45 protein-coding genes, 1 pseudogene and 1 riboswitch (2 of these 47 only partly in view) are annotated in these 57,671 nt (G+C 48.9%); of the genes and pseudogenes, 27 read left to right on the top strand and 19 right to left on the bottom strand.

Annotated features, from left to right (window positions below):
* The 10 genes from LGV68_RS04315 to LGV68_RS04270 all read left to right on the top strand — a co-directional run.
* On the top strand, positions 1-1,862 hold the 3' portion of the coding sequence (locus LGV68_RS04315) for a molybdopterin guanine dinucleotide-containing S/N-oxide reductase (RefSeq protein WP_252536334.1). The gene continues 586 nt to the left of window position 1, outside the view; the window shows 1,862 of its 2,448 coding nt (coding positions 587-2,448); its start codon lies off the left edge, out of view; the stop codon is at positions 1,860-1,862.
* A gap of 130 nt (positions 1,863-1,992) precedes the next feature.
* Positions 1,993-2,601, top strand: a complete 609-nt coding sequence (locus LGV68_RS04310; RefSeq protein WP_055452731.1) for an HAD family phosphatase — start codon at positions 1,993-1,995, stop codon at positions 2,599-2,601.
* Positions 2,602-2,744: 143 nt separating this feature from the next.
* On the top strand, positions 2,745-4,682 hold the full coding sequence (locus LGV68_RS04305) for a sensor domain-containing diguanylate cyclase (protein ID WP_152467898.1): 1,938 nt from the start codon (positions 2,745-2,747) through the stop codon (positions 4,680-4,682).
* A gap of 129 nt (positions 4,683-4,811) precedes the next feature.
* Positions 4,812-6,209: an esterase-like activity of phytase family protein gene (locus LGV68_RS04300; RefSeq protein ID WP_075988608.1), complete on the top strand. Its 1,398-nt coding sequence runs from the start codon at positions 4,812-4,814 to the stop codon at positions 6,207-6,209.
* Between the two features lie 164 nt (positions 6,210-6,373).
* Positions 6,374-7,315 (top strand): alpha/beta hydrolase, encoded by a 942-nt coding sequence (locus tag LGV68_RS04295; RefSeq protein WP_075988607.1) that lies wholly within the window; start codon positions 6,374-6,376, stop codon positions 7,313-7,315.
* A gap of 11 nt (positions 7,316-7,326) precedes the next feature.
* Complete coding sequence (locus LGV68_RS04290; protein ID WP_038157740.1) at positions 7,327-8,088, top strand: GNAT family N-acetyltransferase; 762 nt, start codon at positions 7,327-7,329, stop codon at positions 8,086-8,088.
* Between the two features lie 91 nt (positions 8,089-8,179).
* Entirely contained in the window at positions 8,180-8,830 is a 651-nt protein-coding gene (gene grxB, locus LGV68_RS04285) for a glutaredoxin 2 (RefSeq protein ID WP_252536333.1), read from the top strand.
* A gap of 170 nt (positions 8,831-9,000) precedes the next feature.
* A complete protein-coding gene (locus LGV68_RS04280; RefSeq protein WP_020327425.1) occupies positions 9,001-9,225 on the top strand; it encodes a hypothetical protein in 225 nt (74 codons plus the stop codon).
* A 186-nt stretch (positions 9,226-9,411) separates the two neighbouring features.
* On the top strand, positions 9,412-10,431 hold the full coding sequence (locus LGV68_RS04275; protein ID WP_075988605.1) for an ABC transporter substrate-binding protein: 1,020 nt from the start codon (positions 9,412-9,414) through the stop codon (positions 10,429-10,431).
* Positions 10,428-11,765, top strand: coding sequence for a diguanylate cyclase (locus tag LGV68_RS04270; protein WP_020327423.1), 1,338 nt, complete (start codon positions 10,428-10,430; stop codon positions 11,763-11,765). The genes LGV68_RS04275 and LGV68_RS04270 overlap by 4 nt, the downstream gene beginning before the upstream one ends.
* Here the strand turns inward: LGV68_RS04270 and LGV68_RS04265 are convergent, their stop codons facing one another.
* Positions 11,766-12,314, bottom strand: coding sequence for a hypothetical protein (locus LGV68_RS04265; RefSeq protein WP_020432965.1), 549 nt, complete (start codon positions 12,312-12,314; stop codon positions 11,766-11,768).
* 577 nt (positions 12,315-12,891) lie between these two features.
* Here LGV68_RS04265 and LGV68_RS04260 point away from each other — a divergent pair.
* Positions 12,892-13,869 (top strand): GGDEF domain-containing protein, encoded by a 978-nt coding sequence (locus LGV68_RS04260; protein ID WP_252536332.1) that lies wholly within the window; start codon positions 12,892-12,894, stop codon positions 13,867-13,869.
* Between the two features lie 71 nt (positions 13,870-13,940).
* Here LGV68_RS04260 and LGV68_RS04255 read toward each other — a convergent pair whose 3' ends face one another.
* The 3 genes from LGV68_RS04255 to LGV68_RS04245 are packed head-to-tail and all read right to left on the bottom strand — an operon-like array spanning position 13,941 to position 19,368.
* Entirely contained in the window at positions 13,941-16,763 is a 2,823-nt protein-coding gene (locus tag LGV68_RS04255; RefSeq protein WP_252536331.1) for an Hsp70 family protein, read from the bottom strand.
* Between the two features lie 56 nt (positions 16,764-16,819).
* Positions 16,820-18,736, bottom strand: a complete 1,917-nt coding sequence (locus LGV68_RS04250; RefSeq protein WP_252536330.1) for an Hsp70 family protein — start codon at positions 18,734-18,736, stop codon at positions 16,820-16,822.
* Positions 18,736-19,368, bottom strand: coding sequence for a DUF2760 domain-containing protein (locus tag LGV68_RS04245; RefSeq protein WP_020327417.1), 633 nt, complete (start codon positions 19,366-19,368; stop codon positions 18,736-18,738). Before LGV68_RS04245 ends, LGV68_RS04250 begins: the two co-directional genes overlap by 1 nt.
* Positions 19,369-19,709: 341 nt before the next feature.
* Here LGV68_RS04245 and LGV68_RS04240 point away from each other — a divergent pair, with 341 nt between their 5' ends.
* Together LGV68_RS04240 and LGV68_RS04235 are read left to right on the top strand one after the other, a co-directional pair.
* Positions 19,710-21,227 carry a diguanylate cyclase gene (locus LGV68_RS04240; RefSeq protein WP_252536329.1) on the top strand — a complete coding sequence of 506 codons (1,518 nt, stop codon included), beginning with the start codon at positions 19,710-19,712 and terminating at the stop codon, positions 21,225-21,227.
* An 84-nt stretch (positions 21,228-21,311) separates the two neighbouring features.
* Entirely contained in the window at positions 21,312-21,842 is a 531-nt protein-coding gene (locus LGV68_RS04235) for a 3'-5' exonuclease (RefSeq protein WP_075988600.1), read from the top strand.
* Positions 21,843-22,012: 170 nt separating this feature from the next.
* Here LGV68_RS04235 and LGV68_RS04230 read toward each other — a convergent pair whose 3' ends face one another.
* The 6 genes from LGV68_RS04230 to LGV68_RS04205 form a co-directional block, all read right to left on the bottom strand.
* Positions 22,013-22,459 (bottom strand): TerB family tellurite resistance protein, encoded by a 447-nt coding sequence (locus tag LGV68_RS04230; RefSeq protein WP_047457908.1) that lies wholly within the window; start codon positions 22,457-22,459, stop codon positions 22,013-22,015.
* A 74-nt stretch (positions 22,460-22,533) separates the two neighbouring features.
* Entirely contained in the window at positions 22,534-24,462 is a 1,929-nt protein-coding gene (locus LGV68_RS04225) for an alkaline phosphatase family protein (RefSeq protein ID WP_252536328.1), read from the bottom strand.
* 8 nt (positions 24,463-24,470) lie between these two features.
* A complete protein-coding gene (locus tag LGV68_RS04220; protein WP_252536327.1) occupies positions 24,471-24,824 on the bottom strand; it encodes a hypothetical protein in 354 nt (117 codons plus the stop codon).
* Positions 24,825-24,999: 175 nt separating this feature from the next.
* Positions 25,000-25,572 carry a NapC/NirT family cytochrome c gene (locus LGV68_RS04215; RefSeq protein ID WP_020432983.1) on the bottom strand — a complete coding sequence of 191 codons (573 nt, stop codon included), beginning with the start codon at positions 25,570-25,572 and terminating at the stop codon, positions 25,000-25,002.
* Positions 25,573-25,625: 53 nt separating this feature from the next.
* Positions 25,626-26,981 (bottom strand): multiheme c-type cytochrome, encoded by a 1,356-nt coding sequence (locus LGV68_RS04210; protein WP_252536326.1) that lies wholly within the window; start codon positions 26,979-26,981, stop codon positions 25,626-25,628.
* A gap of 425 nt (positions 26,982-27,406) precedes the next feature.
* Positions 27,407-27,994, bottom strand: coding sequence for an FMN-dependent NADH-azoreductase (locus LGV68_RS04205; protein WP_020327408.1), 588 nt, complete (start codon positions 27,992-27,994; stop codon positions 27,407-27,409).
* Positions 27,995-28,178: 184 nt separating this feature from the next.
* Between LGV68_RS04205 and hrpA the strand changes: the two genes are divergently transcribed.
* Together hrpA and LGV68_RS04195 are read left to right on the top strand one after the other, a co-directional pair.
* A complete protein-coding gene (hrpA, locus tag LGV68_RS04200) occupies positions 28,179-32,102 on the top strand; it encodes an ATP-dependent RNA helicase HrpA (protein WP_061056545.1) in 3,924 nt (1,307 codons plus the stop codon).
* A 131-nt stretch (positions 32,103-32,233) separates the two neighbouring features.
* The gene (locus LGV68_RS04195; protein ID WP_252536324.1) at positions 32,234-32,710 is read left to right on the top strand and encodes an outer membrane beta-barrel protein; all 477 of its coding nucleotides are present in this window, start codon (positions 32,234-32,236) and stop codon (positions 32,708-32,710) included.
* A 107-nt stretch (positions 32,711-32,817) separates the two neighbouring features.
* Here the strand turns inward: LGV68_RS04195 and LGV68_RS04190 are convergent, their stop codons facing one another.
* Positions 32,818-34,302, bottom strand: a complete 1,485-nt coding sequence (locus LGV68_RS04190; RefSeq protein WP_222724181.1) for a carboxypeptidase M32 — start codon at positions 34,300-34,302, stop codon at positions 32,818-32,820.
* A gap of 334 nt (positions 34,303-34,636) precedes the next feature.
* Here LGV68_RS04190 and tssD point away from each other — a divergent pair.
* The 6 genes and pseudogenes from tssD (at position 34,637) to LGV68_RS04160 (ending at position 41,622) form a co-directional block, all read left to right on the top strand.
* Positions 34,637-34,995, top strand: a pseudogene (gene tssD / locus LGV68_RS04185) (type VI secretion system tube protein TssD).
* A 151-nt stretch (positions 34,996-35,146) separates the two neighbouring features.
* Complete coding sequence (gene tssI, locus LGV68_RS04180) at positions 35,147-37,198, top strand: type VI secretion system tip protein VgrG (protein WP_252536321.1); 2,052 nt, start codon at positions 35,147-35,149, stop codon at positions 37,196-37,198.
* Positions 37,195-37,989: a DUF4123 domain-containing protein gene (locus tag LGV68_RS04175; RefSeq protein WP_252536314.1), complete on the top strand. Its 795-nt coding sequence runs from the start codon at positions 37,195-37,197 to the stop codon at positions 37,987-37,989. The genes tssI and LGV68_RS04175 overlap by 4 nt, the downstream gene beginning before the upstream one ends.
* Positions 37,986-40,103, top strand: a complete 2,118-nt coding sequence (locus tag LGV68_RS04170) for a DUF2235 domain-containing protein (RefSeq protein WP_020331123.1) — start codon at positions 37,986-37,988, stop codon at positions 40,101-40,103. Before LGV68_RS04175 ends, LGV68_RS04170 begins: the two co-directional genes overlap by 4 nt.
* Positions 40,081-40,863: a DUF2931 family protein gene (locus LGV68_RS04165; RefSeq protein WP_062789254.1), complete on the top strand. Its 783-nt coding sequence runs from the start codon at positions 40,081-40,083 to the stop codon at positions 40,861-40,863. The genes LGV68_RS04170 and LGV68_RS04165 overlap by 23 nt, the downstream gene beginning before the upstream one ends.
* 120 nt (positions 40,864-40,983) lie before the next feature.
* Positions 40,984-41,622 carry a LysE family translocator gene (locus tag LGV68_RS04160; RefSeq protein ID WP_020331121.1) on the top strand — a complete coding sequence of 213 codons (639 nt, stop codon included), beginning with the start codon at positions 40,984-40,986 and terminating at the stop codon, positions 41,620-41,622.
* Between the two features lie 29 nt (positions 41,623-41,651).
* Here the strand turns inward: LGV68_RS04160 and LGV68_RS04155 are convergent, their stop codons facing one another.
* Complete coding sequence (locus tag LGV68_RS04155) at positions 41,652-43,037, bottom strand: sodium:alanine symporter family protein (RefSeq protein WP_020331120.1); 1,386 nt, start codon at positions 43,035-43,037, stop codon at positions 41,652-41,654.
* Between the two features lie 103 nt (positions 43,038-43,140).
* Positions 43,141-43,245: riboswitch (glycine riboswitch) on the bottom strand.
* Between the two features lie 307 nt (positions 43,246-43,552).
* On the opposite strand from LGV68_RS04155, the gene LGV68_RS04150 reads away from it, so the two are divergent.
* The 3 genes from LGV68_RS04150 (at position 43,553) to msrB (ending at position 45,031) form a co-directional block, all read left to right on the top strand.
* Positions 43,553-43,711 carry a hypothetical protein gene (locus LGV68_RS04150; protein WP_020331119.1) on the top strand — a complete coding sequence of 53 codons (159 nt, stop codon included), beginning with the start codon at positions 43,553-43,555 and terminating at the stop codon, positions 43,709-43,711.
* A gap of 20 nt (positions 43,712-43,731) precedes the next feature.
* Positions 43,732-44,463 (top strand): hypothetical protein, encoded by a 732-nt coding sequence (locus tag LGV68_RS04145; protein WP_020331118.1) that lies wholly within the window; start codon positions 43,732-43,734, stop codon positions 44,461-44,463.
* A 121-nt stretch (positions 44,464-44,584) separates the two neighbouring features.
* Positions 44,585-45,031: a peptide-methionine (R)-S-oxide reductase MsrB gene (msrB, locus tag LGV68_RS04140; protein ID WP_222747610.1), complete on the top strand. Its 447-nt coding sequence runs from the start codon at positions 44,585-44,587 to the stop codon at positions 45,029-45,031.
* Positions 45,032-45,098: 67 nt separating this feature from the next.
* On the opposite strand, the gene LGV68_RS04135 is transcribed toward msrB, so the two are convergent.
* A complete protein-coding gene (locus tag LGV68_RS04135) occupies positions 45,099-45,581 on the bottom strand; it encodes a YajQ family cyclic di-GMP-binding protein (RefSeq protein WP_020331114.1) in 483 nt (160 codons plus the stop codon).
* Positions 45,582-45,600: 19 nt separating this feature from the next.
* Complete coding sequence (locus LGV68_RS04130; RefSeq protein WP_020331113.1) at positions 45,601-46,659, bottom strand: 3-deoxy-7-phosphoheptulonate synthase; 1,059 nt, start codon at positions 46,657-46,659, stop codon at positions 45,601-45,603.
* Between the two features lie 205 nt (positions 46,660-46,864).
* On the opposite strand from LGV68_RS04130, the gene LGV68_RS04125 reads away from it, so the two are divergent.
* Together LGV68_RS04125 and LGV68_RS04120 are read left to right on the top strand one after the other, a co-directional pair.
* The gene (locus LGV68_RS04125; protein ID WP_222746461.1) at positions 46,865-47,752 is read left to right on the top strand and encodes a putative PEP-binding protein; all 888 of its coding nucleotides are present in this window, start codon (positions 46,865-46,867) and stop codon (positions 47,750-47,752) included.
* Between the two features lie 122 nt (positions 47,753-47,874).
* A complete protein-coding gene (locus LGV68_RS04120) occupies positions 47,875-48,354 on the top strand; it encodes a DUF4442 domain-containing protein (RefSeq protein WP_020331111.1) in 480 nt (159 codons plus the stop codon).
* Here LGV68_RS04120 and LGV68_RS04115 read toward each other — a convergent pair.
* Positions 48,351-49,700 (bottom strand): hypothetical protein, encoded by a 1,350-nt coding sequence (locus tag LGV68_RS04115; RefSeq protein ID WP_024374830.1) that lies wholly within the window; start codon positions 49,698-49,700, stop codon positions 48,351-48,353. The two genes, LGV68_RS04120 and LGV68_RS04115, sit on opposite strands and share 4 nt — an antisense overlap.
* A gap of 102 nt (positions 49,701-49,802) precedes the next feature.
* On the opposite strand from LGV68_RS04115, the gene LGV68_RS04110 reads away from it, so the two are divergent.
* Positions 49,803-50,639, top strand: coding sequence for a S1-like domain-containing RNA-binding protein (locus LGV68_RS04110; protein ID WP_032080168.1), 837 nt, complete (start codon positions 49,803-49,805; stop codon positions 50,637-50,639).
* A 164-nt stretch (positions 50,640-50,803) separates the two neighbouring features.
* On the opposite strand, the gene rsmF is transcribed toward LGV68_RS04110, so the two are convergent.
* From rsmF to LGV68_RS04090, 4 genes are all read right to left on the bottom strand, one after another.
* Positions 50,804-52,228, bottom strand: a complete 1,425-nt coding sequence (gene rsmF / locus LGV68_RS04105) for a 16S rRNA (cytosine(1407)-C(5))-methyltransferase RsmF (RefSeq protein ID WP_055452235.1) — start codon at positions 52,226-52,228, stop codon at positions 50,804-50,806.
* 120 nt (positions 52,229-52,348) lie between these two features.
* On the bottom strand, positions 52,349-54,985 hold the full coding sequence (locus LGV68_RS04100; protein WP_020331107.1) for an MlaD family protein: 2,637 nt from the start codon (positions 54,983-54,985) through the stop codon (positions 52,349-52,351).
* Positions 54,978-56,234 (bottom strand): paraquat-inducible protein A, encoded by a 1,257-nt coding sequence (locus LGV68_RS04095; RefSeq protein WP_252536312.1) that lies wholly within the window; start codon positions 56,232-56,234, stop codon positions 54,978-54,980. Before LGV68_RS04095 ends, LGV68_RS04100 begins: the two co-directional genes overlap by 8 nt.
* Positions 56,235-56,273: 39 nt before the next feature.
* Positions 56,274-57,671 carry the 3' portion of an ABC transporter ATP-binding protein gene (locus LGV68_RS04090; protein ID WP_158130298.1) on the bottom strand. 399 nt of this gene lie beyond the right edge of the window, so only the last 1,398 of its 1,797 coding nucleotides appear in the window; its start codon lies beyond the right edge, outside the window — the gene reads right to left on this strand; it ends in the stop codon at positions 56,274-56,276.

The following is a 57,671-nucleotide window of genomic DNA, read 5'->3' as shown; positions in this document are numbered from 1 at the left end:
ATGAACAGCAAACGACATACCCGATGATTATGGAGAATTCGGACGTCGTCGTACTGTGGGGTTTAAACCCACTGAACACGCTGAAAATTGCCTGGTCGAGTACCGATGGCGCGGGTCTGGAGTTCTTCCATCAACTGCAAAAGTCCAACAAAACCATCATTGCTGTCGACCCAATGCGCTCCGAAACCATCGAGTTTTTTGGTGACAAAGCACAGTGGATTGCACCGCATCCGGGAACGGACGTGGCGATGCTGCTGGGGGTCGCGCACTCGCTGGTAACAAAGAAACAGCACGATGTGGAATTTCTGAATAAGTACACATCAGGTTACGACAAATTTGAAGACTACCTGTTAGGTAAGTCGGACGGTGTCGAGAAAACCCCACAATGGGCGGAAGGCATCTGTGGCGTACCCGCTAAACAACTGGAACTGCTGGGGGATATTTTCAGTCAGAACCGCACGATGATCATGTCGGGCTGGGGAATTCAGCGTCAGCAGTATGGCGAACAGAAACACTGGATGCTGGTTACACTGGCCGCTATGTTGGGCCAGATTGGTTTACCGGGTGGCGGTTTTGGTTTCTCTTACCACTATTCCAATGGTGGTAACCCAACGCGCAATGCTGGCGTTTTACCGGCAATTTCTGCGGAGATTGCGGGCGCTTCTTCTGCGGGTAACGACTGGGCGGTCTCGGGCGCTGTTAATGCGTTCCCAGTGGCTCGTATTGTCGAAGCACTGGAAAATCCTGGTGGTAAATACCAACACAACGGTCATGAACGAGTCTTCCCTGATGTCAAAATGATCTGGTGGGCGGGCGGTGCAAACTTTACTCACCATCAGGACACCAACCGTCTGATCAAAGCGTGGCAAAAACCAGAACTGATTGTGATCTCTGAACCATACTGGACCGCCGCGGCGAAACACGCGGATGTGGTTCTGCCAATCACGACCTCGTTTGAACGCAACGACATGACCATGACCGGGGACTACAGTAACCAGCACTTGGTGCCGATGAAACAGGTGATTGAACCACAGTTTGAAGCGCGCAACGACCTGGATGTGTTTGCGGATATGGCTGAGCTACTCAAACCGGGCGGTCGTGACGTCTATATGGATGGCAAAACCGAAATGGAATGGCTGGCGGGTTTCTACAAAGACGCTCAGAAAATTGGCCGAGCTAACCGCATTGCGATGCCAAACTTCAGCTACTTCTGGAAACAGAATCAACTGATTGAGATGAAGTGGAATGAAGAGAACGCGAAATTCGTGCGCTATAAAGATTTCCGTGAAGATCCGATTCTGAATCCATTGGGTACGCCAAGTGGCAAGATCGAAATTTACTCTAAAACCATTGAGAGTTTTGGTTATAAAGATTGTCCTCCGCATCCGACCTGGCTGCCGCCAACGGAGTGGGTGGGCAACGCCAAAGATGGTGAGTTGCAACTGATGACGTCGCACGCGGCCCATCGTCTGCACAGCCAGTTGAACTACGCCAAACTGCGTGAGCTGTATGCGATTGCCAACCGAGAGCCTATCTGGATTCATCCGGAAGATGCAAAAGCGCGTGGTATTGCCGATGAAGACTTGGTGCGAGCGTTTAACGATCGCGGCCAGGTTCTGGTGGGAGCCCTTATTACGGATGGCATCAAACAAGGTTCGGTGTGTATTCATGAAGGAGCGTGGCCAGATTTCGACAAACCACATGGCATCTGTAAAAACGGCGGCTGTAACGTATTGACCGCGGACATTCCTTCATCACGCCTGGCTAACGGTTGCGCGGGTAACTCGTCACTGGTCAAGATTGAAAAATGGCAGGGTGAAGCGCTTCCGCTAACGGCGTTTACGCCACCAAAAGGTGCTTAAGCGTAAACATTGACGACTAAACCGCTCTTCGGAGCGGTTTTTTTATCGTTGAATTAGTATCAATGCGAGTCAGCCTTCAACACCTTGTCGTAAACCTGAGCTAGACTCGAACCATAATCAGGAGGCGTTTATGACGATAAAAAATGTGGTGTTTGATATTGGTAATGTGATCGTTAAGTGGGCGCCTGCGGAAATTTCCGCGCTCACTTTTGGGGAAACCGAGCAGGCAAAACAGCGCGCGAAGCTGCTGTTCCAAAGTGAGATTTGGCGTGATCTCAATAAAGGACACTACACAGAACAACAGGCACAGTTGCAGTTTCATTCTACGCTGGGTATTGAACCTGCAGAACTGGAGACACTGTTTCACTACATCAAAGCCACTCAGCAACTGATCGACGGTACGCAAACGTTGATGGATGACTTGCTGGACGCGGGTTACACCCTTTATGCATTGACGGACAACGTCAATGAAATCGTCGCCCATCTGAAAGCAACCTATGATTTCTGGCCAAAGTTTTCTGGTGCCGTCGTGTCAAGTGAGTGTGGGTTACTCAAACCGGATCCGCGCATTTATCAACATCTGGCTCACAGCCAAAACATCTTGCCACATGAATCGGTATTTATGGATGACATGCCAGCCAATGTTCAGGGTGCGATCGATCAGGGGTTTCATTCGTTCCAGTTTGTGACGGCTCAGGAAGCACGTAATACCTTGGTTTCATTGGGTTTGAACTTCTGAGCTGGAATTTGTGATCGCTGGCAAAACTGAGCAACGAAGCGCTAATATTTTGTGATAAACATACACATATTGTGTGGTAATTGTCGGTTGCTCAACTACTATGAATAAAAATAACAATAAATTAGTGCGTTAGGGACCTTGTAGTGAAAGGAACGATCACTTTGTTGTTTGCATCGACGGGAGAGCTGTTATCTCATTCGGCGCAAACATTTCAGCACGTTACCCACTTAAATCAGCTGCTCCTGACCTCAACTGATGGAGAGGGGGAGCTGTCTTTCGCCGACATTCAGCACCATTTCCCATCCTCCGATGCTTTGCACATTACTACTGTGGTTAGCGGCACGCTCTACTCCGGGCAAATCTCCAGTATTCAGGATAAAACGGGTCAGCTTCAGTATCTTGTGCAGATTGAAGATGCGTCGCATCCGTCGATTCTGCATATCCAGCGTATGAAACAGATTCTCGATTGCGCTCAAATTGCGACTTGGGAATGGAATGTTCAAACCGGTGAAACCAAATTCAATGAGCGCTGGGCAGGTATTGTTGGTTACAACTTACAGGAGTTGGCGCCAACCGACATTAATACCTGGTTAAATTTGGCTCATCCCGACGATCTGGCGTTATCTGAAGTGGCTCTTAACGCCCATTTTAATGGTGAGAAGCCGTACTACGAGTGCGAAGCTCGTATGCGACATAAAGATGGCCACTGGGTCTGGGTGCGCGATTACGGTCGCATTGTGTCCTGGGATCAAAGCGGCAATCCTGAATGGATGCTGGGCACGCACATCGACATTTCCGCTTATAAACATATTCAGGCACAGAACGAGTTACTCAGTAAAGATCTCAATATGATCATGGATTTATGCCCGACGGTGATCTATAAGATATCGGCTGACAAAGACCAACGTGTTCAGTTTATTACCCGCGGCGTTGAAGCGTTGCTGATGTACAAAGATGGGGACGTGATCAACCAGGTCAATTGGTGGCGTCGGCATATTCATCCTCAGGATTTGAGTGAATACGATGAGCGGGTGGCCAAATGGCGCGCGCAGGGTGAAAACGCCATTCTGGATTGCGAATACCGTTTTCGCCGCGCAGACGGTCAATATATCTGGCTGGCAGACCGGGCCAGAACGGTCACCTCTGAAGATGGGCGAAGTCAGTACTATGTCGGCTCGATTATCGACATCAGCGAACTGGTCTCGCTCAATAATCATCTTCAGTCATTAGCCAAAGTTTCTCCGGCTGTTCTTTATCAGTTCGAGTATCTCGACGATGGTTCGTGCCGTTTCCCTTACGCCAGTCAGAAACTGAAGGATATTTTCGGCGTGTCACCGGAAGATGCGGCTCGGGATGCAGCGCCCGTGTTTGATGCCATTTATCCTGAAGACGTCAGCAAAGTACGTCAGAGCATTGAACAAGCGGCTCAGACACTCGAAGAGTGGAAGTGTGAGTTTCGGGTCAAAGCTGGGGGGAAATTACGTTGGTTGTATGGCCACTCTATTCCGTCGCTGTCTAATGAAGGAAAGATGATTTGGTCAGGACAATTGATCGATATCTCTGAGAAGAAAGAGCTGGAGCTGCGGTTGCAAAAAGAATCGACAACCGATCCTCTAACGGGAGCCTACAACCGCCGCTATTTCTTACAGGAGTTGCATGAAGAACTGCTGCGCAGCAGCAGAGACAAGCAGGAGCTTTCAATTCTTGCTATCGATTTCGACTTCTTTAAGCAGATCAATGATCGCTTCGGCCATGATGCCGGTGACTACGTGCTGCAACAAATCAGCCAGAGCTTACAGTCTCACTTGCGGGAATACGACACGCTCGCCCGCATGGGCGGAGAGGAATTTACGGTGCTGTTGCCTCACACTGACTATCAGACGGCGTTTGCGATCGCGGATAAATTGCGTCGCTTGGTGGAAGTCCACAAAATGCACTATCAGCAACAAGATATCATGTTGACTGTCACAATCGGCGTTGCCTCCACTCAGAAGGGAACGTGTAATCCGTTTGCACTGCTTAAACAGGCTGACCGCGCTCTCTATCAAGGCAAAGAAAACGGCAGAAACTGCGTTTGCTGAGCGTATTCACTCCATTCTTTTCCGCTTTTGTTTGTCATATCAAATTACCCAAAACGTCATAATCACGGCGTAGATTAGTTTCCCATCTCGACATTGTTCGATTAAACAACCACTTGTATGGGGAATTTTATGAGTAAGGGAAAATACCTGCCTGCCGCATTACTGTTAAGCGTGTTGGTCGGTTCAGCGCAGGCTGCGCAAACAAGTTCGATAAGTAGCGTTGATAAGCAGCAAGGGGCCAGCCTGCCTTATCAAGTGCTGCGTTCGGATCTTAAGGACACCTCAGGTCACGCTATCGAGATTCGTAACGGCGGATACGGGTCGGACATGTGTGCACATCCGAGCAATCCAAATCAGTTTTATGCCATCACTGACCGTGGTCCGAATGCCGACTATCCTCATGGCAGTCTCGGTAAAGGCAAAATGTTCCCTGTGCCTGATTACACTCCGCGTATCGGCTTGTTTGAAGTGACCCCAAAGGGCAAAGTGAAACAGTTGAAAACGATTCTGCTTAAACGTCCGGATGGCACTCCCATTACTGGTCTGCCTAACACCTCGGCGCTAGGCGGTACTGGTGAAACACCTTACGATGCCAGCGGCGATCCGATTGTGGTCAATAGCCAGCAGCCTTTTGAACAATCCAAGAACCCACTCAAACTCGACGATTATGGTCTGGACCCTGAAGGGTTGGTGGCGCTGCGCGATGGTACGTTTTGGGTTAGTGATGAATATGGCCCGCACCTAGTGCATTTTGATCAGAATGGTGTCGAAATTGGCCGTATCAACGCCTTTACGCAAGACAGTCGTGATACCTCGTACTTGCCGCAAGAATTTGCTCATCGCCGCGCTAACCGCGGTATGGAAGGCTTAGCGATTACGCCAGACGAAACCACGCTGGTGGGGATAATGCAGTCAACCATGATGAACCCGAACAAATCGACTAAAGATGGCGACGTGGTGCGCATCGTGACGGTGAATCTGAACGATGGCAACGTGCATCAGTATCTCTATCGTCAGGAGAAAAAGCAGAACTCAAACTCCGGGATCTCTGCTTTGTCTGCAAATGAGTTTGTGGTGATTGAACGTGACGGCGCATTTTTACGCGACAAACCGAAAGCGATGAAACACCTTTACCGTATTGACTTGCGTGGTGCGACGGACCTGGAAACGCTGCCATTGGCTGGCGATGTTCAGCAGGATGAAAAGCTAGGCCTGATGCTTGGCGGAAAGACCATTGAGCAAGTGGTGGTGGAACAGGGCTGGGATGCGCTTGACGCTTACGGTATTAAGCCCGTGCAGAAAACTCTGCTGGTGGATGTGGCCAAGCAGCTTCACTATCCTCATGACAAACTGGAAGGCTTGTGGGTGGTGAGCCCAACGCAAATCGCCGTGATCAATGACGATGATTTTGCAACCTGGTCCAGCGATGGCAAACTTGAGCAAAAATATCTCGATGCGGATCGCCGCCGTGTGGATGGTAATACCCTGTATGTGATCGATAATCTGGATCTGCGAGCGAAGCCATAAGGCCACGCCACTATTTTTGCGTAATCGACGGGCTATTCTGAATGGGGGCCCGTTTTTTACATCCAGCCTGAATTTCTCTGCAAAAAGTGTGATCTGTATATTTATACAGTTGTTCTCTATCTCATACAATGACCACCAAATTGAGACACAGAACAAGAGTTATCATGCCAACCACACAACACTGCTCACCGTTTGAACCCACACTTGAAGCCGGCATAGCGGCTTTGGTGGATGAATTTGTTGCTCAGAAAGCGGAAGACTTGCCACTACCTTCGATTGCTCAACGTCGCGAAGGCTATGAAGCAAGTGTGGCCCTTGCCGGAGAATCTCCTCAATCGGTCACGTTTGAGGAACTGGCAATCGGTCATATTCGCTTGCGTATTTATCGTTGTGATCAGCGTTCAAACCAACCGATGGCGGTGTATTTTCATGGTGGATGTTTTGTGAGTGGAAGCTTTACAACGCATCATCAACAATTGGCCACGTTAGCCCAACTGAGCGATGCCATGGTGGTGGCGGTCAGTTATCGATTGGCACCGGAATTCCTCTATCCGGCAGCTCACAATGATGCGTTCGATGCCACTCAGTGGATTTATGAAAACGCTCACGTGTTGGGGGGTGACGCGTCGAACATTACCCTTATCGGTGACAGCGCAGGTGGTCATTTGGCTCTGGCGACCTGCTTGAGACTCAAACAGCAAGCAGAATGGCTTCCGAAACAGCAGATACTGATTTATCCAATGCTGGACCCGTTTGGCTGCTCTGAGAGCTATCAAACCTTTGGTGACTACTACGTGATCACGCGGCAAATGCTGCTCTCGGGTTTTGAACTCTACGCATCAGGAAAATTGCATCTACCCGAACTCAATCTGTTGCAAAGAGGTGATTTAGCAGGCCTACCTGTGACTCATATCCTGACTGCTGAGTGCGATCCTTTGCGCGACGAGGGGGAAAAGCTCTATGCTTTGCTAACCAAGCAGGGCGTTGAAGCGCATTGCCAGCGTTATCTGGGCGTCATCCACGGATTTTTCCAGTTAGCGGGTGTCAGCCAGGCAGCGAGACAATCTTTGCGCCACGTCGCGCGGCTTATCAAATCAACGGAATAAAGGGACTTTTCGTGAAAACACAGGAAGTGATGGCGCTATACAACCAGTATGAGCGCAAAGAGTATGAAATCCCGGGTTGGGAGAAGTTTGCCACGGCTCAGGTAGTGAAAGTGGTGTCGCCGGATATGGATGGCAGTTTTATTGCGTACTTTGAGCTGAGTGAAGAGCAGGCAAACATAGTTATTGATAAAGAAGTGGCATTTTTCACCCGGCTTGGCAAAAGCTTCGAGTGGAAAACTTACGATAGCGATCAGCCTGAGAATATCGGAGTGATGCTACTGCAGAAAGGGTTTATTGCTGAAGAACCAGAGTCTTTCATGGCGCTCGATCTGGCAAGCTGTGAATTGCCGGAGCCCCAAATGTTGTGCGCGGAAGTGACCGATGAAGAGGGCATTCGTGATGCGATGCGGGTCAAACAGGAACTGCGCGGAGAAGCGTGCCAGGCTCAGTTGCTGCACCTGATTGAAACCAAACGACAAGATCCGGCTTCCATCAGAATTTATGTTGTGTATCAGGATGGTACACCGGTCTCTTCTGCGTGGATCACGTTTAATGCTGACAGCCCGTTTGCCGGAATTTGGGGTGGAAGTACGTTGCCGGAGTATCGGGGGCGCGGCTGTTATCAGGCACTGCTCAAACAACGGATTCGGGACGCCAAGCTGGCTGGGAAACAATACTTGATTATTGATGCTTCAGCGATGAGCCGACCGATTGTCGAAAAATATGGATTTGAGCTGATCGCGACAACAACGCCTTATCTATTTCAAGTCTAATTATTGATTCTAATTATAAATCATAAGGTTAATTTGAGTTTTACCATTGACTTGCTAGACTGGAAACCATTCAACTGGCTAAGGATAGGTTATGAAACTGTTTGTTTTTCAACATTGCCCGTACTGCATTAAGGCGATGATGGTTGCCGCATATAAAAAGATCGATGTGGAATGGGTCTACCTGCAAAATCACGATGTCGACGCACGTATTGCAAAGGTGGGAGCCAATATGGTCCCGATTTTACAAAAGCCGGATGGCAGTTACATGGCTGAGAGCCTTGATATCGCTGCATACTTCGATGTGTTGGACGGACAACCAAGCTTAACGGCTGCCGAGTTTGGCGATGAGCTCTCGGAGTGGCAGCGTCAAATCGCCCCTTTTAACGGACCGTTAGTGCATCCCCGTTGGATGATGATCGACTTACCTGAGTTTCAATTGCCAGAGGCGAAAGCGTGGTACACCAAGAATAAATCGGCCATGATTGGAATGAGTTTTGAACAAGCTTACGCCAATACGACTGATTTTCTCGAACCGATGAATGTTTTGCTGAGCAAGCTAAATTGGTTGCGATTGCCTTCAGAGCGAAGCAACCAGCTGAGCTACGATGACTTGAATCTGTACCCGACGCTACGCAACCTGACGGTGGTGAAAGGTATTCAGTTTCCTGAACGAGTAAGGCAGTATCTGGATGAAATCACTGCGTTAACGACTATTCCTCTGTATGACGAAGTCGCAGTATAGTGATCTAAGTAATTGTAGCAGCAGATATTTTATTTCGCCGCTTCTTTTTCCTCTGTCGTTGATCCTTCTCAAGATCCTTTAAAATACTGTTTGAGTATACAGTGTTTTTCTTGACTTCCTTTATCAGACAACTATGCTGTATGCATGAACAGTGGTAAAGGAGGTCTTCTATGTTGTGGGATACACTAGAACGCGTTAACCGCCTGCGCCAAGAGGCGATGTCTAACCCTGAGTTCGTTCAATCAGCAAGAGAGCATGAAGAGACGTTAAAGCATGTCGAACAAGAGTTCGAACCCAAACGCTATCGTAAATCTCATTCATCCAAACCCAAATCGCTGGCCGATATCTATAAACAGGCCGATTTCGGACACAATCCGTCAGATACTCAACACTAAAATTATGGAGCCCCATTCGGTATATGGGGCTTTTTTCGTTTTTAATTCAACAAGATGAGTAATTTTTACCGCTTTAAGATCAATGATTTTAAGCACTTAGATGAATAGTTGGTTATTGTTGCATCCAGAGCACAAATAACCAACTAAACTGCTAGTTAGACAGATAACAACAACGGCAGGGTGTGGATGGGAAGCCAACAGAGAGGCTTTACTCGATTGGCAGTGGTGAGCGCGGTATTGATGCTCGCTGTTTTGGCGTCAGCGCTTTTTATCTGGCGCGGAAATGATGCCAAACCTATCTCCGGGATCAAACCGATTCGTATTGCCGTGTCACAAACTCCGCTTTCGTCTCCGTTCTTTATTGCATCAAAACTTAAATTCTTCCAGCAGCAGGGACTCGATGTGACACTGGTACCCTGCAGCGGTGGTGTCGCGTGCGCTGACTCATTATTTAATGGTTCAGTGGACTTCGCTACCGCGTCTGAATCTGTTGTGATGTTCAAGAGCTTTGAACGGCATGATTTCGTTCTGTTGGCCAGTTTTGTCAGTTCAGACAACGATCTGAAATTACTGACTTTGGATAATCGCAATATCAAAAGCATTGAAGACTTGGGTGGCAAGCGGGTCGGTGTGGTCAAAGCGAGTTCAAGCGAGTTCTATCTCGATTCCGTTTTGCTGGCGCATAACCTGAAAAATCTGAATCTGGAGAAAGTGTACCTTAGTCCTGATCAGCTTAATCAAGCCCTGTATGGCTTTAGTGTCGATGCTATCTCTGTTTGGGAACCTTGGGGATACCGCACAGAAATGACCTCAGCGTCAAAAGTAAAAAATCTCGGCATTCATGGCATCTACAATTTGTCGTTTAACTTGATGGCAATGAAAGAGCGTACTGATTCGAATGAAGAGGAGTCGATAAGAGTTCTGGAAGCGCTCAAGCAGGCCATTGCGTGGATGAACGCGAATCCGGAACAAGCCCGCCATTGGGTCGCCACTTCTCTGAATATTCGCGAACACCAGTTGGAATGGTCGTGGCAGGATTATGTGTTCAGGCTATCTCTGGGTAATGCGTTGCTGTCCAATATTCAGCTTCAGGCACGTTGGGCGCTCGAAAATAAACTAGTAAAAGGTGAACTGCCTGACTATCGGCGCTACTTTGCCTCAGAGCCTCTGGAGCAGGTATTGCAAACGGAGGTCTCATTCAAGTGATTCACTCTGTTTCTCGTAAGCTCACGTTACTGTTTGTCGCCACTTCAATGTTGGTGATTTTGATTGCCTATTCGTTGTGGAACTTGTCTCAGGAGCAGAAAAGTACTCAACGTGAATTAACGCAGATCATGCAGATTCAGCGTAGTGTAGACATGTTGCGCAGCCAGCTTTGGATTTTCCTCCAGTATGATGACGCAAATAGTCTGGAGCAGGTTTATATCGCGCAGCAAAACTTGTCGGCCAAACTGTCCAGTAAACCAGAATTTAAACCCATTATTCAGAACCTTGCCAGAATGAACGGTAGCCTGGCCGCGTTGCTGCGACAAGAACGTATGCTGGGGTTGAACGATCACCGCAAGGTGTCCAGCGACTTTGTCGGAGCCAACGAGTTGCTGCACTCACGCTACAACATGTTGGTGCAAAATATGACGGAAGAGCTGCTGTACCTGCAGAAAATGGTGTTGGAAAAAAGTGCTGAGAGTCAGCGTTTGTCCCTGATGACCAGCGCTCTGCATCTGCTGTTTTTCTCGATTATTGTGGCCGCTATTGCGTTTATGATCCTGAAACGGGTGCGCTCTGGGTTCGCAACCATGAAACAAGGAATTGCCGAGTTGGCGCAAGGCGATCTCAATAGCCGCTTGTCCCTCCATCAGCAAGATTCAGAGTTCGTCGCATTGGCTCAATTTTTCAATCAGATGAAAGAGTCATTGCAAAGTTCCATCGTGACGAGAGAACAGCTGCAACAGGAAGTCTCACGACAAACAGCGAAGCTTGAGCAGCAAAAAGAACAATTGCGCTTCTTGTCAGAGAAAGATCCATTAACGGGAATGTTGAATCGACGTGCTTTTAAAGAACATCTGCATGATGCGATTGTTCACGCCAACCGTACAGAGGTGAAACTGGCGGTACTGTTTATCGACTTGGATAAATTCAAAGAGATCAACGATACCAAAGGCCACGATGCCGGGGATGAAGTGTTAATGAACTTTGCTGCTCGGTTGGAGCAGAATATTCGTGAATCCGATTTTTGTGGTCGCCTTGGCGGTGATGAATTCGTCGTCTGTCTTAATCTGATTAAGGATTTTGAAGGTATCGGTGCAAAAGCCGATCGGCTCATCGAGCGATTGAGTCAGCCAATATCCATTAATGGAGAGCCGATAGCGGTTGGCGTGAGTATCGGTATCAGCCTCTATCCTGACCAGAGCCAGGATATGGCGACGTTATTGAGCTTGGCTGACGAAGCGATGTATAAGGCCAAGCTCGAGGGCGGCAATCGTTTTTTTTGTCCACTTCTTCCGGCGAGCTGCAATAACGACAGCTCGCTGCTGGGCTAGTTAAAAGTCCGCTTTGCTGACGAAATAAGGGTTGTTGAACTTTTTCTCTGGCCCCAGCTCTGTCACAACTAACCGATTCCACAGCACCTTATCAAATTCGCCCTTAGGAATAGACGGGTAGAGCGTTTCTTCTTCTTCGCGAGCCAGACGCAGAAACTCTTTCTTTTTGATCTGATTGTATTTCTTTACAACACGATTGTACTTGCGCATCCATTCTACTTTGAATGCGTGTAGGGCAGGTTCTGCTTTTTCCTGCGCTAAGCGCGAAAGATAGACACGTTTATACGCCACTTTACGATCCAGCATGGTCAATATAGTGGTCTGAATATAACTTCCATGATGGGTAATCGAAATCTCATCTTCCGAGAAGGGCGTTAAACACCATCCACGAGGCAAAAAGTCGGGCGTCTGATACTGTTTATTACGCACTAATAGCGCGTTGTGCAGAACGAGATCTGACGTTCCTCGAAATGTCGCCTGCCATTTGGCAATACGAATCTGAATGGAACCCGGCAAACGATAGATGTGCATGAATTTGTCTTGATTCATTGACTGCAATAACCCAACACGTGAATCTAAAATCTAGTTAAAAATTAAAACGTTTTTAGCCCAAGTATTTTGAGCTAAGACAAAGCCGTTGTTTATTTTTCCCAGCACAGACGTTGCAGTCGTTATTTATATACTTTCGCTCTGTTGATGTTGCTGTCATCATTGTTATTAATAATTGAGCGAGGGCGCGTATTCTACACTTCCTTTATGGTTCAATGCGAGTCAGAATTGGATGATTTTTAATCCTAATGATTAACGTGTTGATAAGTAAAAGTTACGCACTTTGAGCAAGTCCTGAGTAGGGTGGAACTTAGTTGTCAACTCGCAGATGGATGCGGTATAACAACCAATAAAATGTAACAAAACAGATAAACGGGAGTGCACATCCCGTCATGAGTGGAATTTAAAGACCTTGCTGGATATTGATGTTCTAAAGTTTGCAACCATACTCAACAACATTATTTGTAGTTTGGTTGCCTGTATTTTCCTCTGGCTATTGAGAGGTAAACTGACTCACCACAAGGTTTCTGCAGCTGGTTGGTTTGCCGCTTATTTCTTGTTGTTTTCATTGGCATTTGTGACTACCACCATGCGAGGCTGGGTACCGATCGAAATTGTGGTATTGAGCAATAATTTCCTTTATCAAACCGTCACTTATATGCTGCTGTTTGGCGTCATCAGTTGGTTTCGACGTCCCATCACCAATAAATTAATGGCTTTCGCCGCTACGCATACTATTGCTTACACCTGCATTCAGCTTTGGTTATTACGTCAGTACCCAGAGCACTTTGATTGGCGGATTAATCTGGCGGCAGTCAGCTATTCTGCGGTGCATCTGACCAGTGCCTGGTATGCATTCCGCCATATGAAAAAGTCCAGCAGTGGTGAAAAACTGCTGACCACCAGCTTATTACTGTCCAGCGTTTGTGTTTTCTTACCGATGTTTTTGTTCCACCAGTTCCAATCAACGGTTTATTTCCTCAGTGGAGTGGTCGTGGGGCAAAACTTGTTGACGGTTGTGAGCCTGGGTGCGATGTTGTCGTTGTTCTTTTACGATGAAATTGAATGGCATTACCACCGTTCGATACATGACGAACTAACCGGCATTTTCAACCGCCGCCATTTTATGGAGCAGGCCGCGACTCGGCTCAACAATGCTAAAGAAGCCTACACGGTTGCGATCATCGACGTTGACCATTTTAAGCAGGTGAATGACACCTTTGGTCATGACGTAGGGGATCGCGCATTGACGGCGATAGCACAGTTGATGTTTCGTCATTTCAGGCGTGATCTCGTTGCCCGTTATGGTGGTGAAGAATTTGTCGTTTTGTTGGCCGGAAGTGTTGAAGAGACGCGCTTTAAGCTGGAGCGCTTTAATCACGAAGTGGCGAATCACGCTATGGAGATCAGTGGGCAACATGTCGACCTGACGGTCAGTATCGGCATGGCGTCAGTACAATCTGACCAACATCTTCAGCAGGCGCTCAAGCAGGCAGACGTTGCCTTGTATGACGCGAAAGGCAAAGGGCGGAATCGTCTGGTTTCGTTGGTGTGAATGACTCAGCTCGTGGCATATCGTGTCGACAGCAGAAAGAATAAGAGCCAGCATCGCTGGCTCTTTCGCGTTTAGTGCGGCAGAAGAGTCAGGCCGCTTGGCAGTGCGTCCCCAAACACGCGCTTAGATTCACTCTCGGTCAGCTCGGACACTTCGGCCACCAGAGTAATCCAAGATTCCGGCACTTTGCTCTGCTTGAGTTTGTCGAGAACTTGATCGCGCCAATCGTCGGAGATATCCAGCGCGCGGTCACCGGTTTTACGGCAGATCATCACTGCGGCAAAAGCGATCATCGGTTCCTTCGCCCAGTTCTCCGCCAGCAGTTTCGGCAGCCACTGTTGAGCTTGTTCACGAGCAATCACATTATGCGCGCTACCGTAGAGTGGTGTGCGAGCCGCAAGACGACCCACGGCCCACCAGTGGGCCTGCTCAAACTGGTTGTGGTTAATGGCTTTACTGATGAACCAGCTGGTCAACAGTACTTTATCTTCCACTTCCAGATGTTCCAGCGAAGCGGCCAAACGCACCATGGCTTCGTAACCTTTGTCTTGGGCCTCTTTCGCCGATTTCGAGTTGCGTGACGCGCCCGGATGCAGATACTTGGCGATGTCCGCCAGAATCGCTTCTTGCTGTTCTTGGTTTAATCCTCCCGCCACACGGCGCCAGAATACCCACCAGTCAGTCCAGCCTTGATGATTCTGAAACTGGATCCCTTGTTGATAGAGGGTCCAGATCTGTTCAATGCGCCAAGAGTCTGTTGCATCACCGAAGCCCGGACGTAGCGTATAGCCTGCTAAGCGCAACCAGTTTTTCTCGTGTTGTTCAGAGCGGCGGCGGCGTTTACGTCCCTGCGCGAAGCAATCAAACAGGCTACGCAGCGTGAAGAAATCCCACTCATCACGTTTGCCTAACAGTTTGTCGAGATCTTTACTCAGGGTTTTGACAGCGCCAGACTCGGCACTGGCTTTGTTGCCGCTGTAGGTTTTTATGATCAGCTCTTTCGCCTGTTCTAAGCGTGGATCGGCTTTGCTTTCAGTCGAATCAGCGCTGCCTTGCGAGCGTGCATCGTGGCGGACTTCAAACTCCATCAACCAGCGTTTGTTTTCCTCTTCCACCGACACGCATTCTATTTTCAGTGTACCGACTTCCGTTAACTGGCAAGCGAGCAGGACTTCAACGCGCTGCTTTTGGTTGGCGTGCAACTGCACCGTGTCATCGCCTTGCAGTGTGGTGATGTATGGCGGCAGCGGCTGAAACTTATCGGCATCAATGGCAACCAACACACCATTTTGTACCGCGATATTGTCGGCGAGCGAATCGTGCGTCGAAGTGAGCAGATTGAAGCGAACCGGCTCACCCAAGGTGAGGGAGAAACGGCGACTGGTGAGGCGAATTTCCTGGCCTTCTTCTGTTCCTTTCGCCAGCAGACACAGTGCTTTGCCCATGCGATTTTTCTCCTGAAGATGCAGGAAATAGGAGCGGGCAGCGCCACCGCCAATTTTGAGCTGAGCCCCACGGCGTGCTTTGCCAAAGGCAACCGCGCCCAACGCCACCGACCAGTCCGGATGTGGGTTATCCAGTTGAGTGACCGCGTCACCGCGCCAGTGCCCTAACAAAGACAACATACGATCTGTGATGAGATCACTGTTGAATACACCGCCGTTCAACAAAATGCCGACAGGAATCGCAGGCTGGGTTGAATCTTCCGAGTGCAGTGCGGCGTGCGAGACTTGCTGGTGCTGAGTCAAAAACTCGGCCACGTGTTTACTCACGGCAGGGTCAGCGACATAAGGCAGGCCAAATTCAACTACGGCGCTTCGGCGTTTATCGGGTAACTGGTCGAAATCGGAAATCGGGAAAAAGCCATCCAAGGCGATTTGGTGGACTTCTTCTTTGCTGAGGCTAATACTTTTGGTGCCGCCCAGTAGCTTAGAGCCACTGCCCAGCATGGTGATCTTCACCGTCTCAGGTGCCTCGCCGGATAGCAGGCTTTCTTTAGCCTGACGAGTTTGCTGGATCAATTTGGTCAGGCCGGAAGCGGTCAGTTTTTTACCCTGATTAAAGCGCGATTCCGCCAAGTGAGCCAATGCAAGGTCAAGGTTATCACCACCAAGCATCAAATGTTCGCCAACTCCGATGCGGTTCAGCGCCAGTTGATCGTTTTCGAACTTAGCCTCAATCAAGCTCAGGTCAGTGGTCCCGCCGCCGACATCACACACCAGAATCAACGGCAGGCTGGCCAGTTGTTCAGAAGCGCTCTCTTTGTGACGGGCGTACCAGTCATAGCAGACTGCCTGTGGTTCTTCGAGTAACACAATCCGGTTCAAGCCTGCAAGACGTGCCGCTTCCAGTGTGAGTTTTCGAGCCGTTTCGTCAAACGATGCCGGTACCGTCACGACCACGTCCTGATCTTCCAATCGGTTGCCAGGATGGCGGTGGTTCCATGCCTGACGGATGTGATTGAGATAACTGGCGCTGGCGATGACTGGCGAGACTTTCTCTACGTCGGCCGCACCTGCCCAAGGCAGAATCGGTTGTTCGCGATCGACGCCTTGGTGCGAGAGCCAGCTTTTGGCACTCGATACCTGACGGCCTTCCACTTTCGCGCCCAAATCACGCGCCCACTGTCCGACGATCACCTGTGGCAGGTCGCCTTCGACTGGTTGGTGTTCCCACGGTAAGGTCAGGTCGCTGTCGGCGATCTGTCTCGCCGCAGGATGGTAACGGAAAGAGGGCAGCAGCGGCTTACGAACCACTTCACCAGGACCAATCAGCTGGTCAATAGGAAACAGCTCAACCGGAGCGTTTTCGAGATCATCGTTAAATTCACAGAATGCGACGACGGTGTTGGTCGTCCCTAAATCGATCCCGACCAGAAAGCGCGGTGTTGTCATAATAAACCTCGACTATCGCGGATAGAGGAACGGCACCCCGAAAGGTGCCGTTTTAATTAGTGATGGTGTTCCTGAGCAAGCTGCTCGTTGCTGCCTTCGCGCACATCGAATTCTACGTGCCATTTCTGACCGTTATCCGAGGCTATCGCTTCAAGATACAACGTGCCCAGTTCGGTAACACGTGACGCCAGAGTGACCGGCACCACTTCGCCTTCACGGCGACCTTCAGAGACTGGTAGCGTAACCTGAATTTCTGGCAGCTCTTCCAGCTCTTCTGGAGCCCAGTAATCAAGGTGTGTTCCGGCAACATCATCACGACGAACCGTTGAACCAAAGAACTGGAAGTGCACTGGCTGGCCAATGATCAGGCCAAACTCCTGACTTGGGACATTGACGCTTGAGCCTTCTTCCATACCAAACGGTGCCACACACAGGGCTTCCATTGGAGGAGCCATACCCGGAATCGCTGGCATTGCGCTTTCGATACCCACGTAGTAAGCCGACGCGATACCGCCGCGGATACGCACGCCTTGGCCACGACGAACGGATCCGTAGTAAGCTGCACCGCTGGCCACTGCCAGATCCAAATCCAGACCAGTCAGTCGTTTCGCAACCGGACTGTCTGAGTTGGTCAGCCATTGGTTAATCGTGGTGAACAGGCGATTCGCCAGCAGGTCAGATTTGAGTACGCCACCGTTAAACAAAATCGCGGTAGGCTTGATGAATTCGATGCTTGGTGCTGGCATACCCGGAATGCCGGCTATATTAAATGGTGCGGCTTCCGCTTGGCCTTGTGCATTGGCTTGTTTGGCCAAAAACGCGGCAATGTGACGGGTAATACCCGCATCTTGTGCATAAGGCAGACCCATTTGAGTCAGGGCACCACGCGGTTTTTGGACCGGATGCTCAGAGATGGTCACTTGTGGGAAGAAACCGTCTACCAGTGTTTGCTGAACTTCCTGCTTGGTCAGTTCCGTTTTCAGCGTTGCGCCCAGCAGTTTAGAGCCACGACTTGGCACCACGATCGGCACCGATTGCAGTTCCGAATCGCTCAGCAGCGCTTCTTTGGCGTCACGGCAAGCGTGAGTCATGGCTTGAACTTGCCAAGGTTGCAGCTCTTTTCCTTCCTGTGCCAGTTTCATCTTCAAACGGTACGCCAGCGCCAAATCCATGTTGTCGCCGCCCAGCAGAATGTGCTCGCCCACGGCAATGCGATTGAGCGTCAGGTTGCCGTCGTCTTCGGTGACTTCCACCAGAGACAAGTCAGTGGTACCACCGCCGATATCGACCACCAATACAACATCACCGACATTGACTTCGTTGCGCCATTCGTCGTTGCTGTTATCGATCCAGCTGTAAAGTGCCGCTTGAGGTTCTTCCAGCAGCGTCAGGTGAACAAAGCCCACATTACGTGCCGCTTCTGCCGTCAGATCGCGCGCAGCCGGGTCAAATGAAGCCGGAACCGTGATGATGACTTCTTGTTCGGCCAGCGGATGCTGCGGGTGTGCGTGATTCCACGCATCTTTTAAATGTTCCAGATACAATTCGGTCGCGCGCAGGGGAGAGACTTTCTCAACATCTTCCGGGCTGCCTTGTGGCAGGAATGCGTCGCGGCGGTTCACGCCAGCATGGCACAGCCATGATTTTGCGCTGGCAATCAGACGAATCGGCGTTTTAGAGCCCAGATTACGTGCAATCGCACCCACCAGCGCTTTGGGTTCGTCAGTCCAAGGCAGACGACGAGAACTGGTAGACATTTCATGTTCGTGCGGCTGATACAAGAAAGAGCCCAGTTGCATGCGATCTTCGACCGTGCCCGGCGCCGTCATTTGAGGAATCGCCATCACTTCAACACGTGCGTCTTCGGCTTGTGTATCGACATACGACAACACGCAGTGCGTGGTACCCAAGTCGATACCTACGCTGTATTTCGCTGTGGTTTCAGAAGTTGCTTGAGTGGTGTTGTGTTCCATTACAGCTCTACCTCAGCAGGGGCAATAATCGAAGCATCGTAGTTTTCCGCCAGTTTTGGCAGTGTCATTGATTCAGCTTTCCAGCCTTTGTGGATCAGTGTACCGGTAAACGGTGCGTTGCCAGTAACGTTACCTGTCAGGCGAACTTCTTGTGGGTTGAAGCCTTCCGCGATAGTAATGCGAGACTCTTCGTCTTCGCTGCGAACCGGAGTCAGCGCCACATACTCTTTCAGTACTTTTTGGCCGCCAGCGTGGATAACGCGTGCCGCTGCGCCCACTTCTTCATCAGAGAAGCTAGTGACGTCTTCTTTCAGGAAGTCGATCAGGCGTGCTTCCTGTTGGAATAGGGAAAGTAGTTGCATCGCAGAGTCAGTAGAAGCCGTGGCCAGTTTGGATTCAACTTCCACCACTTTTTCGATCACTTTTTCGACTTCAACGATTTTTTCGACTTCGACGATCTTCTCGACGGGTTTTTCCACTTCGACGATTTTTTCAACCGGCTTCTCTACGACTTTCTCGATGATTTTCGACTTGCGTGATACCGCAAGGATCAGCAAAAGGACGCTGGATGCAGCTAAACCGGCATGAAGCATATCGAAGGTTGTTGGAATCAAATGTAAATCGAAGTTCATGATGAAATCTCTGTAGATGTAGGTAGGCAATGAACGGTTGTAAAATCCATTGCACAGAATAGTCAGAATTTAGCAAAAAATAAGGGCGGATATTACCATATTCAAGGCTCAAGGCTTGCAGAAAAGGCAGATTCTCACTTTCTAACTGGTTTGATAGCCGATCTTTTAAACAAAATGTCAGTGCTAACATAAATGAGCGCAGTTTATTACGCATCATGTGTCATCTGATAGTTAGAATTTTTATGTAATTTGAGTCATATCAATAGATTGTTAAATGGGTTGTTGACGTGCTAGAGAGTTAAAGGTAAACACAACCTATCTACCGTTAAGTTTCAGGCTTTATGACTAAAAAATTCAAAAATTTCCTGCCATTTAGCATTACTTTGCTCACTTTATTGTTTACCGTTGGTGTTGTCTCTGTGGCTTATCTGGTGCAGCAGCGTTATACCAAAACGATGTTTGAGAACTTGGCGGATCGACAGGTGCAATCGCTGCAGCAGTTTGTGAACAGTGATATTCATTTCATCGGTTCAGGTGCCAATTTCTTTCACAGCGTCAGTCCGATGAATTGGAGTCGTTTTCGCATTTACGCCAGTGACGTTCTCTCTGGTTCAAAAAGTTTAATCGGTTTGCAGTGGTTACAGCGAATCGAAGTCCAAGATATACCAGCCTATGAAGCCAAGATGGCAAAACGTTATCCGGGCTTTACGATTTATACGGTGCCTGAAGACGGTAAAATCGTATATGGTTATCAACTGAAAGGTGAGCCTATCTTTGCGGTGACCGATATTTTTCCCCGGACGCCAGTGAACATTGACCTGCTGGGCTTTTATTCATCACGTAAACGCTTTGAATTCGTGTTGGACTATATTTCAACCACCACCAATCCCAGTGTCTCTGACAAAATTCGGCTCCTTCAGGATGGCCGAGACTCGTCAACCCCCAAAGATGGATTACTGATTTATCATCCGGTGTTTGATCAGTATCGTCATCATTTACTGGGTGTGATGGTGGGTGTAATTCGTCTGTCGGTCTACTTTGATGAATTGGTTCTCAAAACGGCCGCAGAGCACCAGATGGCACTGCGTGTGGTCGATACTGGTTTTGATTCTGAAGATGATCCGGTGCTCTATCAGAGCAACAACTGGATTCACGGTGAAGGCCTTCAGGTGACTCGTAGAGTTGAATTGCCGAATCGCGAATGGTTGGTGGATTTCCGCCTCCCTCAGCCGTTGACTCAGAATGATAAATGGGTACTGATTGGGCTTGGTATTGGTGGCAGCATGATTGCATTGCTGTTGGGTTTTGTGAGCCATTTGCTGATCCGTGAAAAAGAGACGCTCAATTCCAAATTGGAAGAACGGACCAAAGAGCTGCGTTTTATGGTAGAACACGACAGCTTGACGGGTATTTTCAACCGCCGCGCGTTTAACCGGATTCTCGATGTGTATGTGCGCGACCAGAAGCCATTTACTTTGGTCAGTTTTGACATCGACAACTTCAAGTCGATTAACGACCGCTACAGCCATCTGGCCGGGGATCAGGTGCTGGTTGCTGTGACGAAAACCATCGAAACTCTGCTTGATCCGGAGGATATTTTTGTCCGCACTGGTGGTGATGAGTTTTCGATACTCTGTCATGTGACGGAGCCAGAGCAATTGAGGAGCTATCTGGAAACGATTCGGCGCACAGTGGAGTTAAGCCGCTTTGACACCGATTATCACCAGCTTTCGGTTTCGCTGAGTATCGGGGCGGCCATCAATGAAGGGTATTCCGAGCAGGAACTGTTGCAACGCGCCGACACTATGTTGTACGAAAGTAAAGCAAAAGGGCGAAATCAGGTCTCAATTGCTGACTAAATTGCCGATTGGGCGTCGAGTTTTTTCACAGAGTTGGGTAACATAGCGCGCTTTGAATTTTTCGACAGAGGACTGGATTTGGCAATGAACTATAACCGGGTCGTGTGCTTCGATTTGGAAATGTGCTGTTGGAATGAAAACGGAGTGGGCACCACAGGTGAGATCATTGAAGTGGGTCTGGCTGAGATTGATTTAACTGCAGGTGAAATCGTCAAGCGTGCTCAATATTACGTGAAACCAGAACAGGACGAAGTGTCGCTGTTTTGCGCCGAGTTAACGGGTATCACGCCGCGTAAGATTGAAAAGCAGGGCCGACCTTTGGCGGCTGTGATTCAATCGATGGTCAAAAATTTTGGCGGCTCACAGAAGATTTATGCATCTTGGGGACGCGATGATCTGATCCTGATTAACGAGTGTCGTGCTAAAGGTATCGAGGTACCGTTTCAAGAGTTTGTTAATCTGGCCACACTTTACCGGATTCAGAATCGGCTGAAGGACAAGCGAATTGGCCATCGTGCCGCTCAGGAAGCGAAAGGCATCGAGTGGGAAGGGCGTCAGCACTCCGGCTATGTGGATGCTTACAATCTGGCCAAGCTCGCGTTGACGATGCTGTAACTGCTTGTTCAAAAAGCGGTAATCTTTCTGTCATGCAAGATCGTTAATCTTTTCCATCAGCAAATCGGGAAAATGATGCTAACAACGTCTTAGGCTAGACGGTATTAGAAATACGACCAATTAAAAAAGCGCAGTGTTGACTGCGCTTTTTCTTTTTCCGTCCAAAGCCGTTATTTGCCGTCTGTGACCATGAGTTTGGCGCGAATAAACTGACTGTGGTCGACATAGAGCAGCTCAGCGGCTTTGCGAATCACAGCATCTTCCAGTGGATCGATCTCGCCGTCGGCGTGCGCGACTTCCCACATCGCTTTGATAAGTTCAAAGCGGGTTTCCTGAGTCAGTTCACGTAGCTGTGAAGTAAAATCATACAGTGAAGCCGATTGGCGAATCTGTTCGTCCGCACTGCCGATAAGTACATTCGCTTCACTCTCGTCAAGACCGAGCAGACGCTGAAGCAGCGTGAGTTTCGCTTGCTGCTCTTTGTCATCAATCTGATGGTCGGCACCTGCCACTTCACTCAGTAAGCATGCAATGGCGAGGTTCGGGCTCTGCTTCTGTCGACTCAGATCCTGACCGTCGAGCAATTGTTTAAACAGTGAAGTAATCGCATTGAACATAAGTGATGCCTTTTCAAAAATCGTTGGTTTAAGTATAGATGGAGACGAGCGTTCCATTTCACAACCCAAATGGCCTAATCGTGAGTCTTTGAACGCTGCTGAGTCGGTGCAAAAGTAATACGTTGGCCATCACTGGTGAGGATTGCCACCGAACTCGGTTTGCCACTCTTATCTAGTTTGAGTTCTCCAATCGCTGCACAGTTCACTAATCGTTTGATTTTTTCTGAGCTCGGCGCGCGTTTGCGGATTTTTAACCGCTTGCGTTTGGTGAGCCAGTTCAAAGGAGAACGTGGGCTGTAGAGCAGGCGGTCCATGGTATCGCAGAATGAGAGCAGGGGTTCTGGAAACTGGTTTTTGATACCGCTACAGGTAATCTGGAAAATATTCGGGCTCGATTTTCTTGAGCGCAGTTGAATGTCGTAGGCGAACGAATAGTGCACATCGCCCGACAAAATTACATAGTTGGACGGCGTTTTGGTGTGAGTAAAAATACTCACCAGCGTGTTGGCGCTACCGGGGTGCGCCATCCAGTTTTCGGCGTCTATGACCAGCGGTTTGCCGAGCCATGTCATCATGCGTTGCAGCGCTTCAATGAATTTGACGCCGAACATCGGCGCTGCTGACACAATGATCACTTTATCTTCGTTCATCAACGCTTGCTGAAACTCCATCATCGCTTCCCAGTCCATCAGCCCTGAGGGTTTATTCATGCGTGATTCAGAGCGCCAGCGCCGCGTGCGGGTATCCAGCACCACCATCTTCGGTGAGGTGTCTGTAGTGTAGTGCCACTTTTCGAACGGGTAGAGGTGCGCAATCCACGCATCCTGAGTTGAGGGTTGTGGAGACCGACAATAAGCCGCTGCGAGTTGATGGAACGCGGTGTCGAAGTTGTCCGGCTCATTCCCCCAGCCTTGAAATAACCAGTAGCTGATCAGGGCGTTGCCGATGATGCGCTTGGAAAAAGCATTACTGTAGGCGGCTTGTTCCCAACCAACGGTGAGATTCCAGTCATCGGTGACATCGTGATCATCAAAGATCATATAGGTCGGCAGGTGGGCCATCAGCCGTTGAACCTGGCCCAACCCAGAAGCAAACTCGCGAATGTTCTTCAGCTCATTTTGCCATTCGGTGAGCTTGTCGGCCGGAATACGATGGGTTGCGTTTGCCAGTTGCAAGCTATCGCTGTCATCAAAGTGAATGTCCTGCCACAAGGCTGGCGACCACATCAGCAGATACATGGCAAAGAATTCCGCCAGTGAGATCAGATGGTTGTCATTGTCGGTAGAACTGAATATCGGCGTGGGTTTGCGCGGCAGCAGGCGATCAAAAAAGCGTTGTTCGCCGATGGAGTGCGGCAAAAGTTGGTCTCGGCCGTAAAAACAGTGCGCATGTTGGTACAAGACCTCACTGTTGGCGACGGGCGATTGCTCAAAGGTTTCGGTATACAGCCCCAAACGTTCAATCACACTGTGAATCGCGTAAAGTGTTGGCCCGGCAACGTGGTCGGCGTAGATCTGATCGCCGCTCATCATCAAAAGGTCCGGACGTTCGTTGGCAGGCAAGCGTTCGATGTGCTCGTCGGCGGTCACCAATGCGTCTTTAGCAAAATGATGTGGATTGCGACACGAACCATGCAGTACATGATCGGCTTTGCCAGAAAGCCACAGCGAAAAACGAGTTTCTCCCTTGTAACGCAGGTCAGGATAAAGCTCACTTACCGCGCCATACTGGGTCACCAGTTCGTACTGATAAAGCGTTTCAAGTGTGAAATGGTGTTTAATCTGAACTTGGCATACCCAAGCGTGTTCGCCAATTTGGTAGCTTTGCGTGTCGGCAAATGGATGACTTACCAGCGGAGCAGTAGAATTGGGAGTGAATAACTCAAGCTGGCCTTGAGGTGCCTCTGAAGTGGCAAACCAGATCACCAGCTCGTTTGCAGAACTCTTTCGAACGATAGGTCCCGCCAGTAAAAAGGGCAGTGATGTGGTTTGATAATGCGTCAAAATGGCTCCTAGTTTTCCTCTTCCATAGAGCCCAGCATTTCGATGAATTCTGAACTGGTTCGCTCATGGGCAACTAACATCAGCGCTAATAATGCCTCAGCTTTGGCTCGGGTTGCGCAATCGTCTTGTAAAATGTGCATTATTTGTTCACGAATAAGCTCCACTTCGTGTTCGACAAAACCGCGACCTTCCTCTTCGCCTTCGCCCTCTTCAGGTGCGTTATCGAACTCGAGAAACAGCAGCTTATCGTCCAACAGGACATTGACCAGTTGTTCGGGAAGCCACACTTCGCCCATCACAACATCAGGGTCGCAATCATCGGGCAGAGAATTTAAAAGTGCTTTGAGTTCGGATGCTTTCACAGTTCAATCAGTCAAATCGGAGTATGTCTGTATTTTAGCGGCCAATTCGATTGAAAACTAAAGGTTATTTTTGTTGATTGCTCAATAAATGAGTGATCGAGCCAACATCGCGTGTTGTCGCAAAGAAAAGCCACCGTTCAGGTGGCTTGATAGAGAAGCTTTGTAATCCAGACAATTATTCAATGGTGATACGTTTGTGCGCGATGCCAGTATGGCAATCGATGCAGGTTTCGCCGCGCTTGGTCATTTGCTCGTGATTGAGCCGAGCGCGTTGCGGTTGTTTGCTCAGATCAAAGTTATCGCCGACATGACAATGACGGCAATTGGCCGAATCGTTGGCGACCATATCGTCCCACACCATTTGTGCCAGCCGTGGCCGGTGTTGCTCGAAGTTTTCCTTGGTAATGGTTCCGACCAACATGTGGTAGATATCGGCAGTGGCGACAATTTTCACTTTCATTTTGTCGATAAACTCGTGCGGCACGTGGCAGTCAGCGCAAGTGGCGTGAATAGTGTTTTCATCCACGTAGTGCGGCGAGGCTTGATACTCCTGCACGATAGTGTCCATGCTCAGGTGACAACTAAAGCAGAACGCGTTCTGATTCGATGCCACCATCACGCCCTGAAAGCTGGCGGCACCCGCCAATAACACGAACACACCAATCGGAATGCCAAGCAATAATGGCTTTTTCAGCCATTGCCAAAGCCGTTTAAGCCTCGACGTTTTAGCGGGGAATGTCTCTCCCATAATTCCTCCAGAGAGGTTCGGGCACGGCTTGTGCCCGAACCGTCGGCGCTGAGTTATTTGCTTTCGTCGAGGTAACGCGCTTTAAAGGCGTCCTGAGCTGCTTTGCGCGCACGTTTCACTTCTTCGGGTTCGTTGCCCGTGAACCAAGCGTGTTCAGGACGCGACAGAATATCGTCCAGTACGATGCGTGCTCGTTTCGCACCTTCCACATTGCCTTTGTGTTCCGCTTTTTCAACCACCTCGAGATACTGAGGAACCATCTGACTGTAGAACCGTTCCGCGACTTCAAACAGGCCGTGCCACTGCACATAGTCCGGTGCCTGCATTGCGGCGCCGTGACGAGCGCGACGTCCTTCGTGGTGCCACAGATAGAACCAGGTCCATTCGATCTCTTCGTCAAAACCAGTTTCGGTCAGCATGCCTTCCTTCATCAATGTATCCATCAAGGCTTTGCCGGGTTTGGCAAACTTGTCGTTGTACAGATTCACCAGAGAGTCAAACTGCTGATAAAAGTTATCCACCATCGATTTGGTATGGCACGATTCACACACGTTCTGCATATCGGCGCGGCGATCTTGCCAGGACTTGGTCTCTTTACCCAACGCTTTGTCTTTGGCATCGATTTTTTCCGAGACGGCAGGGCGCAGGGTCCAGGAAATACGGTTGCCGACATCGTGTGTGACGGGCAATTCGCGGGTGGCTGACATATGACAAGTGGCGCAGGTTGGAGCGGAATCGTAGTCTTCACCGACAATCCATTTGGAAGAATCGAGATTCATGCGATCCACATGCGCAAAGAAGTTGATGCCGTGTTTGGACTCTTCGTAAATTTCTTTTTGGGGGTGATCCGGCCCCAAGTGACACTTGCCGCACGCTTCAGGACGGCGCGCCTGAACCATTTCAAACTCGTGGCGTTGGTGACATGCAGAACAAGCACCGACAGAGCCGTCCGGATTGATTCGGCCGATCCCGGTATTTGGCCAGGTTGCAGGATCCAGATCACCGTTCTCCAGCACTTTTACTTCTGAGCCATGGCACTGCCAACAGCCGTTGACCGCAGCCGGAGAGGCGCCGTTCAGCACGTTGGCACCTTCCACCACCTCCGCGAGGAAGTTATCCAATGAGCCAATGATTTGCCCGGCTTTGGCGTGGTGACTGGCAGAGAATTCCTGTACTTCCTGAGTATGACAGTTGCCACAATCTTTGGGCGAAACAATCACCGCGATGTTGTAGCCTTCGTGTTTGATCGCATCCGGATCGTCCGGTGATGCCTGGTGACACTCATAGCACCCCACGTTGGCGCCGTAATGTTTGGAGCGCCCCCACTGGGCGTAAATTGACGGGTTTTCATCCTTATGACAGGCGGCGCAGGCCTTGCTCTCTTCACTGAGCTGCTCAAAAGGTTTCATCACCAAGGCTTTGGGTTGTGCAGAAAGGGGGAGGGACAGAGTAAGGGTAAACAAAGCCATTAACGCGCAAAGGAGCCACGCAGTTGGCCGTCTAGTCAACCGTTCGTTTTCCATAATGAACCTCGTTCACTGTTAGGAATGCAGGACATTGCTGCATAATTGTTGTGTATGACGACTGCTCTACTTCCGAAGTTAAGTGTATATATGCATGTAGTTTCCACAAAAAATTTGTGGTTAAAATGTCGCCTATATCCGTAAATTACTACTTAAGTGGTAGTCAGCGTGGCGGGGGAGTTATTGTGAGGAAGCAAAAAAAGCAGCTCTTTCAAGGAGCTGCTTTGGCTTAGGACTTTTATTTAGAGATAGTAAGAGAAACGATTCCTTCAGTTTCTCTCAATCAAAAGGATGCATCGCACCCTTGAGAATTACAGAGCGATCGCTTCTAGTTGAGATTTCGCAGACTCGATGCCTTTCGCTGCAGGCTCTTCGCCCATGTTCAGCGCTTCTGCGTACACGAACTCAACTTCAGTGATACCAACGAAACCCAGAATGGTTTTCAGGTAAGGCGTCACGTTATCTGTTGCTGAATCTTTGTGAATGCCACCGCGAGTGGTGATCACAACCGCTTTCTTACCTTCAATCAGGCCTTGTACGCCTGCTTCAGTGTATTTGAACGTTACGCCGGCACGAGCAATCAAATCGAACCAGTTTTTCAGCTGAGTTGGAATCGTGAAGTTGTACATTGGCGCTGCGATAACCAGAGTATCTGCTGCTTTCACTTCAGCGATCAGTTCGTCAGACAGAGCAACGACTTTTTGCTGCTCTTCAGACAGATCTTCCGTTGCGCGCAGTGCAGTGGCAACAGAGAAGTCCAGTACTGGCAGTGGCTCAGCAGCCAGGTCACGCACGTTCAGTTCGTCTTGGTTGAACTTGGTCAGATAAGCATCAAGCAGTTTGCTTGATTGAGAATAGTCACCCAGGATGCTTGATTTAAGAGCGAGTACACGAGACATGTTTTGTTCCTTAACTGTGGTTATCACGTTGATGGTGTCATCTTAGTGAGACCCCGCCCACAAGATAAGTAGGAAGATTTGCTGGACTCATTCAAAAAATTTGATTAAGCGCAAGTTCCTACGCGGCCCAAAGACTGTGATACAATCCGCGCAGTTTTGTTGAATGAAAAGAATAGGAAACGCTTTGACTCAGTCACAGCCCAACACAGAAAAGTCAGCGGTTGCGAAAGCGAACAGCGCGGAATCGCTGAAAAAGGCATTGAAACAGTGCCTGATTAAAGACCGCTTTCGTTTTAACAAGCGAATCACTGGCGCAAGCAAAATCAAAAATGAACAAGCGCGCCACGCTGTGTTTGACGAAATCGCGCTCGAGATTGCGCAGTCGATGATGACTGTTGAGCAGCGTATGGCTCAAAAAATCAAAATCGAATACCCGGAACTGCTGCCAGTCAGCCAAAAACGTGACGACATTGCTAAGGCGATTGAAGAGCATCAGGTGGTGATTGTCGCAGGTGAAACTGGCTCAGGTAAAACCACGCAGCTACCGAAAATCTGTGCCGAGCTTGGGCGCGGAAAATTTGGTCTGATTGGTCATACTCAGCCTCGTCGTCTGGCAGCCCGCTCGGTGGCCAACCGCATTGCGGAAGAGATGGAAACTGAGCTGGGTGGCTTTGTCGGCTATAAGGTACGTTTTAACGACCAGATTTCTGACCAGACTCAAATCAAACTGATGACCGACGGTATTCTGCTGGCGGAGATTCAGCATGACCGTTTTCTTAATCAGTACGACACCATCATTATCGATGAAGCGCACGAGCGCAGCCTTAACATCGACTTCATTCTGGGTTACCTGAAAGAGCTGCTGCCGCGTCGTCCGGATCTGAAAATCATCATTACCTCTGCAACCATTGATCCAGAGCGCTTTTCTAACCATTTCAATGGCGCCCCGATCATTGAAGTATCCGGTCGTACTTACCCGGTGGAGACGCGCTATCGTCCGCTTGCAGGCGAAGATGAAAGTGATCGCGACCAGCTGGAAGGCATTTTCGAAGCGGTTGATGAACTGTGCGATGAAGGTCTGGGCGATATTCTGATCTTCATGAACGGTGAGCGTGAAATCCGTGATACCGCGGACGCGCTGGCCAAACGAAAACTGCGTGACACGGAAATTGTGCCACTGTACGCCCGTTTGTCGGCGGGTGAGCAGAATAAGATCTTCCAGCCTCACTCGGGCCGACGCATTGTTCTGGCCACCAACGTAGCAGAAACGTCGCTGACCGTACCGGGCATTAAATACGTGATTGACCCGGGTACGGCGCGTATCAGCCGCTACAGCTACCGCACCAAGGTGCAGCGTTTGCCGATCGAACCGATTTCACAAGCAAGTGCCAACCAGCGTAAAGGTCGCTGTGGTCGTGTGGAAGAAGGCATCTGTATCCGCCTTTATTCCGAGGACGATTTTGTTTCTCGTCCGGAGTTTACCGATCCTGAGATTCTGCGGACCAACTTAGCGTCAGTTATCCTGCAAATGACTGCGCTGGGACTGGGCGACATTGAAGCATTCCCGTTTGTGGAAGCGCCGGATAAGCGCAACATTCAGGATGGCGTGCGCCTGCTTGAAGAGCTGGGCGCCATCAATGCTGATGCCAACGATCCGAAGAAACGTCTGACTGAAGTCGGCCGCAAACTGGCTCGCCTGCCAATTGACCCGCGTTTAGCGCGCATGGTTCTCGAAGCGCCGCGTTTTGGCTGTCTGAAAGAAGTGATGGTGATTGCTTCGGGTTTGTCGATTCAGGATCCGCGTGAGCGCCCGAGCGACAAACAGCAATCTGCGGATGACAAACATCGCCGCTTCCACCACGAAGAGTCGGATTTCCTTACGCTGGTGAATTTGTGGGACTACCTCAAGCAGCAGCAAAAGGCATTGAGCAGCAACCATTTCCGCCGCCAGTGTAAGCAGGATTACCTAAACTATCTTCGTGTTCGCGAATGGCAGGATGTGTATTTCCAATTGCATCAGTCGATGCGCGAAATGGAATACAAACTGAACGATGAACCGGGTAGCTACGAAGGCGTGCACAGCGCGATTCTGGTTGGCCTGCTGTCGCACATCGGTGCGAAAGATCAAGAGAAAAACGAGTATCACGGTGCTCGCAACGCGCGCTTTAATATTTTCCCTGCATCGGGTCTGTTCAAGAAACAGCCGAAGTGGGTCATGGCGGCTGAACTGGTTGAAACCTCTAAGCTGTGGGCGCGTATGGTTGCGAAGATTCAACCGGAATGGATTGAACCGCTGGCTAAGCACCTGATCAAACGTAGCTACAGCGAACCGCATTGGTCGAAAAAACGTGCGGCAGTCATGGCGTATGAAAAAGTGATGCTGTACGGAGTGCCGATTGTTCCGAAACGTCTGGTGAACTATGGCAATATCGATGCGCCGCTCAGCCGTGAAATCTTTATCCGCAGCGCTCTGGTGGAAGGCGAATGGGAAACCAAACACGCTTTCTTCAAACAAAACCGTGCATTGCTGCAGGAAGTGGAAGAGCTTGAACATAAATCTCGCCGCCGCGATATTCTGGTCGACGATGAAGAGCTGTTCCAGTTTTACGATCAACGTGTCGGGACGGACGTGGTTTCAGGCCGTCATTTTGACAGTTGGTGGAAAGGGGCAAGTAAAGCAAATCCAGAGCTACTTAACTTTGAAAAAGAGATGCTGTTTAAGGGCGACGCCAGCCACATCACGGATCTGGATTACCCCAACTTCTGGCATCAGAACGGCATTAAACTCAAGCTGAGCTACCAGTTTGAGCCGGGCGATGACAGTGACGGTGTCACCGTTCATATTCCGCTGCCAATCCTGAACCAGATTGAACCGCAAGGCTTTGACTGGCAGATCCCGGGCCTGCGTCATGAATTGGTGGTGAGCCTGATTAAGTCGCTGCCAAAAACGCTGCGCAAAAACTTTGTGCCGGCGCCAAACTACGCCGATGCCTTCCTCGCACGTGTTAAGCCAATGGAAGCGCCGCTATTGGATGCGCTCGAAAAAGAGCTGCGCCGGATGACAGGAGTGGAAGTATTGCGCGACGACTGGAAATGGGAACAAGTGCCTGACCATCTGAAAGTCACGTTCCGCGCCGTTGATCATCGCAATCGCAAGCTGAATGAAAATAAAGATCTGCACGAACTGAAAGAAGGTCTGAAAGAGAAAGTTCAGGAAACACTTTCGCAGGTCGCTGACGATGATATCGAGCAGAAAAACCTGCACACCTGGTCGTTTGGCGAACTGCCACGCGTCTATCAGCAAAAACGTGGTGGCTTTGAAGTCAAAGCGTTCCCTGCGCTGGTGGACAACAAAGACAGTGTAGAAATCAAACTGTTCGAAACCGAGCAGGAGCAGAATAATGCCATGCGTGAAGGCCAGCGCCGCTTAATTCTGCTCAACGTGCCGTCGCCTATTAAATATCTGCACAGTAACTTGCCGAACAAGTCCAAACTGGGTCTGTACTTCAACCCGTATGGCAAAGTGATGGATCTGATTGATGACTGCATTGCGTGTGGCATCGACAAACTGATCGAGCAGCATGGTGGTATGGCGTGGCAACCGGAAGCGTTTGAAGCGTTGAAAGAGTTTGTGCGCGCAGAACTGGGCGACACTGTGGTGGATATCGCCAAGCAAGTGGAAACCATTCTGACCACCGCTTATAACATCAACAAACGCCTGAAAGGGAAAATCGATTTCACCATGGCGTTTGCGCTCTCTGACATCAAAGCGCAAATTGAAGGGCTTATCTTCAAAGGATTCGCGACAGAGTGTGGCTGGAAACGTCTGCCGGACATTCTGCGTTACATGAAGGCCATAGAACGCCGCATGGAAAAACTGCCGATTGACCCGAACAAAGACCGTTTGCACATGTTGAAGATCGAGTCGGTGGCGAAAGACTATCAGGAACTGCTGAACAAGATCCCGAAAGGCATGGTCGTGCCGGAGAACGTGAAGGAGATCCGCTGGATGTTGGAAGAGCTGCGCGTGAGCTTCTTTGCTCAGCAGCTGGGTACGCCGTATCCGGTATCCGATAAGCGTGTGAAAAACGCCATCGATGCCTGTTAACCCTGGCCCGGGTTTCTGACGCTAACCCGGGTACAGTATTTGCATAGCTTATCAATATCACTATAATTTGGCGCAACATGGCAATGAATAGCCGCAGGGAGCATTGCCTCATAACGATGAGAAGGTTAATCATGAAAAAGACTTTACTGGCACTGGCTCTGATCGGTGTATCTTCAACAGCGCTGGCTGACTCTTGGATTTACGGTGGTGCGTCTGTTGGTCAGGCGGATTACCAAGGCGACACTAGCACTTCTTACACCATTCACGCTGGTACTGGCATTCTGCCATTCATCGGTGTTGAAGCAGGTTATACCGATTTTGGTGACTTCAAAGACAACGGTTCAGACATCTCTGCATCAACCGTTTACTTTGCACTGAAGCCAAGCATCGACTTTGGTCCTCTGCACGTCTATGCACGTGGTGGTCTGCACTCATGGAAAACGGAAGTAAACGGTAACAAAGATGACGACATCGATATCATGTACGGTGTTGGCGCTGAATACTTCATCATGGGCCCATTCTCTGTTGGCGCAAGCTACCACAAGTACGAGCTGGATAAAGACAGCATCGATACGTTCAGCCTGAACGCAACGTTCCACTTCCTATAAGTCGACGCTAAAACTCAATGAAAAAAACCAGCCTTTTGGCTGGTTTTTTATTTTCTATCCCTAAACACCTTCTGTGAAGGTGGTGATCGTTGTGGCCTAAGACAGATTTAAGCAATGTAACGTTGTACGAGGTGAGCTTTGAAATGCTTGGCGTTGAGCGTCTCACCTGTCGCTTGTTTAACGAGCTCGTCTGTTGTTAACAGACTGCCTTTGCTCCAAATGTTGCTTTGTAGCCAAGCGAAGATAGGAGACAGGTCGCCGCTGCGAATTGCCGCGTCCACATCAACACTCTGCTTCATGGTTGCCATAAACTGAGCGGCGTACATCGCACCCAAGGTGTAGCTTGGGAAGTAGCCGAAGCTGCCGTCTGTCCAATGAATGTCCTGCATACATCCGTTCTGATAGTTGCCTTTGGTGCTGAGGCCTAAAGACGCGCGCATTTTCTCGTCCCACAGTTCAGGCACATCGGTATGCTTGATCACGCCGTTCATCAGATCGCGCTCAATTTCATAACGCAGAATAACGTGTGCAGGGTAGGTTAGTTCATCGGCATCGACACGAATAAAGTCTTTCTTCACTCGTGTATACAGCTTTTGAATGTTGTCGATTTGAAACACTTTGTCATTGTGAGCGCCAAAGTGATCAGCAGCAAGACGCGCCAAGTGATCGATAAACGCCGGGCTGCGACCCAACTGCATTTCAAAGAACAGGGATTGTGATTCATGGATACCCATCGAACGCGCTTCACCTGCCGGAGTTCCTGCCAGATGTTTTGGCAATCCTTGCTCGTAACGAGCGTGACCCGTTTCATGCACGATACCCATCAGTGACTGTACAAATTCAGTTTCGTTGTAGCGAGTGGTAATACGTACATCGCTTGGCACGCCACCACAGAATGGGTGGACACTTTCATCTAAACGACCATGGTTGAAATCGAATTGAAGCAGCTTCATGACATCAAGGCCGAGCGCTTTCTGATTCTGTGCTGGGTAGTAACCTTTAGGCTCTAACACCGATTCAGAACGCTGTTTCTCAATCGCTTGATCAATCATCTCTGGGAGCCAGCTTTTTACATCGCTGAATACGCGGTTGAGAGATTCAGTCGTCGTGCCGGGTTCATAGAGTTCCAGCATCGCATCATAAGGTGTGGTGCCAGTCGCTTCCGCGCGGATTTGTGCTTCTTCTTGAGATAATTTAACTACTTCGGCCCAGTTCTTTTCAAAACCGACCCAGTCGTTTGCTTTGCGTTGAGATCGCCAGGCATGCTCACACTTCGAGCCAGCCAACGATTTGGCTTCGACCAACGATTCAGGTAATACATTGGCTTGTTGCCAATGGCGTTTCATTTCACGCAGGGCGGCGGTTTGTTCGCTATTGAGACTTTCCGCTTCTGCTTCGGCAAACCAGCCACTGAGTTGCGGCTGTGTCATCAAACCATGAATATGAACAGAGAGCTCAGCCATCGCTTCTGAACGTGCCTGAGCGCCGCCCGTTGGCATCACCGCTGCTTGATCCCAGCCGCAGATGGCAGACAAATGATTGAAGTGGGAAACCTTTTTAGAGTGTTTAACTAATTTATCGAATGCGCTCATGAGAATAGCCTTCCTTGACGAAAAATGAGAGAGAAGTGTACCAACGTGCTACAGATTAACAAGTGGCCTGAGTCGGTGTTTTCGTTACTTGAACCAGCGACGTGAACCTTGCCCGACAAGCAAGATCTTGCTTGCTCAAAGGCAGCTTGTTGCTCTAATGGCAAGGTTTTAAATATAACTAATTGATTTTAAAAGAATGCCAAAGTGGCATCGACTTTGCTCCCTTACTCACTGAATTCGCGCCCAGCGCACTTACATCACGAACGTTTTATCGAATGGCAAAGGTTGTCTTAACACGTTGCCTGATAAACAACCAGTTAGAAAGGAATGAGCAATGCCAACTCCATGTTATATCTCTATCGAAGGTCAAACTCAGGGTCTAATCACTGCAGGCGCTTGTACTGCGGATTCTATCGGCGATTCATTCGTTGAAGGTCACGAAGACGAGATGCTGGTTCAGCAGTTCGACCACATCGTCACCGTACCAACTGACCCACAATCAGGTCAGCCTTCAGGTCAGCGTGTGCACAAACCATTCAAATTCACCGTGTCTCTGAACAAAGCTGTTCCTCTGCTGTACAACGCACTGGCATCAGGCGAGAAAATGACGACTCTTACCGCAAAATCACGTGGGATCACGTGAACGCGGGTACTTCAGGCTCAGACGATTGGCGTAAACCAATCGAAGCGTAAGTTACGCTCGAGCTGCGTTGCCCGTCTCAAGGCGGGCAACCTTGTGAACCTTAAGCACAAAGCATCCAACCCGCACCCTGGCACCCGCTTGGTTTCGGGTGTTTTGCGCTTAAGGTTTCACCATTTTTACTGAGTATGAAGGAATGGCAGGATGGCGACGTTAAAGTATCAGTTTCATGTGGAAGGTCTGGAGGACGACACGCTGGTGGTGCGTGGGTTCGACGGGCAGGAAACGCTTTCCAGCGAACGTATAAATGGGCAGGTATGCCACGGTTTTCGTTATCAACTGGAACTGGCCAGTCGGCTTGCCAATTTAACGCCGGAGATGGTGGTGGATAAAGTCGCGGAGCTGACGCTCTATCGCAATGATGTGCTGGTTCAACGTGTAAACGGCATTGTGCGCTGCTTTACGCAGGGCGATACCGGCCATCACCACACCTTCTATTCACTCACGTTGGTGCCGGCTTTAGAGCGTTTGTCTCTACGCCACAACAGCCGCATCTTCCAACTCAACACCGTGCCGGAAATCCTCTCCATTCTGTTGCAGGAAATGGGCATCAACGACTACGCCTTTGCGCTGACTCGCGACTGCGCGCAGCGTGAATTCTGCGTTCAGTACCGCGAAACCGACTTAGATTTTCTCCATCGCCTGGCGGCCGAAGAAGGGCTGGTGTACAGCTTCATTCATGAAGAGGGCAAACACACGCTGATATTCAGCGACGCCTCAGAAAGCCTACCGAAACTCGGTGAGCCAATCCCGTACAACACGCTGGCGGGCGGCATGATTGAATCACCGTACATCTCGGCGCTGAGCGTGCACACCCAATCGGATGTCAGCCAAACGGCGCTGCAGGATTACAGCTTCAAAAAGCCGGCGTACTCGTTTGCCCAGCAAGCGGTCGGGACCGAAATGGCGTACCAGCAGCCAAATTACGAACATTTCGATGCGCCGGGGCGGTATAAAGACGATGTCAGTGGTAAAGCGTTCAGCCAGATCCGCCTTGATTATTTGCGCCGCAACGCGCACACCGCGACGGGGAAAAGCAACCAACCACTGCTGCGTCCGGGGGTGAAGTTTGACCTGCAAGAGCACCTTGATGACACCTTAAACCGAGACTGGTTGGTGGTGAGTGTCACCAGCCAAGGCACGCAGCCTCAGGCGCTGGAAGAAGCTGGCGGTCATGGCGCGACCACCTACGCGAACCAATTCACATTGATCCCGGCGCATCGCACCTGGCGCGCCACGCCGCAAGCTAAACCTCAGGTTGATGGACCGATGATTGCGATGGTCGTTGGTCCGGAAGGCGAAGAGATCTTCTGTGATGAACACGGCCGCGTAAAACTGCATTTTCCATGGGATCGCTATTCCAACGGTGATGAGCACAGCTCGTGCTGGGTGCGCGTCTCGCAAGGTTGGGCGGGCAGCCAATATGGCATGATTGCCATTCCGCGCATCGGCCATGAAGTGATTGTGTCGTTTCTCAACGGTGACCCCGACCAACCGATAGTCACTGGCCGCACCTATCACGCCACCAACACCGCGCCGTATACGTTGCCAGACAACAAAACTAAAACCGTGCTGCGCACCGAAACCCATCAGGGGCAGGGCTATAACGAACTCAGCTTTGAAGACCAAGCGGGCAGTGAGCAAATTTACTTGCACGCACAGAAAGACTTTGACGGCCTGATTGAAAACGACCACACCCGTGTGATTAAGCACGACAAACACCTCACGGTGGAGAATGACAGCTTTACTCAAATCAAAAACAATCAGCATCTGACGGTGGGTGGAGAAAGCCGTGAATCAGTGACCGGGAATCGAACTCTAATGGTTGAGGGCTCATTGCATGTGAAAACTGGCAGTGTTTGGGTGAATGAATCGGGCACTGAAGTCCATATTAAAGCGGGCCAAAAGGTCGTCATTGAAGCTGGCTCCGAAATCACTGTGAAAGCGGGCGGCAGCTTTGTGAAAGTCGACCCAGCAGGGGTTCATCTATCTGGTGCAGGCGTGAACCTGAACTCGGGCGGTAGCCCGGGCAGTGGCAGTGGTTTCAGTGGCCAAGCTGCCACACTACCGGGCAATTTGGACGATGCGCCGCCACTGGATGCTCCGAAAACGGTTTCTTACCAAGCTTTGTTGCAGGCAGAGGAAGCCAATGTGCCTGCAGTGAAACCTTGTCCACTCGCGGAGGGTAATTCATGATTTCTGAGTGGCTAGACACACAAAGCTTGCCCGTCTTTTGGCTTGCCAAAGCAGACCCTTTTAAACAGGCCGTAAGCGAAAATGGCGGTTTTGCGTTTGAGCATTCCATCCCAATTTTTCATGGGGATATGTTTGCCAATGCGATGCCATTGTCACCTTGGTTGGTGCCTGTCGATGAATCCTTGGCTGAGGTTTCTAAAGATACGTTGCAGCAGGGGTTGTTCTTCACATCGTCGGCCGATCTTCAGGAGCTGACCGACCATTTGCGTAGTTTGTTGACCGCAGGGTTGGATGGTGAAGAAGTGGTATTTCGCTTTTACGATCCGAAAGTGTTACTGCCAATGCTTACGGTAATGGACGAGAGCGATCTCAACGCGCTATTCGGCAACATCAAGGAATTGATTGCTTTTCATACCGAAACAGACCAATTGCAAACCTGGTCGTCAACCCGAGTGACGCCGTTCGAATTGCAACCTGCGCCTTGGTGGCGAATGAAAGAGGCACATCTTAAGCCATTGTACTCCACTCAAACTCATGCCGTGATTTTAGAAAAGCGATTCTGGGAAGTGTTGCCCGAATCGATGGAAGCGCTTGACCAACCCGTGGAGACCATCAAACAGACATTGGTTCAGGCTCAATCGCAAGGATTTAACCCAGAACAATGGGAACTGGCAGTGTTGAACATGCTGGTTCAACGTACTCCGGTGTCGATGGCGGAAGTAGGCCTCGCTTTTCACTTATCTAATCCAGAACAAGAACAGTTATTGAATATTCAGGAGAAATTTGTATGAGCAGTACAGGAACCAACGCTTATTGCTTACCATGCCAACAGTTAACTCACTGGATTGAAATTCTTGTTCGAGATGAAAATAATCAACCATTCTCGGGGGTGACTGGTGTAGTGGTTGACTCCAATCAAGTTGAACATCCTGTCGAACTGAGTGATGCGCCCATTTTGATTGAGCAGCTACCGCCCGGCCCGGTACAACTGGTTTTAGACGCAGAGCCATGGATTCTCGAAGCTCAAGCAGAGACTCATCCGAGAAATAACACGGATAAACCGACCAAAGACTTTGCCGATGGTTATAGCGGTCACAATGGTGGCCCTGTGAAATATGCAGAAATCACCACTGGCGATCTCACGCTGTTACCCGAGAAAGTAACGCTGCCGCCTTACCACCAAAAAGGGCAAGGTGACGCAGTCAAATTGGTTGTTGATAAAACGTATGTTCTTCAGGTCAGAGCGTACAAGTTCATCACTTTGCGTGTCGGCATGTTCTTTGATGGCACTGCCAACAATACCTATGGTGCGAAATGGGGTAAGCAGGAACTGGAAAAATACTATTCCACTTGGAAGGCAAAATACGAAGCAGACTGCGACATTCTTTCCAGAAAAACCGGTTACCCCAAAAATGCTATACCAGAAGTACTGCTTTCTGATGACTGTTTTGCGTATCCTAAGAAAGATAACTTCTTTATTTCATTGTTTAAAAACGATGACGGGGAAATCGAAACCGTGGAAGGCAGTGCCACCAATGAGCTCACTAATGTTCAGAAGTTATATGATTTGTATGCATATAATACATATTTTAAAGAAATCAGGACGTTTTCTCATGCGCAATACGTAACAGGAATTGGAACAGGCAACAGCACAAATATATCTCCAGCGGATGAATCTCTGATTGGGCAAGGACTTGGAACAGGCAAGTATGGTGTAACGGCTAAAGTCTCCACAGGTATTGATCAACTTTCAAAAAGTATGGAAGACGTGGCTTCCGACATTCGTAGCCAAGCTGGTCCTGATATAGATGGAATTAGTAAGTTACAATTCGATGTTTTTGGTTTCAGCCGAGGGGCTGCTGCTGCTAGGCATTTCGTAAATGTCGTTTTGGATGGTAAACATGGAGAGTTTGCACCTGCTTTTTCAAAAGCATGTGATAAATCAGGGTTAGCATTAAAGTTTGGATTTGATTGGAACGAAAAAGATGAGCGCAAGGCAAGTTGTGAAATCAGCTTTGCTGGGCTATTTGATACTGTTGCTTCTGTTGTTGATCTTTTGTCGTTTGATTTCTCAACGCATACTGACAATGGTGATGTGCGACTCTGGCTCGATCCTGAGCGCGTAAGACGTGTCGTACACCTAACCGCTGACCCAACTATTGAATGCCGTGACAACTTTAGTTTGAATCATCTCAACTCGAGAGATGAACAACACTTTTATGAATTTGTGTTGCCAGGTGCACACTCAGATATTGGTGGTGGCTATCATTCGCGACAAAGTTTTATTCGAAGAGATTTTTTGCTCCCAATGTTTGAGAATAAGTTGGTAAAGAAAATCAGCAGATCTTTTTCTGGTGACTGGGAGAAAGATAGAGTTAAGAAATATATAAGTTCTAAGTTGATGGAATATAAGGAAAGAGATCTGTTAACCGGATGGAATGAGAGCGACTATTCTGAACCAGAATTTGAGGTAATAAATAGAGGAAATGACAAGGATAGTGGAACGGTAATTGGTCGTCTTTATATCAAACGCTTTGTTTCAGGTGATCTGTCTAGGCTTTATCTTCGCTTAATGTACGGATTGTCAGAATTTCATGGTGTTCCATTTAATGATAGGGATGGAAAGGTTTGGTCTGATTCAGTACGAAATGAGAACCAATATACAGTACAAGATATTGATGTGATTAGTTTCAGGATGTTGAATGACGAAATATTAGAATCTGCTAAATGTGGAGATTATGACTTTTTGTCCAAAAAACTGAGTGACAAAAAACTTAAAGATGCATTCATGAAAATGAACTTGTACCATCATTCATCGGGCGGCGATATTGGTATGGCACCTCTTTGGGATGAAAAACAGAATTGTTACAAACGGGCCAGTTATGAATGTGAAAAAGGGAAATAATTTGAATTATAAAAATATAATTACATCTGTACTATCACTTTTATTGATTGCTTGTGCTTCGGATGCTTCGCCAGTACCTGGAAAACAGTGGCAAGTTGGCGTTGTTATGCCTTCATTCTATCCAGTAAATGTCACTCAGGCTTATGGTGTGAATGAAGAAGAAGATTGGACTGTAATGCTGCATAATTTTACGCAGTTTATGACGAGAAGCGAATTAAGTAATGCGCGTGAAAAACTACCAGACTATGACGGATACGGACTACCGTTGCATTCAATAAGCATAGTACGACGCGACCAAATTGGTGGTACAACCCATTTACCAGACTACATTTATATTTATTGGGCATCTTTGGTAAATACTAAATTTTACGTAACAAAATATGAACTTGACGAGTCAGTTAAACGGCTGATGTCTATCAATCTTAGTTATACGCTTGAAAGTGGCTTTGTTATTCATGATTGTTTTCGTAAGGAATTAGTTTTTGGCTTACTGCCTAATGGAAATGCAAAAATTTGGCTCAAAGGATGTGATGAAATGATTTATGTTAAAGAGCTACCACCAGACAGAGTTCTTGAACATGATAGTAATGGGATGAGAGCTGATGACTATAAAAATAGTTCCTTATTGGCTGAGGTTAAAGAAAGAGCAGAGATCGAAGGCGTTTCTATTGACCCGATTCCATGGGACAAAGTGAACAAAGTTTATACTTTAGAAAAAGTAAAGACTTTAGATGAAGCTCTGAGTGCTAGCCATCAATAAAAAGCTACCGAAAACGCCCAGCCCACAGCTGGGCGTTTTCTTATCTGACGATAATCTGTTAGAGACACAAATCACACTTTACGGTATAAGTTAACCACTTGTGATTTTTCAGGGATTGATATGTACATACAGAACATTGAAGCGTTTCTTATCGCCATTACTATTCTCACTTTAACGCCCGGCCTTGATACTGCGCTGGTAATTCGCAACACCTCCCGAGCGGGGATGGTGGATGGCTGTGTGACCAGCCTTGGTATTTGTGCTGGCTTATTCGTGCACGCAACTTTTTCCGCGATTGGTATTTCTGCGATCCTGACTCAGTCGGCTGAGCTGTTCCACTTTATGAAAATGATTGGTGCGGCGTATCTGATTTGGCTGGGTATCTCTAGTTTACGTACCTTGTTGAAAACTGGGCAGGGTATGAATGTGGCGACTTTGTCTCATTCACAGCTCAGCGTTAAGCGTTCTCTGCGTGAAGGTTTCCTGTCTAATGTTCTTAACCCTAAAACGGCCGTCTTCTACCTCGCGTTTTTGCCACAGTTTATTAATCCTGAGCATTCTCCTTTAATGCAGTCTTTGCTCATGGCAGGAATTCATTTTGTGATCGCGATGGTTTGGCAATGTGGCCTTGCTGGCGCGCTAAGCTCAGCCAAGAATCTTTTGAAGAACGCATCTTTTATGCGTTGGATGGAAGGGACAACGGGCTTTGTTTTAGTCGCGCTGGGTTTAAAGCTGTTGCTCGAAAAAGAAACTGTTTAAGAAAAAAGCGCCCATCGGGCGCTTTTTTCTTATCTTGATTGCTGTGCATGTAACGCGGGTTGAACTTCATTCACGGCATTAGCAAAGAACTGTTTAGTCTCTTCTACCACGATGTGACGCAGCGCAATCAGACCAATCAGGTTCGGAATTGCCATCAAACCATTCACAATATCCGCAATGACCCAGATCATATCCAGTTTCAGGAATGCACCTGAAGCAACCAGAACAATAAATACCAGTTTGTATGGCAATACGGCTTTAGTGCCGAACAGAAACACGATGCAACGTTCGCCGTAGTAGTTCCAGCCAAGAATGGTGGTAAAAGCAAAGAACATCAGGCCGATAGAGACCAGCATTGGACCAATTGTTTCTGCGTTCAGACCAACGGCAAAAGCATATGTTGTCATGGCCGCGCCGGAGAAATCACTTTGCCATGCGCCGGTCAGAATTAATGCCAGGCCAGTCATCGTGCAGATGATGATGGTATCGAAGAATGTACCTGTCATCGAGATCAGGCCTTGCTTCACACAAGAATCGGTTTTTGCTGCGGCGGCGGCCATTGGCGCGCTGCCGAGGCCAGACTCGTTGGAAAAGACACCGCGTGCAATACCAGATTGGATCGCCAACATAATGCTCGCACCTAGGAAACCACCCGTCGCTGCAGAGGAACTAAAGGCGGAAGTCAGAACCAACTCCACTGCATTCATCAGTTGGTCAGCGTTTGTCACGATCACACTTAAACAAGCCACGATGTAGAACAGCGCCATAGCTGGTACCACTTTACCAGCAACTTTTGCAATTGACTGAATTCCGCCGATGGTGACGAAGGCAACCAGCAGTGTCAGTACGACAGCGGAGACTTCGCGAGAGACACCGAATGAAATCTCTGTCGCATCAATGATGGCGTTAACTTGTGGGAAGGTACCGATACCAAAGCAGGCAACACCCAGAGCGAAAACAGCAAACATGATAGCCAGCGCTTTAGATCCGACACCGTATTGCAGGTAGTACATCGGGCCGCCGACCATCTGGCCTTTATCATCGACTTTACGGTATTTCACCGCCAGCAGACATTCGGCGTATTTGGTTGCCATACCAAACAGCGCTGCCAGCCACATCCAGAAGAGCGCACCTGGACCTCCCAGTTTGATGGCGGTTGCCACGCCGACAATGTTGCCGGTACCGATCGTTGCCGATAGTGCGGTACACAGCGCCGCAAAGCTCGATACGTCACCTTGTTTGTCGGCAGATTTATCGCGGCTGAATACCATTTTCAGTGCTGTTGGCAGGTGACGGAATTGCAGCAGACCCAAACGAAAAGTGAAATACACGCCAGTGCCGACGAGCAGAATGAGTAGTGGTGGGCCCCAAACGAAGCTATCAATAGTTTGTAAAAATGAAAGAAGGTTGGTCATGTTTTCCCCTTAATAAACAACATCTAAGGAGAAGAGGGAAAGGGCGGATCAAAAAATGGATCAAACAGTAAATAGCCAAAAGCTATTTACAATACGGGTTACCTTTCACTCCTCTGTCCTTTTGCCTGAGAGTTTCACTCCGCTTAGTGGATAAGCAGAACTTGCTCCTTCGGCGACCGATTGAACGGTTCTCTCCAGAGGTTCCTCCAACTACAGTCCTCGCTAATTCTTCTTTGGGAAGAATAAAGCACCTGAAAGATTTACTTCTTCGGCGGGTATGTTTGCCTATTTTGTTAAAAATAGGTTAACAACCTCTCTCCTGCAGTCTTCAACGGAACAATTACCTGTATAATCAGGTAATTTGCTTTGCGATACTAACCAAAACAAAGTGTGATGTCATCTACAAAATCAATCGAAGTCAGAAATCTTCCCTAAGATGTGGAGGAATAAACTTTTCTCTGACCTTTCATACGGTATAAGTGGTATAAAATAGAGCGTTATAAAGGGAGCGAGCCATGATCAGACTGATAACCATTGGATTATTGATTGTGCTGGCATACTTTCTGATCCGTTATCGAACCAGTGAGAAAGTTCAGAAAGGTGTGGTGATGACTCTGGGGGCGGCGTTTGTGATTTACATTGTCTCTGTGGTCGTTGCTGAATTATTTCGCTGATGTTGATTTAGGAGTAAAACTTGAACCAGAAACAGTTAGACGATAACGAAGATGTAGTTGTCATTGAAGAGCGCGATAAGCGCAGTTATCTCTATATTGGTATCGCAGCCGTGTTGGGTTTGGCTCTTGGTGGCTTGATTGGCTCATCGGTCACCGCGTCGAAATGGGAAAAAGCCTATCAGACGTTGGAAACACAATATCAGCAATCGAAGAGTGATGATTCGGCTCAGCAGGCCGACGCTGAGCAGCAAACCATCGCTATGAACAGCGAGTGGGAAAATAAGCTTCAAGCAGCGCTTAATGAACAGACGGAACAACACAAAACCAACCTGAGTAAATTGGAAAAGCAGATCACTGAGCTGGAAAAAGTGAATGCGACGCTGGAGAGCGAGTTATCCGAACAGAAAGATGCGCTGGCAGCGGCTGATGCCAAGAATAGCAAGCTGAATCGTCAGGCTGATATGCAAGCGACCATGTTTGAGCGCTCTCGTGAACTATTCCAGAAAGAGCTGAAAATTAAGCAAGAGATGGAAGCGATGCAGAAGGAGCGTGATGCGCTGGTTCCTCAAGTCAAATCGCTTAAGAAAGAGTGTGATATCTATCTGGAAGGCAAATCCTGGGACGCTAAATCGGATGCTTGTGATAAACAAGATGAAGCGAACTCACGTATCAGTCAGCTGGACCAGATGATTCGGGTCCATCAGATGGATCTGGAACAGATAAAATCGTTGTCCGAAGAAATCGGCCTGTAAAAAGCAAAAATAGCTCATCGTTGATGAGCTATTTTTTTATAAGCGACGTAAGGCGGTGAAAGTTTTTGCCTCGTACTAAGGTCTAAGGCAGACAAGAGGCAATCAGTAAGAGAGGGCAGCTATGCTGAGTTGGAAAGACATTCTTGAATTTGCAAATCATGGGAATTTGCAACCAACGCGTCGCGTTGAAAAAACGGCGCAGGAGTGGCAAAAAGAACTGACCGAAGAGCAATATTACGTCACGCGTGAACACGGAACGGAACGACCATTTTCTTCAGAAATGTGCAGCTTGTTTGAACCGGGCATCTATCACTGTGTGTGCTGTAAAACCGTGCTGTTTGATTCGAATACCAAGTACGATTCGCATACAGGCTGGCCTTCATTCTCTCAACCCGTGAAAAGCAACGCGATTTCGTATCATATCGACACTAAACTGGCGACGCCGAGAGTCGAGGTGCTCTGCAACAGTTGTGACGCACATCTTGGCCATGTCTTTCCTGATGGTCCACCGCCGAGCGGGCTGCGTTATTGTGTTAACTCGATTGCGATAGAAAAGCAGCGCGATTAATCGCATTCTTCCAAATGTAAAAAATCCAGCCCAAGGGCTGGATTTTCTTTACTTCGTGGCGATGTAATCAGTCGCGGAAGTTATTGTATTGGAATGGTTGTTCCAAGTCACTGTCACGTAGCAGAGCGATGACTGTTTGTAGATCATCGCGTTTTTTACCTGTTACACGCACTTTGTCGCCTTGAATCGACGCCTGAACTTTCAGCTTGGCATCTTTGATCATTTTCACGACTTTTTTCGCCAGATCGGTTTCAATACCCTGAACGAAAACGACATCTTTGTACCAGTTTTTACCTGAATGAACGGAAGCTTTCACGTCCATAGAACGAGGATCCACACCACGTTTCGCCAGGTTGTTCCGCAGAATGTCCATCAGCTGTTGCAGTTGGAAGTCACCTTCAGCAGCCAATTTTACTGTTTCTTCTTTCAGCTCGAAGCTGGCTTCTACGTTGCGAAAATCGAAACGAGTGGCCAACTCACGGTTGGAGTTATCAACCGCGTTACGGACTTCTACAACGTCGATTTCAGAAACAATATCAAAAGAAGGCATCTTAATGTTTTCCTTATGGTTAACTTGCGCGGCGTACTTTAATCGATTGAGCCAGCATATCAAGCATTGTTGCTGTATCTTCCCAACTCAGGCACGGATCGGTGATCGATTGACCATAAGTCAGGTTGTTCAGATCATGCATCGGCTGATTACCTTCAAGAATGAAGCTTTCTGCCATGACGCCCGCCACTTTGTGACTGCCAGATTCAATCTGCTGACAAATATCTTTGGCGACATCCAATTGCTTGCGGTGTTGCTTTTCGCAGTTGGCGTGGCTGAAATCCACCACCAAACGCTCTGGAAGATCAAACTCTGCCAGTTTAGCACAGGCCGCATCAACCGACGCGGCATCAAAGTTTGGTCCGGTATCGCCGCCACGCAGAATGACGTGCCCGAATGGGTTTCCGCTGGTGCGGTACACCGTCATACGGCCATTTTTATCTGGTGAATAGAAGTAGTGTGAAGCTTTGGATGCGCGAATTGCATCAATGGCGATTTTAACATTGCCGTTGGTACCGTTTTTGAAACCAACCGGGCAAGAAAGCGCGGAGGCCATTTCGCGGTGAATCTGAGATTCGGTTGTTCGTGCACCAATTGCGCCCCAGGTGATCAGGTCAGCGATGTACTGACCCGTAATCATATCTAAAAATTCTGTCGCGGTAGCCAGACCAAGCTTGTTGATATCAAGCAGCAGTTGACGAGCTTTATTCAGGCCCGTTTCCAGTGCATAAGAACCGTCTAGGTTCGGGTCTGTGATCAGGCCTTTCCAGCCGACAACCGTACGCGGTTTTTCGAAGTAAGTACGCATAACGATAAACAGCTCGTTCGCGTATTGATCCTGAATGGCACTTAAGCGGCGCGCGTAATCCATCGCAGCGATGGTATCGTGTACAGAACATGGGCCGACGATCACCAACAGGCGGTCATCTTCTCCGGTCAGAATGCGCTCGATTTGACGTCGAGAGTTAGCAATACGTTCTGCAACTTCATCCGTGATGGGATGGGCGTGGCTAAGTTCTGCCGGTGTAGGCATTGGGCCCAATGCTTGGGTTCTTAATTCATCTGTTTTTAATGGCATAGGATAGCCTGTCCTTTTATTGCGAGGCCCTAAAGATAACGAATTTACCTACTAGAATAAACTGTTAAGCAAAAAAGGAATTTTTCGTAAAGTGTAAAGTGAAAATTTATGCAAAATAAATTCATAAATATTGATTTTTGGCTTGTTTTTCTGGAGTTCTCTCGGTATTTTCGACATAAACATCATAATGATAATCGGAGCAGTAATGAGTTTAGAACATAACGCCACCATTCATGAACAGTTGGCTCTCGGAAACACCTTGCCAAAGGCGATGGCACAAGCACCGAGTTCTTATTTGTTTGTCTCTCTTTCTGAGCTCATTGCGGAAAGTGTGTTTTATCATCCGGCTTTGGTGAGTGGCACAGACCAACTGTCAGAATTGGAAAAAAGTTCACTGGATGCCATGTTAGGTGGCATTCCGCTGGAGCAGCACTTTGTTGCAACCTTGGTTACGCAAATCGAACAGGCCATTGAACCGCATCATCAATCGGTTCGCGTGTGCTTGAGTTGTGCCGATAGTTACGGCTATCAGACTCTGCTGGGCGGCTCTCTGGAGGCTGATGAAGTCAACCCGGCAATGGGGTTGAGAGGGGTTTCGCGTTATGCTTCTGAGTCTTACTCTGCAGCATTTGCACTTGAGTGTGAAGTGATTAAACAATTTCGGTCGAAAGGGTTGGATATTGAAATTGTGGTGCCGTTTGTCCGCACACTGAGTGATGCAGCCACGATTATTGACCGTTTGGCAGTCCAGGGCTTACCGCGTGGCTTGAACGGCCTGAAGGTACTTTACGTTTGTAATGTGCCGTCCAGCGTTATGGTCGCGGATCGCCTGCTGCACTATTTCGACGGTGTTGTTTTAGATTGGGAATCGTTGGCGCAGTTTACGCTTGGCATCGACAAGCTGAACCCGTCGCTGGAATACCTCTACAACCCGGACAGCGAAGCGATTACTCAACTGGCGGATATTGCGATTAAAGCTGCGCAACAAGCTAAGAAGCCGGTATTAGTGGTCACACAATCACTTGAACAGTACCCGAAACTGCAAAACTACTTATTGGAAAACGCTCAGGCGGAAGCCATCTTCAACTTCTGAAGTTAAGCAATGCAAAAGCCAGCCAATAAGAAGGCTGGCTTCTTGTTTTCTGTAACATCTCATTGACAATTCAAATGCGGTCTAGTCAACTGGTCTGACAACTATAAAATAAGGTCTGGCCTATGCTCTCCGCACTCACAAAAGCGAATTTTTACCTTAATTACTTTGGCTTAATGAAAGTTCCACTCATCTGGTACTGCCGGCCAAAACTCATCACGCTCAATGACCAATCGGTTGTGGTCCGTATACCGCTGAAGCGTCGTAACAAGAATCACCTCAATAGCATGTATTTTGGTGTTCTCGCGGTCGGTGCAGACGTTGCCGGTGGTTTTATGGCGATGCAGAAAGCGCAACAGCGTGGCGAGCGAGTCTCACTGGCATTCAAAGCGGTGAAAGGTGAATTTCTAAAACGTCCGGAAGCGGATGTGTATTTTCATTGTGATGAAGGTGAGGCCATCGATGCGATGCTCGATGAAACCATTCAAACCGGGGAGCGGGTAAACAAAGCGGTAAAAATTACCGCCACTTGCCCATCACTGCATGGTGATGAACCGATGGCGGAATTCTGGCTCACGCTGTCGCTGAAATGCTCGAAGCGTTAACTCAGGTCGATGGATTCGATATCCACGATCTTGCTTCGGTTTAGCACGATTTTCCAACGGTAATAGCGTGGTTTACTTTTGTGATTTTTCTCTTTAACGATCAGATTAATCAAGTGACGCTTTTCTACCGATTCGCGGCTGACTTGTCCGTTATTGAGCTGATAAATCCGGTTTGAGCCTTTATCCATCAAGCGGGTTAAAGTCCGAAGATCAATCAACATGCTTTCGCGAGTGGCTTCATAGCCACTCATAAATCGCGATGTGGTCATCTCGGTTTCTGAGCGGTAATGGAGAATCTGCTCTTCGCGCTGCACAACACGCTTCTTTCGAATGTTCTGAATGCTGTCGGGTAAATTGCTCAGGCTTTTATAATCCAACCATTCATCTTTCTGACCGACTTGCTTACCCGTACTGGGATCGAAATAGCGACGGCGCCACTTTGGTTTGCCCTTGCGGATCCAGCGCCACAACATGTCGCGCAAGTCATCTTTAAAAATTTCCCGCAATGCATAAATAAATGACATCGCGATGATGAAAGAAGCGGTGATTTCTCCCCAGTAGTCACGTGCGGAAATTGCCGTGATGGTCACCACCACCATGACCAAACCGGTCGCAATCCCTTTCACGGCCCGTTTCATATTTTTGCCGAGGGAGGTGATTTTCTCGTTGAGAATGATTGGGTGCTCAATCAGACGGCGCAGCAGACGCATTTTGTTGCTGAGTCTGGTGATGTCGTTATCGGCTTTATCTGAGTTATAGTGGTTCAAGGCACGATGTGCCTGTTCTTTTTCCACCAGCGTGATCAAGCGTTCTTTGATGGTTTTATATTCGTTATCGCGTGTGAGGTTCGACACCATCGAAAGGAACTTCTGCTCGGTGTACCACGAAAGGTAGTTGTCGATGTTGGCGTAGTAACGTTTAAGCGTTTCTTCATAAGGGATTGTTCTGCGCAGGCGCTTGAGAATATCCAAAGCCAACTCTATAACCGTATCCACCTCTTCAGAGGTGACGCTGTCACTCGTGTTGTTGAGCTGATTGACGGCCTTATCGAGTGCAATAACGTATTGATAAGCAAACAAACTTAAGCTGACCCGGTATTGGGTAGAAGAGAGTCGGCCGCGCTGCGCCAGTCGGCTGTGCACCAGTGGCAACAGAATCTGGTCACTGTAATAGGAACGCTTTTGATGGATAGAACTGTAAAAAAACTCAGACTCTGATATCACTTCCGGTGTCAGTCCCAACTCCCCGGGGATAAACAGATACATATCAAGATCGAGCTTTTTACTGTCGGACATCTCCGACGAAATCTTTAGGGTGACGGCATCTTGCTTATCGACAGTGATCAACGAAAACTCCTGAAAAAATTGCTTAATTTTCTCTGTTGAATGGGGGAAAGCATAACAGAGATCACGTATAATCTCTGCAAATTTGATGTGAGACAGTTTTAAATGATTAACGTTGGTCAGATTAACAATCTAGAAGTCGTAAAAATTACCGATTTTGGTGTCTTCCTGGACGCCGGGGAGTTTGGTACGACGTTACTGCCAAAACGATTTGCACCAGAAGGTGTGGAACTGGGACACTTTGTTGATGTGTTCCTGTACTTTGATTCAGAAAACCAACTGGCGGCAACGACAGAAACGCCAATCGCCAAAGTGGGTGAATGGGGCCTGATGAAAATTGAAGGCGTTAACACCACGGGTGCTTTCGTCAACTGGGGAATCAAAGACAAAGATTTGCTTGTGCCTTACAGTGAACAACGTGCACGTTTTGCTGCGGGTCAGAACATTCTGGTTTACGTGTACACCGATAAAGCGTCGGGCCGTATTGTGGGAACAACGAAGTTCAACAAACTGCTGGATAAAACGCCAGCGAAGTACGCGCAAAATGAACAGGTTGATTTGATCATCGCTGAACGCTCGGACCTTGGCTACAAAGCGATCATCAATGGACAGCATTGGGGCATGATTTTCCCATCCGATGTATTTGGTAAGCTTTTCATCGGTAAGAAGCTGAAAGGTTACATCAAGAATATTCGTGAAGATGGCAAAATCGATCTGGCGCTGCAGAAAGTGGGCGTAGCGAAGATGGATGATCTGAGCGAGAAAATTCTGGAAACGTTGCAGAAGAAAGGCGGCTTCCTTCCGCTGAGTGACAAATCGACTCCGGAAGCAATTTTCGCAACTTTCCGTACCAGTAAAGGCACGTTTAAGAAGACTATTGGCGGTCTGTTCAAACAGGGCAAAATCCTGATTGAAAAAGACGGCATTCGCCTGGCTGAATAATCCACAAAAAAAAGGCCAGAAACGTAAGGCGTTTCGGGCCTAGGGGAATGGCTCCAAAGAGCCTGCGCTAATAGAATTGAGTCTGAGACTGCTTAACGTTAAGTGTAGTACAGACTCATTTTTTCGCGACAAGCAGCCAGCATTTCATGCTGGCGTTTAGCGATTCAGAATAAGTTTTTATCTCTCACCAGTTCACGAGGCAGACCGTTTTTGACGCGATTGCCCACCCATTTTCCCAGTCCAATCACATCGTTACCATAACGAACAATCACTTCGCCTTGGCCACTTTGACCTTGTGGACGGACATCTCGTCCCATGTACCATTCGCGTGCATCTTCAACCGAAAGTTCAACGCAACGGGTTTCTTGCCCGGTAGCTAGCGCGGTCGCCACCTGATGCTGCCAGCGGTATCCTTTCTTGTGCGTTTCGGCGATTTTGATCCCCATTCGGGAAAAGCGCAGTTCGCCCAACATCGGTTCCAATGCATTAGGGAACAGCCACACATCGCCGTCTCGAAGCCAGATGCTGCTGTCAGCAGGTAGGGAGATACCCAGAGTGGTTTGCAGCTGTTTCTCCACATCGGCTTGGATCTTGTTGCTCGCTTTCTCGAACGGGAACTTGCCCAAACGTTTTTTGACTGGTGGAGCCGCAACGGCGGCAAGTTTACGCATACGTGCCACAAAGAAGCCTTCACAGTCATAAACCTGAGGGAAAATGTGCAGGAAACCTTCTTCAGTAATGGCTTTGTCGGCATCGGAGAACAGAGAGTCGAGGCGCTCAAAACTCACCGCATCGCCGTAGGTGTTTTTCAAGTGCCAGCACACTTGCTGGTTCTCTTCACAACTCAATGTACAGGTTGAATACACCAAGACACCGCCGACCTTCAGTGCCTGAAAAGCACTTTCAATCAGGTCTTTCTGCGTATCTGCAATCGATAATACAGACTCTTTGCTCCAGTTTTTCATGGCATCCGGATCCTTACGGATCGTGCCTTCGCCAGAGCAGGGCGCGTCAATCAATACGGCATCGAACTGTTCCGGTAACCATCCGCCGAAGACTCGGCCATCAAAATTACTCAGCGCTGCATTGCGAATACCACAACGTTCGATGTTGGCATGCAGCACTTTTACGCGACTGGCTGAGAATTCGTTCGCGACCAGAACCCCCTGGTTGTTCATTAGCGCAGCCATCTGAGTAGTTTTAGACCCCGGTGCTGCCGCCATATCCAGTACTGAGTGGAAAGCATCTGCCTCATCCATAAACAACGCTGAAACCGGCATCATGGAACTGGCTTCCTGAATGTAGAACAGACCAGCCATGTGTTCGGCGGTGTTGCCAAGTGGCACTTCGCTTTCATCGGCTTCGATCCAGAATCCGGTTTCGCACCACGGCACAGGCTCCAATGCCCATCCTTTCTCACTGGCGCGTTGCTGAAACTCTTCCACACTGATTTTTAACGTGTTGACGCGAACACTTTTGCGCAGTGGTCGCTGGCAAGCTGCGATAAAATCTTCCATGTTGAGGGATGCCGGAAGGATATCAGCGATCGTAGTAAGAAATTCTTCTGGGAGAGAGATATTCGAATGCAAAATGGTGTCTCAGTCTTGGATTTTGGGGCGGAATTATATACCTATCATTGCCGTACTTGAAGTTACAGAGACGCTGGATATAAAAAGGCAGCCATCAGGCTGCCTTTTTAGCTCATATCGTCAGGGCTTAGGAATGGCAGTTCGCCATTTTTTCCACTCTTCCTGAGGGGTCGGATAGAGGTAGAACGATTGACCTGCTTTGGCGGCAGCAGTCAGCTGTTTTTGCTCTGGGGTGGCAAAGGTAATCCCGCCGCGCACAATACTGTCTAGCGTGCCGGCTTTGACATTGGCACCACTCAGGCCGATAGAAACGTCTAAGCCGGAAGTATTCCAGAACAGGCTATTCTCACGCACCAGATAAGCGTACTTCGACTCAATTTCGATAGTGGAGATGACGCGATCCGCAAAGTTGCCCAGGCGAACATCCGTTACGCGGCCGACTTCGATGTCGCGGTAAAGTACAGGCGTACCCACATCAATTGAACCTCGGGTCTCGCTTTGCAGGCTAAAGGTGATGCCTTTTGCCTGATAGGGCATAGCAGACAGCGTAAACTGTTTGGTCGCTTTGCCGCTGCCCGGTTTCACTTCAATCGCCTTTGAAATCAGGTTCTGCAAGTTGGAGACGCCTTTGAGTCCTACCTTCGCTTCCGCTAGCCAGAATACGGATCCCGCTTTAGTGATATAGGGCGCGTAGGTCGGTTGAATCCGGGCTTTGAAGCGCACTTGTGGTGAGGAAAAATCCGGCAGCACGTCGGTGATTTCGCCCACCTGAACACCGTTGTATTTGATTGGTGTTCCGACGGTAATGCCAGTATTGCCTTGGGCGACCAGCATGATCTCTTCACCATATTTTTGCGCTTGTTGATAATCCGGGTAGAGCTTCCATAGTTCGCCCTGTTTGTTTTCGACGCCGTTGATGTTGTCGAACTCTATGCCGCCCTGAATCAGCGTTTGCAGGGGAGCAGCTTTGATACTGACGCCGGACAAAGATGCGTTCACTTCAACGCCGGATCGGCTCCAAAACACGGTTTGTGATGTAATCAAGTGCTTGTACTGATTCTCAATTTTTGCCTCAATCACAACACCGCTTTGTGTCAGCTTGAAGCTGGATACCGTGCCGACTTTAAGATTGCGGTACAACAACGGGCTGCCAGCGTTCACCGGAGGCAGTTCTGGCGCGAATAATTGCAGGGTTTGTGAACCAGACTGATTGTACTTGGCGATTTCAGCCAAAGATTGATTCTGATACAGGCGGTAAGATTGCTGCGTCTTCTCACTGCCTTCGCTGACAAAACTGATTGAGCCGGTTAACAACTGTTTGGCCGGTGGAATCGAAACGCTCAGGCCCGATTCCGTCAATGCAGCACTGGCGGAACCTGTCACGTAAAAACGGCTTTGCGATCGAACAAGCGAGGCGTACTGCTTGTCAATCAGCACATCAAATTCCACCTTATCAGCGGCAAGCTTCACGGCGGTTACCGAGCCGACGGCGACACCGCGATAGAGGATCTGTGCGTCTTTTTCCAAGCCAAATGAACTTTCAGCAATCAGTTTTAACGCGACTGAGCGTGACTGCTCCTGGCTAAATTCAGCTTTGCGCACGGCGGTAAAATGACGCGCACGGTCGCCTTCACCTGGCACCAGAGTAAGAAAATTGCCTTTCACCAAATTAGCGAGGTTTTCTACGCCAGTCAGCGACACTTTAGCTTCTTCGAGGACAAAATGGCTGCCTGAATTCAGCAAATCACTGAACGCAGGCTGAACTGCCGCTGATGCGACAATTTTGTCGTTGTTGAGTTGAAGGTTAGTGATTTGACCGATTTCAATTCCGCGATAAATGATCGGCGCACCTGACGGATTAATGTTGTTGTTATCCGGCAGATCAATTTTGACCGGAATACCGCGGCCTGCAGTTTTTAAATCGCGATAGAGCCGGAACTGGGTATTCTGTTCGACGGGTTCACCACCATCGGGGGAGTCGACCGCAATTGAGCCGCCAATCAGAGCGCTCAGGCTTTCCAGACGTACATCGATGCCATCAAAACCAACCGTGGTTCCAACGCCACTGACGTTCCAGAAGCGGCTTTCGCTGGTAATGATGTGGCGATATTCGTTCTTGATGGAGGCTTGAATGATGACGGATTTTGCACTTTCATCGAGCTGATAACTGTAGACTTCACCAATCGGGATTTTCTTGTAGACGATTTGAGAGCCGATAGAAATACCGCCGAGATCGCTGGCTTTCAGGGAAATGGTCAGCCCGCTGTTGGCCAGCAGATCCGAGGGTGCAGAGTCTAAAGCATGATATTCATCGGGATGATCACTTTGTCCATCAATGTTGCTGCCAGGTTGAATTGCGATGTAGTTACCTGACACCAGCGCATCAAGACCGGAAACTCCGGACAGACTGGCGGTCGGTTTGACCAGCCAGAATCGCGTATCGGCAGAGAGCAGGCGAGTAGCTTCGGGGTAGACATCGGCTTCCACATAGATGCTGTTAAGATCGGAGGAGAGCTTAATGTCTCTGACCATACCCACTTCCAGACCTTGATAGCGAATGGTGGTACGGCCCGCGACCAGGCCTTGCGCATCGGAGAAGTAGATCTGTATGCGATCGCCTGCGTCGTGAATGGCTTTAACCACCAGCCATCCGGCCAGAATCATGGTCAGAATCGGCAAAATCCATAACGGTGAAATGCCCTTATTACGCCTTACGTCCGGCGAGTAGGCTTTTTGTTTTGTTGGTTCGTTACTCATTATCAGACTCGTTCTTAGAAACGGCACCCGGATAGTTATCCCATATCAGACGAGGATCGAGGCTTTCTGCGGCGAGCATCGTCAATACGACGACCATACCAAAAGCAACGGCGCCATACCCGGGCGTAAAATCAAGAATCTGGCCGCGATCGACCAAAGTCAGCATGATGGAGATGACAAACAGATCCATGACGGACCATTTGCCAATCCATTTAATCACATAAAAAATGAACATTCTCTGGCGGTGGTAAACCTGCCGCTTAAAGCGTATCGCCAGCAATAAATAGATGAGGCCGAGAATTTTCGCTACCGGGACGACAATACTGGCAACGAAAATAATAATAGCAATGCCGATCATGCCGCTGTTCACCAATGAGGCAACACCGGAAAAAATGGTGTCTTCCAAACGCTGGCCATTGGTGATCAGGATTGAAATCGGGATGATATTGGCGGGGAAAATGGCCACGCTGGCCGCTATCACATAAGCCCAAGTGCGTTCAATCGACTGTGGCTTGCGATGGTAAAGTTTGTGATGGCAACGAGTGCAACGAGCCCCTTCTTCCTGAGATAAATGGCAGTTATGGCAGTGAACCTGTTTATTGTGCGCGTCGTAATCACGCTCCGGTTTCCAAGCTTCCCAGTAGCGGCGCACGCTGATGCGGCTGATGAGCAGCACCGTAAACAGCTGCAAGAGCACCAGGCTATACAGGGCTGGGCCGATAAACACATCGGAATAATCTTTGAGTTTGAAACAAGAAAGAGCCACGCTGACCAGGAACACATCCATCATCGCCCATGATTTGAGTTTCTGTATCAGGGTCAGCGAGTAACGAAGCCCGGTAAACCAACGATGGTGGAGCGAAATATGCGCTACCACGACCGAACCACAGACGAGAAACGGCGCCAGCGTACTGCAGAAGAAAACCAATAAGGCGAGGGCGAAGTAACCTTCATTACTTAATGCGATGATGCCGGCAGGCAATGAGGCCGGGATCATAACACCGACCAGGCGAATACTAATGAAATCGAAAAACTGCGACGGAATAAACAGTAACAAACAAGTAATCGCAACGGCTAAGTTGCCGGATAACGACGGGCTGCCGCCGCGGTACAGCTGAGTGCCGCAACGCGGACAATAAGCGCTTTTCCCTCGTTCGACCGAGATGACATCAACAGGCAGCTCACATCCCTGACACAAGCGAACAGAGCCGCTGTCAGTTAAATGTTGCTTTAACGCTTTGATTTTCATCGCAGCGTTTCCTTATTATACAGGGTGACGTTGTCACCTTTATGCGTGCGATTGTATTGAACCATACAATGTTTGATACAAACCTTCTTGTTCAACCAGCTCTCCGTGAGTACCGGATTGACTGACATGACCATCTTCCAGCACGTAAATCAAATCGGCTTGTTTTACTGCTGACAGACGATGCGCCACGATCAGTGTTGTTCTTCCGTGCAGAAACTCTGTTAACGCTTTATGCAATGCCGCTTCGGTGGCGGTGTCAAGCGCTGAGGTCGCTTCATCCAAAATCACAAATTTCGGATTGCTCAAAATCATACGCGCAATCGCTAAACGTTGTCGCTGGCCGCCCGATAAACGAATGCCGTTGCGTCCGATCTGGGTGTCGAGGCCCTGATTGAGTTTAGTGATCACGTCCTGCATCTGCGCGATATCTAACGCACGCCACAAGGACAGTTCGTCGTAATCGCTTCCGAGGGTGAGATTATGCCTTAAAGTGTCATTGAAAAGTACAGGTTGTTGTAATACCACGGCTATCTGGCTTCGAATCACATCAAAGCTGATGTCATCGCAGGTCTCTCCGTTGTAGCGAATCTCTCCGGAATTTGCCCGGTATACGCCAATCAGCAATTGAATCAGGGTGGATTTTCCGCCGCCACTGGCACCCACTAATGCGACCTTTTTACCAGCCGGGATCTCAAGTGACAGATCATCTAACACTTTATGTTCGCCGTCGTAAGAGAAGTTAACCTGCGAAATGGACACTTCCACTTCGCGATCATCGGTAAACGGATTGACCTTACTGGGCGGACGATGTTCTTCTTCTAGCTGAAGCAACTCGTTGATGCGAGTGAGGGCCGCTTTGGCGCTGTACCATGAAAACTGAATGCCGAGCAGTTCCTGAACCGGGCTGAGCATAAACCATAGGTAGCCGAACACTGCGAATATCTGGCCAATAGTTAAGTCGCTGAAAACTACCATCAGCATCGCGACGGCGCGAAAGAGTTCAAAGCCCAGCAGAAATAATAAGAAGGACAGACGGCCAGCGGCCTCCGATTGCCAGGCATATTTGTCAGCGTGGTTGCGAACTTCGTCTGCATGCGAGGTCAGTTGGGCGAGAAATTCCCGCTCTTTGTTCGCCGCGCGCAACTGGTAAATGCCATCCAGCGTTTCGACCAGACGATTTTGGAAACGTTCAAAGGCCTGATTCTCTCGTTTCTTGAGGTGTTTGACCTTGCTACCGAGCTTGCGAGAAAAATAAATCACAATCGGGTTGACCAGCAAAATAAACAAACCTAACCGCCATTCGAGCCACAGCAAAACGATCGCGGTGCCAATGACGGTGAGGAAACTGATGAGGAACTTACTTAATGTCGTGCCGATGAATTGATCGATCGTCTCGATATCGGTAATTAAATGGGCGTTAATCCCGCCGCTTCCCCG

The organism is Vibrio sp. LQ2 (assembly GCF_023920125.1).
GTDB classification, from domain to species: domain Bacteria; phylum Pseudomonadota; class Gammaproteobacteria; order Enterobacterales; family Vibrionaceae; genus Vibrio; species Vibrio fluvialis.
The sequence above is the reverse complement of the archived record's forward strand: the minus strand, read 5'-3'. Positions and strand labels throughout refer to the sequence as shown.

Excerpts from the sequence above, each read along its gene's own strand:
- LGV68_RS04205 (WP_020327408.1), bottom strand. The coding sequence starts at position 27,994 with ATGTCTCGTGTACTCGCTCTTAAATCAAGCATCCTGGGTGACTATTCT.
- LGV68_RS04150 (WP_020331119.1), top strand. The coding sequence starts at position 43,553 with ATGATCAGACTGATAACCATTGGATTATTGATTGTGCTGGCATACTTT.
- LGV68_RS04230 (WP_047457908.1), bottom strand. The coding sequence starts at position 22,459 with ATGTTCAATGCGATTACTTCACTGTTTAAACAATTGCTCGACGGTCAG.
- LGV68_RS04265 (WP_020432965.1), bottom strand. The coding sequence starts at position 12,314 with ATGAATCAAGACAAATTCATGCACATCTATCGTTTGCCGGGTTCCATT.
- LGV68_RS04130 (WP_020331113.1), bottom strand. The coding sequence starts at position 46,659 with ATGCCATTAAAAACAGATGAATTAAGAACCCAAGCATTGGGCCCAATG.
- LGV68_RS04255 (WP_252536331.1), bottom strand. The coding sequence starts at position 16,763 with ATGACAACACCGCGCTTTCTGGTCGGGATCGATTTAGGGACGACCAAC.
- LGV68_RS04295 (WP_075988607.1), top strand. The coding sequence starts at position 6,374 with ATGCCAACCACACAACACTGCTCACCGTTTGAACCCACACTTGAAGCC.
- LGV68_RS04250 (WP_252536330.1), bottom strand. The coding sequence starts at position 18,736 with ATGGAACACAACACCACTCAAGCAACTTCTGAAACCACAGCGAAATAC.
- LGV68_RS04195 (WP_252536324.1), top strand. The coding sequence starts at position 32,234 with ATGAAAAAGACTTTACTGGCACTGGCTCTGATCGGTGTATCTTCAACA.
- LGV68_RS04210 (WP_252536326.1), bottom strand. The coding sequence starts at position 26,981 with ATGAAACCTTTTGAGCAGCTCAGTGAAGAGAGCAAGGCCTGCGCCGCC.
- LGV68_RS04310 (WP_055452731.1), top strand. The coding sequence starts at position 1,993 with ATGACGATAAAAAATGTGGTGTTTGATATTGGTAATGTGATCGTTAAG.
- LGV68_RS04110 (WP_032080168.1), top strand. The coding sequence starts at position 49,803 with ATGATTAACGTTGGTCAGATTAACAATCTAGAAGTCGTAAAAATTACC.
- grxB (WP_252536333.1), top strand. The coding sequence starts at position 8,180 with ATGAAACTGTTTGTTTTTCAACATTGCCCGTACTGCATTAAGGCGATG.
- LGV68_RS04120 (WP_020331111.1), top strand. The coding sequence starts at position 47,875 with ATGCTCTCCGCACTCACAAAAGCGAATTTTTACCTTAATTACTTTGGC.
- LGV68_RS04175 (WP_252536314.1), top strand. The coding sequence starts at position 37,195 with ATGATTTCTGAGTGGCTAGACACACAAAGCTTGCCCGTCTTTTGGCTT.
- LGV68_RS04300 (WP_075988608.1), top strand. The coding sequence starts at position 4,812 with ATGAGTAAGGGAAAATACCTGCCTGCCGCATTACTGTTAAGCGTGTTG.
- LGV68_RS04135 (WP_020331114.1), bottom strand. The coding sequence starts at position 45,581 with ATGCCTTCTTTTGATATTGTTTCTGAAATCGACGTTGTAGAAGTCCGT.
- LGV68_RS04160 (WP_020331121.1), top strand. The coding sequence starts at position 40,984 with ATGTACATACAGAACATTGAAGCGTTTCTTATCGCCATTACTATTCTC.
- tssI (WP_252536321.1), top strand. The coding sequence starts at position 35,147 with ATGGCGACGTTAAAGTATCAGTTTCATGTGGAAGGTCTGGAGGACGAC.
- LGV68_RS04155 (WP_020331120.1), bottom strand. The coding sequence starts at position 43,037 with ATGACCAACCTTCTTTCATTTTTACAAACTATTGATAGCTTCGTTTGG.
- LGV68_RS04170 (WP_020331123.1), top strand. The coding sequence starts at position 37,986 with ATGAGCAGTACAGGAACCAACGCTTATTGCTTACCATGCCAACAGTTA.
- LGV68_RS04095 (WP_252536312.1), bottom strand. The coding sequence starts at position 56,234 with ATGAAAATCAAAGCGTTAAAGCAACATTTAACTGACAGCGGCTCTGTT.
- LGV68_RS04245 (WP_020327417.1), bottom strand. The coding sequence starts at position 19,368 with ATGAACTTCGATTTACATTTGATTCCAACAACCTTCGATATGCTTCAT.
- LGV68_RS04165 (WP_062789254.1), top strand. The coding sequence starts at position 40,081 with ATGAATGTGAAAAAGGGAAATAATTTGAATTATAAAAATATAATTACA.
- LGV68_RS04240 (WP_252536329.1), top strand. The coding sequence starts at position 19,710 with ATGACTAAAAAATTCAAAAATTTCCTGCCATTTAGCATTACTTTGCTC.
- msrB (WP_222747610.1), top strand. The coding sequence starts at position 44,585 with ATGCTGAGTTGGAAAGACATTCTTGAATTTGCAAATCATGGGAATTTG.
- LGV68_RS04190 (WP_222724181.1), bottom strand. The coding sequence starts at position 34,302 with ATGAGCGCATTCGATAAATTAGTTAAACACTCTAAAAAGGTTTCCCAC.
- LGV68_RS04280 (WP_020327425.1), top strand. The coding sequence starts at position 9,001 with ATGTTGTGGGATACACTAGAACGCGTTAACCGCCTGCGCCAAGAGGCG.
- LGV68_RS04275 (WP_075988605.1), top strand. The coding sequence starts at position 9,412 with ATGGGAAGCCAACAGAGAGGCTTTACTCGATTGGCAGTGGTGAGCGCG.
- LGV68_RS04125 (WP_222746461.1), top strand. The coding sequence starts at position 46,865 with ATGAGTTTAGAACATAACGCCACCATTCATGAACAGTTGGCTCTCGGA.
- LGV68_RS04100 (WP_020331107.1), bottom strand. The coding sequence starts at position 54,985 with ATGAGTAACGAACCAACAAAACAAAAAGCCTACTCGCCGGACGTAAGG.
- LGV68_RS04215 (WP_020432983.1), bottom strand. The coding sequence starts at position 25,572 with ATGGGAGAGACATTCCCCGCTAAAACGTCGAGGCTTAAACGGCTTTGG.
- LGV68_RS04235 (WP_075988600.1), top strand. The coding sequence starts at position 21,312 with ATGAACTATAACCGGGTCGTGTGCTTCGATTTGGAAATGTGCTGTTGG.